51 protein-coding genes (2 of these 51 cut by a window edge) are annotated in these 57,671 nt (G+C 59.4%); 27 read left to right on the forward strand and 24 right to left on the reverse strand.

Features of this window, described 5'->3' with window-relative positions; translation table 11 throughout:
* Together RMV17_RS26665 and RMV17_RS26670 are read left to right on the forward strand one after the other, a co-directional pair.
* Positions 1-853, forward strand: partial view of a peptidoglycan DD-metalloendopeptidase family protein gene (locus RMV17_RS26665; protein ID WP_034155114.1) — the 3' portion only. Its footprint begins 566 nt before the window's first position; 853 of the gene's 1,419 nt are visible here — the last part of the coding sequence; the start codon falls outside the window, past its left edge; the stop codon is at positions 851-853.
* A gap of 3 nt (positions 854-856) precedes the next feature.
* The gene (locus RMV17_RS26670; protein ID WP_311883751.1) at positions 857-1,948 is read left to right on the forward strand and encodes an anhydro-N-acetylmuramic acid kinase; all 1,092 of its coding nucleotides are present in this window, start codon (positions 857-859) and stop codon (positions 1,946-1,948) included.
* Between the two features lie 69 nt (positions 1,949-2,017).
* Here the strand turns inward: RMV17_RS26670 and erpA are convergent, their stop codons facing one another.
* Both erpA and argC read right to left on the reverse strand, forming a co-directional pair.
* Positions 2,018-2,368, reverse strand: a complete 351-nt coding sequence (gene erpA / locus RMV17_RS26675; RefSeq protein WP_008077999.1) for an iron-sulfur cluster insertion protein ErpA — start codon at positions 2,366-2,368, stop codon at positions 2,018-2,020.
* Positions 2,369-2,515: 147 nt separating this feature from the next.
* Entirely contained in the window at positions 2,516-3,550 is a 1,035-nt protein-coding gene (argC, locus tag RMV17_RS26680; protein WP_311883755.1) for an N-acetyl-gamma-glutamyl-phosphate reductase, read from the reverse strand.
* A 133-nt stretch (positions 3,551-3,683) separates the two neighbouring features.
* Here argC and hemJ point away from each other — a divergent pair, with 133 nt between their 5' ends.
* From hemJ to coq7, 6 genes are all read left to right on the forward strand, one after another.
* The gene (hemJ, locus tag RMV17_RS26685) at positions 3,684-4,112 is read left to right on the forward strand and encodes a protoporphyrinogen oxidase HemJ (protein ID WP_034155111.1); all 429 of its coding nucleotides are present in this window, start codon (positions 3,684-3,686) and stop codon (positions 4,110-4,112) included.
* 33 nt (positions 4,113-4,145) lie between these two features.
* Entirely contained in the window at positions 4,146-5,114 is a 969-nt protein-coding gene (locus RMV17_RS26690; RefSeq protein WP_034155110.1) for an NAD(P)H-dependent flavin oxidoreductase, read from the forward strand.
* 78 nt (positions 5,115-5,192) lie between these two features.
* Positions 5,193-6,143 (forward strand): DUF805 domain-containing protein, encoded by a 951-nt coding sequence (locus RMV17_RS26695; RefSeq protein WP_311883758.1) that lies wholly within the window; start codon positions 5,193-5,195, stop codon positions 6,141-6,143.
* A 61-nt stretch (positions 6,144-6,204) separates the two neighbouring features.
* Positions 6,205-6,993: an SDR family NAD(P)-dependent oxidoreductase gene (locus RMV17_RS26700; protein ID WP_034155108.1), complete on the forward strand. Its 789-nt coding sequence runs from the start codon at positions 6,205-6,207 to the stop codon at positions 6,991-6,993.
* Positions 6,994-7,074: 81 nt separating this feature from the next.
* Entirely contained in the window at positions 7,075-7,413 is a 339-nt protein-coding gene (locus tag RMV17_RS26705) for a histidine triad nucleotide-binding protein (RefSeq protein ID WP_108225179.1), read from the forward strand.
* 203 nt (positions 7,414-7,616) lie between these two features.
* Entirely contained in the window at positions 7,617-8,264 is a 648-nt protein-coding gene (gene coq7 / locus RMV17_RS26710; protein ID WP_034155106.1) for a 2-polyprenyl-3-methyl-6-methoxy-1,4-benzoquinone monooxygenase, read from the forward strand.
* 116 nt (positions 8,265-8,380) lie between these two features.
* Here coq7 and speD read toward each other — a convergent pair whose 3' ends face one another.
* Together speD and RMV17_RS26720 are read right to left on the reverse strand one after the other, a co-directional pair.
* Positions 8,381-9,175 carry an adenosylmethionine decarboxylase gene (gene speD, locus RMV17_RS26715; RefSeq protein ID WP_016983471.1) on the reverse strand — a complete coding sequence of 265 codons (795 nt, stop codon included), beginning with the start codon at positions 9,173-9,175 and terminating at the stop codon, positions 8,381-8,383.
* Positions 9,176-9,412: 237 nt separating this feature from the next.
* Positions 9,413-9,835 (reverse strand): OsmC family protein, encoded by a 423-nt coding sequence (locus RMV17_RS26720; RefSeq protein WP_003228794.1) that lies wholly within the window; start codon positions 9,833-9,835, stop codon positions 9,413-9,415.
* A gap of 237 nt (positions 9,836-10,072) precedes the next feature.
* On the opposite strand from RMV17_RS26720, the gene crp reads away from it, so the two are divergent.
* A complete protein-coding gene (crp, locus tag RMV17_RS26725; protein ID WP_008088598.1) occupies positions 10,073-10,717 on the forward strand; it encodes a cAMP-activated global transcriptional regulator CRP in 645 nt (214 codons plus the stop codon).
* A 9-nt stretch (positions 10,718-10,726) separates the two neighbouring features.
* On the opposite strand, the gene RMV17_RS26730 is transcribed toward crp, so the two are convergent.
* The 4 genes from RMV17_RS26730 to RMV17_RS26745 all read right to left on the reverse strand — a co-directional run bounded on the left by RMV17_RS26730 (position 10,727) and on the right by RMV17_RS26745 (position 14,012).
* Complete coding sequence (locus RMV17_RS26730; RefSeq protein ID WP_311883765.1) at positions 10,727-11,428, reverse strand: lipoyl protein ligase domain-containing protein; 702 nt, start codon at positions 11,426-11,428, stop codon at positions 10,727-10,729.
* 98 nt (positions 11,429-11,526) lie between these two features.
* Positions 11,527-12,363, reverse strand: a complete 837-nt coding sequence (gene trpC / locus RMV17_RS26735; protein ID WP_311883767.1) for an indole-3-glycerol phosphate synthase TrpC — start codon at positions 12,361-12,363, stop codon at positions 11,527-11,529.
* Positions 12,360-13,409 carry an anthranilate phosphoribosyltransferase gene (gene trpD / locus RMV17_RS26740; RefSeq protein ID WP_034155102.1) on the reverse strand — a complete coding sequence of 350 codons (1,050 nt, stop codon included), beginning with the start codon at positions 13,407-13,409 and terminating at the stop codon, positions 12,360-12,362. The genes trpC and trpD overlap by 4 nt, the downstream gene beginning before the upstream one ends.
* A gap of 9 nt (positions 13,410-13,418) precedes the next feature.
* Positions 13,419-14,012, reverse strand: a complete 594-nt coding sequence (locus RMV17_RS26745) for an aminodeoxychorismate/anthranilate synthase component II (protein ID WP_034155101.1) — start codon at positions 14,010-14,012, stop codon at positions 13,419-13,421.
* A gap of 408 nt (positions 14,013-14,420) precedes the next feature.
* Between RMV17_RS26745 and estP the strand changes: the two genes are divergently transcribed.
* Complete coding sequence (estP, locus tag RMV17_RS26750; RefSeq protein ID WP_034155100.1) at positions 14,421-16,328, forward strand: esterase EstP; 1,908 nt, start codon at positions 14,421-14,423, stop codon at positions 16,326-16,328.
* Positions 16,329-16,498: 170 nt separating this feature from the next.
* On the opposite strand, the gene trpE is transcribed toward estP, so the two are convergent.
* The 10 genes from trpE to RMV17_RS26800 all read right to left on the reverse strand — a co-directional run bounded on the left by trpE (position 16,499) and on the right by RMV17_RS26800 (position 29,038).
* Complete coding sequence (trpE, locus tag RMV17_RS26755; RefSeq protein WP_311883771.1) at positions 16,499-17,980, reverse strand: anthranilate synthase component I; 1,482 nt, start codon at positions 17,978-17,980, stop codon at positions 16,499-16,501.
* 71 nt (positions 17,981-18,051) lie between these two features.
* On the reverse strand, positions 18,052-18,870 hold the full coding sequence (locus RMV17_RS26760) for a phosphoglycolate phosphatase (RefSeq protein WP_311883774.1): 819 nt from the start codon (positions 18,868-18,870) through the stop codon (positions 18,052-18,054).
* Positions 18,867-19,541 carry a ribulose-phosphate 3-epimerase gene (rpe, locus tag RMV17_RS26765; RefSeq protein ID WP_007918813.1) on the reverse strand — a complete coding sequence of 225 codons (675 nt, stop codon included), beginning with the start codon at positions 19,539-19,541 and terminating at the stop codon, positions 18,867-18,869. The genes RMV17_RS26760 and rpe overlap by 4 nt, the downstream gene beginning before the upstream one ends.
* A gap of 114 nt (positions 19,542-19,655) precedes the next feature.
* On the reverse strand, positions 19,656-20,804 hold the full coding sequence (locus RMV17_RS26770) for an iron-containing alcohol dehydrogenase (RefSeq protein ID WP_311883776.1): 1,149 nt from the start codon (positions 20,802-20,804) through the stop codon (positions 19,656-19,658).
* Between the two features lie 279 nt (positions 20,805-21,083).
* Entirely contained in the window at positions 21,084-21,908 is an 825-nt protein-coding gene (locus RMV17_RS26775; RefSeq protein ID WP_008027084.1) for an ABC transporter permease, read from the reverse strand.
* 12 nt (positions 21,909-21,920) lie between these two features.
* Positions 21,921-23,168, reverse strand: a complete 1,248-nt coding sequence (locus RMV17_RS26780; protein ID WP_034155096.1) for an ABC transporter permease — start codon at positions 23,166-23,168, stop codon at positions 21,921-21,923.
* Between the two features lie 194 nt (positions 23,169-23,362).
* Positions 23,363-24,406 carry an ABC transporter substrate-binding protein gene (locus tag RMV17_RS26785; RefSeq protein WP_016983607.1) on the reverse strand — a complete coding sequence of 348 codons (1,044 nt, stop codon included), beginning with the start codon at positions 24,404-24,406 and terminating at the stop codon, positions 23,363-23,365.
* A 48-nt stretch (positions 24,407-24,454) separates the two neighbouring features.
* A complete protein-coding gene (locus RMV17_RS26790; RefSeq protein WP_038363353.1) occupies positions 24,455-25,579 on the reverse strand; it encodes an ABC transporter ATP-binding protein in 1,125 nt (374 codons plus the stop codon).
* Positions 25,580-25,927: 348 nt separating this feature from the next.
* Positions 25,928-26,569, reverse strand: coding sequence for a response regulator transcription factor (locus RMV17_RS26795; RefSeq protein WP_311883784.1), 642 nt, complete (start codon positions 26,567-26,569; stop codon positions 25,928-25,930).
* Positions 26,570-26,641: 72 nt separating this feature from the next.
* The gene (locus RMV17_RS26800; protein WP_311883786.1) at positions 26,642-29,038 is read right to left on the reverse strand and encodes a PAS domain S-box protein; all 2,397 of its coding nucleotides are present in this window, start codon (positions 29,036-29,038) and stop codon (positions 26,642-26,644) included.
* Positions 29,039-29,111: 73 nt separating this feature from the next.
* Between RMV17_RS26800 and RMV17_RS26805 the strand changes: the two genes are divergently transcribed.
* The gene (locus tag RMV17_RS26805) at positions 29,112-30,095 is read left to right on the forward strand and encodes an alpha/beta hydrolase family protein (RefSeq protein WP_311883788.1); all 984 of its coding nucleotides are present in this window, start codon (positions 29,112-29,114) and stop codon (positions 30,093-30,095) included.
* Positions 30,096-30,233: 138 nt separating this feature from the next.
* Here the strand turns inward: RMV17_RS26805 and RMV17_RS26810 are convergent, their stop codons facing one another.
* Genes RMV17_RS26810 through RMV17_RS26820 form a run of 3 tightly spaced genes read right to left on the reverse strand, consistent with a single transcriptional unit; the run spans position 30,234 to position 32,690 of the window.
* Positions 30,234-31,001 (reverse strand): TerB family tellurite resistance protein, encoded by a 768-nt coding sequence (locus RMV17_RS26810; RefSeq protein ID WP_034155092.1) that lies wholly within the window; start codon positions 30,999-31,001, stop codon positions 30,234-30,236.
* Position 31,002: 1 nt separating this feature from the next.
* Positions 31,003-31,674, reverse strand: coding sequence for an N-acetylmuramate alpha-1-phosphate uridylyltransferase MurU (gene murU / locus RMV17_RS26815; RefSeq protein ID WP_311883791.1), 672 nt, complete (start codon positions 31,672-31,674; stop codon positions 31,003-31,005).
* Positions 31,671-32,690, reverse strand: a complete 1,020-nt coding sequence (locus tag RMV17_RS26820; RefSeq protein ID WP_108225170.1) for an aminoglycoside phosphotransferase family protein — start codon at positions 32,688-32,690, stop codon at positions 31,671-31,673. Before RMV17_RS26820 ends, murU begins: the two co-directional genes overlap by 4 nt.
* A 130-nt stretch (positions 32,691-32,820) precedes the next feature.
* Between RMV17_RS26820 and RMV17_RS26825 the strand changes: the two genes are divergently transcribed.
* From RMV17_RS26825 to RMV17_RS26875, 11 genes are all read left to right on the forward strand, one after another.
* Positions 32,821-35,616, forward strand: coding sequence for an LPS-assembly protein LptD (locus tag RMV17_RS26825; protein WP_311883794.1), 2,796 nt, complete (start codon positions 32,821-32,823; stop codon positions 35,614-35,616).
* Complete coding sequence (surA, locus tag RMV17_RS26830; protein ID WP_311883796.1) at positions 35,597-36,913, forward strand: peptidylprolyl isomerase SurA; 1,317 nt, start codon at positions 35,597-35,599, stop codon at positions 36,911-36,913. The genes RMV17_RS26825 and surA overlap by 20 nt, the downstream gene beginning before the upstream one ends.
* Positions 36,910-37,899 (forward strand): 4-hydroxythreonine-4-phosphate dehydrogenase PdxA, encoded by a 990-nt coding sequence (pdxA, locus tag RMV17_RS26835; protein WP_311883798.1) that lies wholly within the window; start codon positions 36,910-36,912, stop codon positions 37,897-37,899. Before surA ends, pdxA begins: the two co-directional genes overlap by 4 nt.
* Complete coding sequence (rsmA, locus tag RMV17_RS26840) at positions 37,896-38,714, forward strand: 16S rRNA (adenine(1518)-N(6)/adenine(1519)-N(6))-dimethyltransferase RsmA (protein WP_034155086.1); 819 nt, start codon at positions 37,896-37,898, stop codon at positions 38,712-38,714. The genes pdxA and rsmA overlap by 4 nt, the downstream gene beginning before the upstream one ends.
* A 113-nt stretch (positions 38,715-38,827) precedes the next feature.
* Positions 38,828-39,208 (forward strand): Co2+/Mg2+ efflux protein ApaG, encoded by a 381-nt coding sequence (gene apaG, locus RMV17_RS26845; protein WP_034155085.1) that lies wholly within the window; start codon positions 38,828-38,830, stop codon positions 39,206-39,208.
* A complete protein-coding gene (locus RMV17_RS26850) occupies positions 39,208-40,089 on the forward strand; it encodes a symmetrical bis(5'-nucleosyl)-tetraphosphatase (protein ID WP_311883802.1) in 882 nt (293 codons plus the stop codon). Before apaG ends, RMV17_RS26850 begins: the two co-directional genes overlap by 1 nt.
* A 33-nt stretch (positions 40,090-40,122) precedes the next feature.
* The gene (gene glpE, locus RMV17_RS26855; RefSeq protein ID WP_016983139.1) at positions 40,123-40,452 is read left to right on the forward strand and encodes a thiosulfate sulfurtransferase GlpE; all 330 of its coding nucleotides are present in this window, start codon (positions 40,123-40,125) and stop codon (positions 40,450-40,452) included.
* Between the two features lie 297 nt (positions 40,453-40,749).
* Complete coding sequence (locus tag RMV17_RS26860) at positions 40,750-42,672, forward strand: PrkA family serine protein kinase (RefSeq protein ID WP_007910115.1); 1,923 nt, start codon at positions 40,750-40,752, stop codon at positions 42,670-42,672.
* A gap of 117 nt (positions 42,673-42,789) precedes the next feature.
* Complete coding sequence (locus tag RMV17_RS26865) at positions 42,790-44,061, forward strand: YeaH/YhbH family protein (RefSeq protein WP_034155083.1); 1,272 nt, start codon at positions 42,790-42,792, stop codon at positions 44,059-44,061.
* Positions 44,058-45,620, forward strand: coding sequence for a SpoVR family protein (locus tag RMV17_RS26870; RefSeq protein ID WP_108225167.1), 1,563 nt, complete (start codon positions 44,058-44,060; stop codon positions 45,618-45,620). Before RMV17_RS26865 ends, RMV17_RS26870 begins: the two co-directional genes overlap by 4 nt.
* A 63-nt stretch (positions 45,621-45,683) precedes the next feature.
* The gene (locus RMV17_RS26875) at positions 45,684-46,907 is read left to right on the forward strand and encodes a multifunctional CCA addition/repair protein (RefSeq protein WP_311883809.1); all 1,224 of its coding nucleotides are present in this window, start codon (positions 45,684-45,686) and stop codon (positions 46,905-46,907) included.
* 105 nt (positions 46,908-47,012) lie between these two features.
* On the opposite strand, the gene folK is transcribed toward RMV17_RS26875, so the two are convergent.
* Positions 47,013-47,528 carry a 2-amino-4-hydroxy-6-hydroxymethyldihydropteridine diphosphokinase gene (gene folK, locus RMV17_RS26880; RefSeq protein ID WP_277759541.1) on the reverse strand — a complete coding sequence of 172 codons (516 nt, stop codon included), beginning with the start codon at positions 47,526-47,528 and terminating at the stop codon, positions 47,013-47,015.
* Entirely contained in the window at positions 47,519-47,875 is a 357-nt protein-coding gene (folB, locus tag RMV17_RS26885; RefSeq protein WP_034155079.1) for a dihydroneopterin aldolase, read from the reverse strand. The genes folK and folB overlap by 10 nt, the downstream gene beginning before the upstream one ends.
* A 74-nt stretch (positions 47,876-47,949) precedes the next feature.
* On the opposite strand from folB, the gene plsY reads away from it, so the two are divergent.
* On the forward strand, positions 47,950-48,519 hold the full coding sequence (gene plsY, locus RMV17_RS26890; protein ID WP_034155078.1) for a glycerol-3-phosphate 1-O-acyltransferase PlsY: 570 nt from the start codon (positions 47,950-47,952) through the stop codon (positions 48,517-48,519).
* A gap of 23 nt (positions 48,520-48,542) precedes the next feature.
* On the opposite strand, the gene tsaD is transcribed toward plsY, so the two are convergent.
* The gene (gene tsaD / locus RMV17_RS26895) at positions 48,543-49,568 is read right to left on the reverse strand and encodes a tRNA (adenosine(37)-N6)-threonylcarbamoyltransferase complex transferase subunit TsaD (RefSeq protein ID WP_034155077.1); all 1,026 of its coding nucleotides are present in this window, start codon (positions 49,566-49,568) and stop codon (positions 48,543-48,545) included.
* A gap of 199 nt (positions 49,569-49,767) precedes the next feature.
* Between tsaD and rpsU the strand changes: the two genes are divergently transcribed.
* The 4 genes from rpsU to RMV17_RS26915 form a co-directional block, all read left to right on the forward strand.
* The gene (gene rpsU, locus RMV17_RS26900) at positions 49,768-49,983 is read left to right on the forward strand and encodes a 30S ribosomal protein S21 (RefSeq protein WP_002551877.1); all 216 of its coding nucleotides are present in this window, start codon (positions 49,768-49,770) and stop codon (positions 49,981-49,983) included.
* 486 nt (positions 49,984-50,469) lie between these two features.
* Entirely contained in the window at positions 50,470-52,434 is a 1,965-nt protein-coding gene (gene dnaG / locus RMV17_RS26905; RefSeq protein WP_311883815.1) for a DNA primase, read from the forward strand.
* A gap of 67 nt (positions 52,435-52,501) precedes the next feature.
* Entirely contained in the window at positions 52,502-54,346 is a 1,845-nt protein-coding gene (rpoD, locus tag RMV17_RS26910) for an RNA polymerase sigma factor RpoD (RefSeq protein WP_034155075.1), read from the forward strand.
* Positions 54,347-54,472: 126 nt separating this feature from the next.
* Positions 54,473-57,671, forward strand: partial view of a bifunctional diguanylate cyclase/phosphodiesterase gene (locus tag RMV17_RS26915; protein WP_034155074.1) — the 5' portion only. It continues 548 nt past the right edge of the window; the window shows 3,199 of its 3,747 coding nt (coding positions 1-3,199); the start codon lies at positions 54,473-54,475; the stop codon falls past the right edge of the window.

A 57,671-nucleotide genomic window follows, 5' to 3' on the forward strand; every position in this document is an offset into this window, starting at 1 on the left:
CAACCGGGTTACCGCAAAACCGACCGTTCGCACCGCTTACGTGCACGGCGTCATCAATAGCTCACTTTCACAATCCGCAGCCCGTGCTGGCCTCTCGCACAGCCTGACCATGGATATGGCCAGCGTCTTTGGCTACGACGTCGATTTCGCTCAAGACATCCGCCAGGGTGACGAATTCGATGTGATCTACGAGCAGAAAGTGGTCAACGGCAAAGCCGTCGGCACCGGACCGATCCTGTCCGCTCGCTTCACTAACCGCGGCAAGACCTACACCGCCGTGCGTTATACCAACAAGCAAGGCAACAGCAGCTACTACACGGCTGATGGCAACAGCATGCGTAAGGCGTTCATCCGTACGCCGGTGGACTTCGCACGCATCAGCTCGAAGTTCTCCATGGGCCGCAAGCACCCGATCCTCAACAAGATCCGCGCTCACAAGGGCGTTGATTACGCTGCGCCGCGCGGTACGCCAATCAAGGCTGCCGGTGACGGCAAAGTGCTGCTCGCCGGACGCCGTGGTGGCTACGGCAATACCGTGATCATCCAGCACGGCAACACCTACCGCACTCTATACGGCCATATGCAAGGCTTCGCCAAAGGAGTGAAAACCGGCGGCACCGTCAAGCAAGGCCAGGTCATTGGTTACATCGGCACTACCGGCCTGTCCACCGGCCCTCACTTGCACTATGAGTTCCAGGTCAATGGCGTTCACGTCGATCCTCTGGGCCAGAAGCTGCCAATGGCCGACCCGATCGCCAAAGCCGAGCGCGCTCGCTTCCTCGCTCAGAGCCAACCACTGATGGCGCGCATGGATCAAGAGAAGGCCACCATGCTGGCCTCGAGCAAGCGCTAAGTCATGGCCCTGTATATCGGTGTGATGTCCGGAACCAGCCTCGACGGTCTGGACATTGCCCTGATCGAACTGACCTCGGCGATCAAACTGGTCGCCACGCACTACATCCCCATGCCTGAATCGCTGCGCGCCGAGCTGCTTGGCTTGTGCGCCAGCGGTCCTGACGAGATCGCCCGCTCGGCGATTGCCCAGCAGAACTGGGTCAAGCTCGCGGCACAGGGCATTCACATACTTCTCGATCAGCAGCAACTCAAACCCGACGCCATTCGTGCGATTGGCAGCCACGGCCAAACCATTCGCCACGAACCCGCGCGAGGCTTTACCGTACAGATCGGCAACCCTGCCCTACTGACTGAATTGACCGGCATCACCGTAGTCAGCGACTTCCGCAGCCGCGATGTCGCCGCCGGTGGCCAAGGTGCACCTCTCGTTCCAGCCTTCCATGAAGCGTTATTCGAAGAGTGTAGCGGTAACCAGGCAGTCTTGAATGTCGGCGGTTTCAGCAATCTCAGTCTGATTGAACCGACCAGACCTGTAGCCGGTTTCGACTGTGGCCCTGGGAATGTTCTGTTGGATGCCTGGATCCACCAGCAACGGGGCGAAAACTATGATCGCAATGGCGACTGGGCAAAAACAGGTTCAGTTGAGCCGACGTTGCTGCACGCGCTTCTCAGCGATCCGTTCTTTGTCGCCAAGGGCCCGAAAAGTACCGGCCGCGAAGTGTTCAACCTGCCTTGGCTGGAACAACACCTTTCGCGTCTGCCAGACTTTGCTGCTGAGGACGTACAAGCCACACTGCTTGAACTGACAGCACTGACCATTATCGAATCACTGCAAAGCGCCCAAGCCGATACTCAAGAGTTATTGGTCTGCGGCGGCGGTGCGCACAACACTACACTAATGGAGCGGCTGGCCGCCCTGCTGCCAAACGCAACCGTCGCCAGCACAGCCACCCACGGCGTTGACCCGGACTGGGTGGAAGCCATGGCCTTCGCCTGGCTGGCCCACTGCTGTCTCGAAGGCATCGCCGCCAACCGCCCAAGCGTCACCGGCGCCCGCGGACTTCGAGTACTCGGCGCCATCTATCCCGCTTAACGATCAGACAGCAAAACGCCGCAGAACCGTAAGGCTCTGCGGCGTTTTGCTGTCTGAAGCGCGGCGCGATCAGATCGAGAACGAAGACCCGCAACCACACGTCGTGGTGGCGTTAGGGTTCTTGATCACGAAGCGCGAACCTTCCAGACCTTCCTGGTAGTCCACTTCAGCACCGGCCAGGTACTGGAAGCTCATCGGATCTACCACCAGACTCACGCCTTCGCGCTCGACGATGGTGTCGTCCTCGGCCACATCCTCATCGAAAGTGAAGCCGTACTGAAACCCTGAACAACCGCCGCCCGTAACGAATACGCGCAGCTTCAAGCGATCATTCCCCTCTTCATCGACCAGGCTCTTCACCTTGTGCGCGGCACCGTGGGTGAATTGCAAAGCCGTGGGGGTGAAGGATTCGACGCTCATGCTGACTATCTCCCGGCGTTACGCCGCCATAATGCGTGATGACGCGCATTATCCGCTTGTCCGAGAAAATCGGTCAACTATTAGAGGAGCAGCGGCAAGATTCAAGCTGTGAGCTTCAAGCTTGCCGCTTACAACTTGTAGCTGCCCTTATGGCAGCATACCTGCGTGGGACAGACCGAAGCGCTCGTCCAGACCGAACAGGATGTTCATGTTCTGCACAGCTTGGCCCGACGCGCCTTTGACCAGGTTGTCGATCACCGAAAGCACCACCACCAGATCGCCATCCTGCGGGCGGTGAACAGCAATACGGCAGACGTTGGCGCCGCGCACGCTGCGAGTTTCCGGATGGCTGCCGGCCGGCATTACATCGACGAACGGTTCGTTGGCATAACGCTTTTCAAACAGCGCCTGCAGATCCACCGAGCGATCAACCACGGTCGCGTAGAGCGTCGAGTGAATGCCGCGGATCATCGGGGTCAGGTGCGGAACGAAGGTCAGACCGACATCCTTGCCCGCTGCGCGACGCAGACCCTGGCGAATTTCCGGCAGGTGACGGTGACCTTTCACCGCATAGGCCTTCATGCTTTCCGACGTTTCGGAGTACAGCGAGCCGACAGCCGCACCGCGACCGGCACCGCTGACGCCGGATTTGCAGTCGGCGATCAAACGCGAAGTATCCGCCAGACCAGCCTCGAGCAACGGCAGGAAGCCCAGCTGCGTAGCGGTTGGGTAGCAACCCGGCACCGCGATCAGGCGGGCCTTCTTGATCTGCTCGCGATTGACTTCCGGCAGACCGTAAACAGCTTCGTCCAGCAACTCAGGCGCGCCGTGCGGCTGACCGTACCACTTCGCCCACTCTTCAGCGTCTTGCAGACGGAAGTCGGCCGACAGGTCGATGACCTTGGTGCCCGCTGCCAGCAGTTCACCGGCCAATGCGTGAGCCACACCGTGCGGCGTGGCGAAGAACACCACGTCGCAAGCGCCGAGGGTCTTGATGTCCGGCACGCTGAAGGCGAGGCCATCGAAGTGACCGCGCAGGTTCGGGTACATGTCAGCCACGGCCAGACCGGCCTCGGATCGGGAAGTGATCACCACCACTTCTGCCTGCGGATGCTGTGCCAATAGACGCAGCAATTCGACACCGGTGTAACCCGTGCCGCCGACGATACCGACCTTGACCATAACCTGCCCTCAAAGAACCCACTGGAAAGCCGTCGATAATAGGGGCCGCGCGGCCCTGCGACAACCGTCAAGGTGACGTGCGGACGCTCAAGCCTCTACTATCCGGCTTACCGTGAACCTGGAATAACTAAAAATGCTCTATCTATGGATCAAAGCTTTTCACATTGTCAGCATCGTTTGCTGGTTTGCCGGGCTGTTCTACTTGCCGCGTCTGTTCGTGTATCACGCGCAAAGCGAAGACACGATCAGCAAAGAACGCTTCAGCGTAATGGAACGCAAGCTGTACCGCGGCATCATGGGCCCGGCGATGATTGCGACGCTGATCTTCGGCGGCTGGCTGATCTATCTCAACCCGAGCATCTTCAGCATGGGTGGCTGGATTCACGCCAAACTGACGCTCGTCGTCTTGCTGATCGGCTACCACCACATGTGTGGCGCGCAGGTAAAACGTTTTGCCCGTGGCGAAAACACCCGCAGCCATGTCTTTTATCGCTGGTTCAATGAAGTGCCGGTTCTGATATTGCTGGCTATCGTAATTCTGGTCGTGGTCAAGCCGTTCTAACTTCAACAAGAACAGATCTTTGGGGTACTCATAATGTCGCTGCCCGCTTTGCTCGAACAACGTCTGCGTCTGCCTGTAGTGGCCGCGCCGATGTTTCTGATTTCCAACCCGGAACTCGTCCTCGCCTGCTGCCGCAATGGCGTGGTCGGTAGCTTCCCGGCACTGAACCAGCGCGAAAGCAGCGGGTTCAAAGCCTGGCTGGAACAGATCGAAGCGGGACTGGCGACACTGGACAACCCGGCGCCGTACGCGGTGAACCTGATTGTTCACAACAGCAACCCGCGCTTGCAGGCGGACTTGAACATCTGCGTCGAGCACAAAGTACCGATCGTTATCACCAGCCTCGGCGCAGTGAAGGAGTTGGTCGACGCGGTACACAGCTATGGCGGTCTGGTGTTCCATGACGTCACCACTCGCCGACATGCCGAGAAAGCGGCCGAGGCGGGTGTCGACGGTTTGATCGCCGTGGCGGCCGGCGCCGGGGGGCATGCCGGCACCTGGAGTCCGTTTGCGCTGATTGCCGAGATCCGCCAGTTCTTCGATAAAACCCTGCTGCTTGCAGGATGTCTTAACCACGGTCATGAGATTCTTGCCGCACAGCTGCTCGGCGCGGATTTGGCCTACTTCGGTACGCGATTTATCGGCACCACGGAAAGTCATGCGCCTGACGCCTACAAGGAGATGCTGCTGACAGCCAAGGCTTCGGACATCATCCATACTCCAGCGGTCTCGGGAGTGCCGGCGAGTTTTATGCGTCAGAGCCTGGAGGCAGCCGGTTTCGACATGGCCGCCCTGCAAGGAAAAGGCGAAGTGAATTTCGGTGACAAGTTGAAGCCGATCAGCGATGAGGCCAAAGCTTGGAAAACCGTGTGGTCGGCCGGTCAAGGCGTAGGGCAGATCGAGGATCTGCCGAGCGTGGATCAATTGATCGCACGGCTGGACGCAGAGTATCGCCAGGCACAGGAACGTGCAGCCCAGCTACCGCAACGCTGGCCGCGCTAAGAAAAATCGGGCCAGCCCCACTGGGCTGGCCTTACACTGCTGACCTTTCAATCTATTCGCGACAAGGATGCCTCGGCCATGAGCGAACCCCGTTACAAGATCGTATTCGACGGAGCTCTACAGCCCGGTGTCGATATCACCACTGCCAAACTCAACCTGGCGGATCTGTTCAAGAGTGACGTCGTCGCAATCGAGCGCCTGTTCAATGGCCGCACCGTCGCACTCAAACGTGATTTGTCCCACAGCGATGCGCAGACCTATCTGCAAGCGCTGAGTAAAACCGGAATCGATGCGCGCATCGAAGCTGAAACGACGATCGAACTGAATCTTTCCGACGTACACGAGCATTCAGCTGCCATAGCGGAACCTGACTCCCCTTACGCACCACCGCGTGCCACCGTCGGCGAGAGTCTGCCGGCGTTCGCCACGCTCAAGCCGTTCAGCGTAGAAGGGCGAATCGGCCGCCTGCGTTTTCTGGCATGGACGATGGTCCTGAGCCTGGTGACCCTGCCCATTGTCGGCGTGTTCGCCTTGCTGGCTCTGGGGCTGGTCAGCGGCGATTCCACCACTGGCCTGATCATCGGCGGAATCTTCGCGTTCTTCCTGTTTATCGCGTTCCTGATTGTCAGCATTCTGTTCAGCGTCCAGCGTCTGCACGATATCGGCTGGTCAGGCTGGCTCTGGCTGCTGAACCTGGTGCCATTCGTGGGCAGCTTCTTCCCGCTGGTGATCATGGTCGTACCGGGCAACACCGGCGCCAATCGCTACGGCCCTCCCCCGCCGCCAAACAGCAGCGCAGTGAAGGTGCTGTGTTCCCTGTGGATCGTGTTCTTCGCACTGATCTTTGTCGGTGGAATGCTCGGCGGGATCTCGGCCATCCAGCAGGAATATGAAAGCAATCTGGAAAGCAGCTACGAAAGTGGCTCGGTGACCACTGATGAAGTCGAAGTAGAGGTCGAAGCGCCAGCGGATTCCGCCGATGAGGCAGCCGAAGCGGCGCAGGCCCCTGTAGACTCTGCGAAAGAATGAACAGCGCTCCCCGCCGTGACACCCGCGTCGTCGGCGCGGAGCTGTTGCGATGGAGAATTGCATGACCCGTTACGCACTGATCACCGGCGCCTCCAGCGGCATTGGCCTGGCCATGGCCGAGGCGCTGGCCCGGCGCGGCCGCAGCCTGATTCTGGTGGCCCGACAGCGTGATCAGCTGGAAAGCATTGCGATCGAGTTGACCCAGCGTTTTGGCGTCGAAGTACTGTTCCGCGCCTGCGATCTGGGCGAGCCATTGCGTCTGTCCGGCTTCCTGCTGGAACTCGAAGAAGGTGACCGGCAGATCGACTTGCTGGTCAATTGCGCCGGTATCGGCACCTGCGGCCCGTTTCTCGCGCAGGACTGGATGACCGAGCAGGATCTGATCGAAGTGAACATCCTCGCCCTCACCCGCCTCTGCCACGCCATTGGCAACAGCATGGCGCTGCAGGGTGGTGGGCAGATTCTCAATGTCGCCTCGGTGGCCGCGTTCAATCCAGGCCCGTGGATGAGCACTTACTACGCCAGCAAGGCGTATGTGCTGCACTTCTCCGAAGCCTTGCGGGTTGAACTCAAACAAAGTGCGGTGAAGGTTTCAGTGCTCTGCCCCGGCCCGACGCGCACGGCATTTTTCCGTACGGCGCAACTGAACAGCGACAAACTCAAAGACAGCAAATTGCTGATGAGCCCCGAGGAGGTCGCGCTGTACACCGTTCGCGCCCTCGACAAGAACCGCGCGATCATCATTCCGGGACGCCGCAACCGCTGGTTCGCTTTCCTGCCGCGATTGGGTTCGCGCTGGCTCAATCGCACCATTGTCGGCATGGTCAACAAGGCTTACTGCCCGCGCTGAAATACCCTACAGGTAAAACACTGGGCGGGATAAGCCGCCCTGAGTACACTCAGACCAGCCCAAACAACGGAGAAAACAGCAGTGGATACTCTGTTCACCAAGATCATCAACCGGGAGATTCCGGCCAGGATCATTTACGAGGACGACCAGGTTCTGGCGTTCCACGACATCGCCCCTCAGGCACCAGTGCATTTCCTGGTGATCCCGAAAAAACCGGTGCGCACCCTCAATGACCTGACCGAAGACGACAAGGCACTGGCCGGGCATATCCTGTTCACTGCGCAGCGTCTGGCGCTGGAGTTGGGCTGCGAAGACGGTTTCCGCGTGGTGATGAACTGCAATGAGAAGGGTGGGCAAACTGTCTACCACATTCATATGCACGTACTCGGTCAGCGCCAGATGAACTGGCCACCGGGCTGATCCACAGCAAACCTGTGTGTAGGAGCTGCCGCAGGCTGCGATCTTTTGATCTTCGAGTGTCAAAAAACAAGATCAAAAGATCGCAGCCTTCGGCAGCTCCTACATAAAGCAACAAGCACATCCAGTGTGACTGATGACCCAGCGCAAACCTTCCCCGGCCGATTCGGTTAAACTGGCCGCCGAGATTCTTCCCGGAGGTCAGCATGACTACCCAACGTCACTACTCGCCGATTGACCGTCTTCTGCTGCAAGCCGATGCCGCGATGCGTACCCTGCTACCCTTCAGTGGCCAGCCGTACCGTCCGTCGCCAGCGATTTTGCAACCAGAAACGCAAATGAGCGACGAGGACACCCGCCACGTTGCCGGTCTGATGCGCATCAACCATACCGGTGAAGTCTGCGCCCAGGCGCTGTATCAAGGGCAGGCGTTGACGGCCAAGCTACCGCAGGTACGCGAGGCGATGGAGCACGCTGCCGAAGAAGAAATTGATCATCTGGTTTGGTGCGAGCAACGCATTCACCAGTTGGGCAGCCATACCAGCGTTTTGAATCCACTGTTTTACGGGATGTCGTTCGGGATTGGCGCGGTGGCCGGGTTGATCAGCGACAAGGTCAGCCTCGGGTTTGTCGCGGCGACCGAGCATCAGGTGTGCAAGCACTTGAACGAACATCTGGAGCAGTTACCGGCCGAGGACGAGAAGTCCCGGGCGATTCTTGAGCAGATGCGCATTGATGAAGAACATCACGCGGAAAGCGCGCTGGAGGCTGGCGGTTTCCGTTTTCCGGCGCCGGTGAAGTTCGGGATGAGTATTCTGGCCAAGGTGATGACCAAGAGTACTTATCGGATTTGAGAAGTGTATTGCCGCACAGGGCCCAATCGCTGGCAAGCCAGCTCCCACAGGCCCTGTATTCAGCCATAAAAAAGGCGACTACCGCGAAGTAGTCGCCTTTTTTGTGCCCGGGAATCTTAGGTCGGCATGTTGCGCGCGTAGAAGATTTCGAGCATTTCGTGTTTCACCCGGTCGGTCACCTGAGCACGTTGCTCGGGGGACAGATTGCTGGTGGCGTCGCCGAACAGGTAGTTATCCAGTTCGAAGTTCTTCAGCAGCATTTTGGTGTGGAACAGGTTTTCCTGGTACACGTTCACGTCGGTCATCTGGTACGCGTCGCGAGTGTCTTCGGAGAGGTAGTTCTGGATCGAATTGATCTCGTGATCGATGAAGTGCTTGTTGCCTTCAACGTCACGGGTGAAGCCGCGCACACGATAATCCACGGTCACGATGTCCGAATCGAACTGGTGAATGAGGAAATTGAGCGCTTTCAGCGGTGAGATGACACCACAGGTCGACACATCGATGTCCACACGGAAGGTTGCAATACCGTCGTCCGGATGGATTTCCGGGTAGGTGTGCACCGTGATGTGGCTCTTGTCGAGGTGGGCCAGGATAATTTCGGGCAACGGGCCCGGCGACTCTTCAATCTGGCTTTCAGTCGGGGTTACCGGCTCTTCAGAAATCAGAATCGTGACGCTGGCGCCCTGAGGTTCATAGTCCTGACTGGCAATGTTCAGGATGTTGGCACCAATGATCTCAACAACTTCGGTGAGAATCTGCGTCAGGCGTTTCGCGTTGTACTCTTGATTGATGTACTCGACGTAAGCCTGCTGGTCTTGCGGGGTTTCCGCGTAGCAGATGTCATAGATGTTGAAGCTCAAGGTCTTTGTCAGGTTATTGAACCCGTGGAGCTTGAGTTTGCTTTTCACCGTTAAAAACTCTCTATGTATGCGGCCCGGCCGCGTGATCAAGCATGCCCGTCAAGTGCGAACGACGCACCTGCGTAGGACGGTTAACACCTCTTCGCGATGGCGATTTTGGTTATCTGTTCAGGCGGCTGATCCGTCGGCTGACCGATCACTGCCCTGAAAAAAGTGGCGCATTATGCAGACGTCAGCGGGGGATCGCCAGAGTCTGCACTGCTTTTATGATAGTTGAATGTCGGTTCAACCGAGTTCGACGATTTCGTAGTCGTGGGTGATCGCCACGCCAGCCGCGCCGAGCATGATCGAGGCCGAGCAATACTTCTCGGCAGACAGCTCGATGGCGCGCTTGACCTGGGCTTCTTTCAAGCCGCGGCCCTTGACCACGAAATGCATGTGAATCTTGGTGAATACCTTTGGATCTTCGGTCGCGCGCTCGGCTTCGAGGAAGGCTTCGCAGCTTTCAACAGCCTGGCGGGACTTCTTCAGGATGCTGACCACGTCGAAATTGCTGCAACCGCCCACACCGAGCAGGAGCATTTCCATCGGGCGAACACCCAGATTACGACCACCGGCGTCCGGTGGACCGTCCATGACCACGACATGACCGCTGCCGGATTCGCCGAGGAACATGGCTTCGCCAGCCCATTGGATGCGTGCCTTCATCGCCCAGACTCCACTGTAAAAAAAGGGTCGCCAGCTTAGCACAGGGCTTTGCCCGGACAGCGAGCAACGTTCCTAGGACCAGATGCCTCTGCGCTGTAGGTAATTTCTCGAATTTGCGACGAAGTGTCTGTTAAGCTGGCGCCAATTCGCTGGCGCCCATGTCAGCTGTGTAGCGACCGCCTTCAGCGCCTCATAAAAAAACCAAACATCACCGTGCAGTCTTTTCGGGATACAACCATGGTTGCTATTACCCCCACACCCAAAATCAAGAATCTCGACAAGCTGTTGATGCATTGCCAGCGCCGTCGCCATGCGGCCAAGAGCAACATCATCTGTGCGGGCGATCGCTCGGACACGCTGTATTTCATCATCAAGGGTTCGGTAACGATCCTGATCGAAGATGACGACGGCCGCGAGATGATCATCGCTTACCTCAACGCCGGGGATTTCTTTGGCGAACTGGGCCTGTTCGAACAAGCGGGCCAGGAACAGGAACGCAGTGCCTGGGTGCGGGCCAAGGTCGAATGCGAAACAGCGGAAATCAGCTACGCCAAGTTCCGCGAATTATCGCAGCAGGATCCAGACATTCTTTACGTTCTCAGCGGACAAATCGCACAACGCCTGCGTAACACCACGCGCAAGGTCGGCGATCTGGCGTTTTTCGACGTCACCGGTCGAGTGGCGCGTTGCCTGCTGGAACTGTGCAAGCAGCCAGACGCGATGACTCACCCTGACGGCATGCAGATCAAGGTGACACGTCAGGAAATCGGTCGGATTGTCGGTTGTTCGCGGGAGATGGTCGGTCGCGTGCTCAAGGATCTTGAGGAACGCAACCTGGTCGATGTGAAAGGCAAGACCATGGTGGTCTTCGGTACGCGTTAAACCTGAAACTCAGGCGCTGTACATCTGCGCCAGCATCAACCGAAACAGCTCATCAAGACGCGCCAAGGCCTGTGGCGCGTTGAATTTCTCATGCAGGGCGATGTGGCTTTGCGCCCGCACCCGCTGCTCCAGGCCGCACGCTTCGTTGAAGCGATTGACCGCCGCGACCATCGATTCGCGCTCGTTATCCATCAGCATTGCACCGTGCACCAGACCGACCGGACGCTGGCCGCCCTGGCTCTGGCGCCAGCGCTGGGCGGTGCCGACCATTTTGCGGCCATCGAGATTGACGTTGAAACGGCCGTCGCAGAATGCGCCGTCGATTTCACCCAATGATGACGTGCCGCCCAACTCATCGAGCAACTGGCAGATCGGATCGCACAGGCGACGGTAGCCGGTCTCGATGCGATTGAGGTCGCCTTCGCTGCGCGGTGGCGCGTAGACCAGGGCGATGTTGATTGTCGCGGCAGATTGCGGGACCGGTTCGCCGCCGGTTTCACGCAGCAGGACTGGCCAGCCGGCAGCGGCGGAGACTTCACAGGCGTGGTCGAACGCGGGGAGGCGATTGAGGCGGCGTGGCATGACCAGGGCGCGATCGCTGGGTTGCCAGAACAGGAGGCCGAATTCAGAGTCGCCGGCGCAGACCGAGGCCAACAAATCCTGTTCGGCTTGCAGGCCGGCTTCGATGGTCAGGGGGGTTGGCAGCGACATGGAGGGCTCCGGCAGATTTGGAATCTTTAGGGAATTGACTGGCCTCTTCGCGGGCAAGCCCGCTCCCACAGGGGACGCGGGCGCCTGCAAAGACTTGATCAGTCGAGGGTCGAACCGCTGATCGACACGCCACGCTCCGGGAAGAACAGGCGCTGCAATTCGGTGCCCGGATTTTCCGCGCGCATGAACGCTTCACCGACCAGGAACGAATACACGTCACTGATTTCCATCAACTCGACATCGGCGCGATTGAGGATGCCGCTCTCGGTAATTACCAGACGATCGCGCGGAATGCGCGGCAGCAGGTCGAGGGTGGTTTCCAGGCTGACGTCGAAGGTGTGCAGGTTACGGTTGTTGACCCCGACCAGCGGCGTGTCGAGGGTTTTCAACGCACGCTCCAGCTCATCGCCGTCGTGCACTTCGACCAATACATCGAGACCAACGCCTTTGGCGACAGAGGCCAGTTCGGCCATTTTCACGTCATCCAGTGCGGAGACGATCAGCAGCACACAGTCAGCACCCAGCGCGCGGGCTTCGACGATCTGGTAAGGATCGATCATGAAGTCCTTGCGGATCACCGGCAGTTTGCACGCGGCCCGGGCCTGTTGCAGGTACGCATCGGCGCCCTGGAAATAATCGATATCGGTCAGCACGGACAGGCAGGTCGCCCCGCCCTTCTCGTAGCTTTTGGCGATATCGGCCGGGACGAAGTCCTCGCGAATCACGCCTTTGCTCGGCGATGCCTTTTTGATTTCGGCAATCACCGCAGGCTGCTTCTTCTTCGCCTGCGTCAGCAATGCCTGGGCAAAACCACGGGGTGCATCGGCCGCCTTGGCCAGACTTTCCAGCTCGCTCAGACTGACTCGAGCACTACGCTCGGCGACTTCCTGAACCTTGCGGGCCAGAATGTTTTCCAGAACCGTCGGTACACTCATCCCTCATTCTCCACTTTGAATACCGCGGTAAAGGCACCCAGCTCCTCGAGTTTTTCCCGAGCGAGACCGGTGTGCAGAGCGTCGTGCGCAAGCTCCACGCCCTGTTTCAAACTGCTGGCCACGTCAGCGGCATACAGCGCAGCGCCGGCGTTAAGCACAATCATTTCGGCGGCTTTCTGGCCGTTTTCGGTCTTGCGCTTGCCGAGGGCATCGCGGATCAGCGCCAGCGACGCCTCCGGGCCCTCAACCGACAGACCGTGCAGGCTCTGGCTCTTCATGCCGAGATCTTCCGGCTCGACCCAATATTCGCTGATTTCGTTGTTCTTCAACTCCGCAACGAAGGTCGGTGCGGCGAGGCTGAACTCATCCAGACCGTCCTTCGAATGCACCACCAAGACATGCTTGCTGCCCAGACGCTGCAAGACTTCTGCCAGTGGCCGGCACAACGCCTTGTTGAATACGCCCACTACCTGATGCTTTACACCGGCCGGATTCGTAAGCGGGCCGAGCATATTGAACAGTGTGCGCAGGCCAAGATCGCGGCGCGGGCCGGCGGCGTACTTCATGGCTTTATGGTGGGTCTGGGCGAACATGAAACCGATGCCGACGTTGTCGATGCAACGCGCGACCTGAACCGGCGTCAGGTTCAGATAGATGCCGGCGGCTTCCAGCAAGTCGGCGCTGCCACTCTTGCCCGATACCGCGCGGTTGCCGTGCTTGGCGACCGTGCAACCGGCTGCCGCTACGACGAACGAAGAAGCTGTGGATACGTTGAAGATGTTCGCGCCGTCACCGCCAGTACCGACCACATCGACCACGCCGTCGAGGGTCTTCAGTTCAACTTGATCGGCCAGTTCACGCATCACCGACACAGCGCCGACGATCTCATCGATGCTCTCGCTCTTCATGCGCATGGCCATCATGAACGCGCCAATCTGCGCGTCGGAGCATTGACCAGTCATGATTTCGCGCATCACATCGCGCATTTCATCGGTGCTGAGGTCGAGGTGATCGACGATACGGCTCAGGGCTGTCTTGATATTCATGGGAAGTCCTTAGCGCGTGCCGCCGGTTTGTTTGAGGAAGTTGGCAAACAGTTCATGACCCTGCTCGGTCAGGATCGACTCGGGGTGGAACTGTACGCCCTCAATGTTCAGGGTCTTGTGACGCAGGCCCATGATTTCGTCGACCGAACCGTCATCGTGTTGTGTCCACGCGGTCAGCTCGAGGCAATCGGGCAAAGTATCGTGCTTGACGATCAGCGAGTGGTAACGGGTAACCGTCAGCGGATGATTCAGACCTTGGAAAACGCCCTTGTCCTCGTGGAATACCGGACTAGTCTTACCGTGCATTACCTGACGCGCACGCACTACATCGCCGCCAAAGGCCTGACCGATGGACTGGTGGCCGAGACACACGCCGAGGATCGGCAGCTTGCCGGCAAAGTGCTTGATGGCTTCGATGGAGATGCCGGCTTCGGTCGGCGTGCACGGGCCTGGCGATACCACGATGCGCTCAGGCTTGAGGGCTTCGATTTCGGCGACGGTCAATTCGTCGTTGCGCACGACCTTGACCTCGGCACCCAACTCGCCGAGGTATTGCACAACGTTGTAAGTAAAGGAGTCGTAGTTGTCGATCATCAGCAACATGGCGTTTCGAACCTCTTGAATTCTGACTTGGAGACAGCCTTCAGATGACTTGCCCGCAGGGCGCTGCACGATGTCGGACGCAGGAAGATGCGTCGGCACAGCGGCATTTCAAACGGGCAAGGAAGGCAAAGCGATACAGATCCGGCGGGGCCGGCAGAAAAGATTCAGGCGCGCCAACGCCAGCGGGCGTGTGCCTTGATGACTTGATCCAGAAGTTTGCTGGTGATCAACACGGGGAAGGTCTCGTTCATACGTTCCGGCACAGTAACTTAGCTGGGCAGAGCGTGCAATATGGCCGGGGCTTTGGGGGATAAAACCAAGGGAGGATTCGCGACCGATGGCAAAACGCCGGGAGTTTTTGGTACTGTCGTTTCGTTCACCTACAACAATAAATAAACGGACTTGCTCATGATCAAACAGACGTTGTTTGTACCGCTGGCCGGATGCTTGCTCGCACTGGCCTGCGCCCAGGCCAATGCTGCACCCAATCCCTATTCGAATTTCATTGTTTTCGGCGATAGCCTGAACGATGCCGGGACCTTTACCGACACCGGCGGCCCGGCCGGCTCCACCGAGCGTTACACCAACCGTACCGGCCCGATCTATCAGAATGGCAGCGGTGAACTGTATTCATTGAATTCCACGCAACTACTCGGCGGGCGCCTGGGTTTTTCCGCAGACCAGACAGCCTCTTCCAGTTCCGCAGTGCGTGCCGAAAACGGCCAGCCCGACGGCAACAACTGGGCAGTCGGTGGCTATCGTACTGACCAGATCCTCGATTCGATCACCACGCAATCCGCTACCGGCGAACGCACCCGCGCCGGTTACCTGCCATCGAACGGCTTCCGCGCCGACCCGAATGCGCTGTATTACATTTCCGGCGGCGGTAACGACTTCCTGCAAGGGCGCATTCTCAGTCTGCCGCAAGCCAACGCCGCCGCCGACCGACTGGCCGACAGCGTGCAGACCCTGCAAACCGCCGGCGCCAAGTACGTGATGGTCTGGCTGTTGCCTGACGTTGGCCTGACCCCGGCCATCAACGGTACGCCGCTGCAAGCCTTCAGCAGCCAGCTCGCCACGCAGTTCAACAGCCAGTTGGTCACTCGCCTGCAAGGCATCAACGCCGAGATCATTCCGCTGAACATTCCGGTGCTGCTGTCGGAGGTGTTTGCCGATCCAGGACGCTTTGGCCTCGCGACCGATCAGAACCTCACTGCGACCTGCTTCAGTGGCAATAGCTGCACCGAAAACGCCCGTTACGGCATCAACAGTGCGACACCCGACCCGAGCAAGCTGATCTACAACGACGGCGTACACCCGACCGAGGCCGGGCAAAAGCTGATCTCCGACTATGCCTACTCCCTGCTCGCCGCGCCGTGGGAACTGACGCTGTTGCCGGAAATGGCCCACGCCACCGTGCGCGCGCATCAGGATGAACTGCGCAATCAATGGCAGGCGGATTGGGAGAACTGGCAAGCGGTCGGCCAATGGCGCGCCATTGTTTCGGCGGGCGGCCAGCATCTGGATGTCGACAGCCAAAGCAGCGGCGCCAGCGCCGATGGCAGTGGTTACAACCTCAATGTCGGCGGCAGCTATCGCTTGAATGAAGCCTGGCGCGTCGGTGTGGCGGGCGGTTTCTACCGGCAGAATCTGGAGGCCGGTCATAACGATTCCGACTACAAACTCAACAGCTACATGGCCACGGCATTTGCCCAGTACCAGCAAAACCGCTGGTGGGCTGACGCGGCGTTGACCGGCGGCAAACTCGACTACGACAACCTCAAGCGCAAGTTCGATCTCGGCGCCAGCGAAGGTGCGGAGAAAGGCGACACCGACGGCAGCCTCTGGGCTTTCAGCGCCCGTGTCGGTTACGACATTGCCCAGCCGGGCAGCGAATGGCACCTGTCGCCGTTCGTCAGCGCCGACTACGCCAGCGTTGATGTCGATGGTTACTCAGAGAAGAGCAATCGCGCCACCGCACTGACCTTCGATGATCAGACCCGCGACTCGAAACGCCTGGGGCTGGGCTTGCAGGGCAAATACAACATCACCCCGCAGACTCAGGTGTTCGGCGAGTACGCTCACGAGCGTGAGTACGAAGATGACGTGCAAAAGGTCAACATCGCGCTCAATACCTTGCCGGCGAATGACTTCAAACTTGAAGGCTATACACCGCAGAGTCACCTGAACCGCTTGAGTCTGGGCGTGAGCCACAAACTCACGGCGGATCTGGCGCTGCGTGGCGGGTATTCGTTGCGCAAGGATGATGACTTTACCCAGCAGGGTGTTAACGTCGGGGTTGTGCTCGACTTCTAAATCCCACGCAATAAAAAGCGGCGCCTTCACAGGCGCCGCTTTTTATTGCCGAACACAAAGCCCACTGTGGGAGCGAGCCTGCTCGCGAAGAGGGTGTGTCAGTCGCCTTTAATGTTTGCTGACACAACGCCTTCGCGAGCAGGCTCGCTCCCACAAGGTTTTGTGTTGGCTCAGGCTTCCGGGGTTTGCTCGGCCAGGGCCACGGCGCGGAACATCGCGCGGCGTTTGTTCAAGGTTTCTTCCCATTCCAGCGCCGGCACCGAGTCGGCAACGATGCCGCCACCGGCCTGCACGTGCAGTTCGCCGTTCTTGATCACCGCCGTGCGAATCGCAATCGCGGTGTCCATGTTGCCGTTCCAGGCGAAATAACCGACCGCCCCGCCGTAAACACCACGCTTGACCGGCTCCAGCTCGTCGATGATTTCCATCGCACGAATCTTCGGTGCGCCCGACAGTGTGCCCGCCGGCAGAATCGCCCGCAGTGCGTCCATCGCTGTCAGCCCTTGTTTCAACTGGCCGGTGACGTTGGAAACGATGTGCATCACGTTGGAATAACGCTCGATGACCATTTTCTCGGTGAGTTTCACCGAACCGATTTCCGAGACGCGGCCGGTGTCGTTACGACCGAGATCGATCAGCATCAAGTGCTCGGCGATCTCTTTGTCATCCGACAGCAGATCTTGTTCCAGCGCCACGTCCGCTTCTTCGGTGGCGCCACGAGGGCGAGTCCCGGCAATCGGACGCACGGTGATCAGGTTGTCTTCAACCCGCACCAGCACTTCCGGCGAACTGCCAACGACGTGGAAGTCGCCGAAGTTGAAGAAGTACATGTACGGCGTCGGGTTGAAGCAACGCAAAGCACGGTACAGATCGATCGGTGCAGCCTTGAAGTCGATCGACATGCGCTGCGAAGGCACAACCTGCATGCAGTCACCGGCAAGGATGTATTCCTTGATGGTATCGACGGCTTTTTCGTAGTCGTCCTGCGTGAAACTCGAACGGAACACCGGATCAGCCGACTGCTGCTTGCTGAAATCCAGGCCGCGGCGCGGGGTGATCGGCTGACGGAGTTTTTCCAGCAACGCCTGCAACTGTGCCTGACCTTGTTCGAAGGCATCCGCCTGCGCAGGGTCGGCCAGCACGATTGCGTGCATCTTGCCGGCGAGGTTGTCGAACACCACGACAGCGTCGGAAACCATCAGCAGAATGTCCGGCACGCCCAGCGGATCCGGGTTCGGGCACTTGCCCAGGCGCTTCTCGACGTAACGCACGCAGTCATAACCGAAGTAACCGACCAGACCACCGTTGAAACGCGGCAGACCAGCGATGGTCGGCACGTTGTAGCGCGCCTTGAAGGTCTCAACGAAGGCCAAAGGGTCTTCAACATCGTGGCTTTCGGTTTCAACGCCATCAACGGTGATGCTGACGTGATGGTCGTGAACCCGCAGCACGGTGCGGCACGGCAGTCCGATGATCGAGTAACGGCCCCATTTCTCGCCACCCTGCACCGATTCGAGCAGGTAGGAGTTGGGCTGGTCGGCCAGTTTCAGGTAGATCGACAGCGGCGTGTCGAAGTCGGCCAGGGTTTCACAGGCCAACGGAATGCGGTTGTAGCCGTCAGCGGCCAAGCGCAGGAATTCTTCGCGGATCATAAGGTGCCTCGTGGTGTGAGGGGCAAATCAGTCAGGTATGCAAACGCGCCGGCAGGCCGGCCAGGAACAAGTCAGGCGCGCCAACGCCAGCGGGCCAAGGCCTTGATGACTTTCATCCAGAGTTTGCGAGTGACCACCACGATGGCGTTTCCAGAAGGGGATTGAGAAGCGTCGGGCAACGTTATCTCAGCGGCGGAACCTAGGCAACCGGGAATTAGCTTGCGCAGATCGTCGATGACCAGCGCCGGTGATTCTTCGGCAATCGGTCGACCATGGTTGTAGCCATAACTCAGCGCCACGCACTTCACCCCAGCTGCTTTCGCCGCCAGTACGTCGCTGCGCGAGTCGCCGACGAACAACGATTGCGAGGCCGGGATGTTGGCCATTTTCATCACAAAGAACAGCGCCGCCGGGTCAGGCTTCTTCTGCGGCAGGGTATCGCCGCCGATGATCCACTTGAAGTAGCGACCGATCTTCATCTGATCCAGCAACGGCGCGACGAAGCGCTCCGGCTTGTTGGTGATCAGCGCCATGGCCACGCCCTGCTTTTGCAGCCACTTGAGGGTGTCGCGCACGCCGGGATAGACCACGGTCAGCTCATGGCTGGCGCCGTAGGCCTCCATGAACACTTCCAGCGCATGCTCGGCCTCGACGTCATCCACCGCCGAATGATCAATGCCACCGGCCAGCGCGCGGCGCACCAGGACTGGCGCGCCATTGCCAACCCATTCGCGCACCGAATCGATGCCCGCCGGTTGACGGCCGAGGGAGAGCAGCATGGTGTCCACCGCGGCTGCCAGGTCCGGAACCGAGTCGATCAGTGTGCCATCCAGATCGAACATCACCAGCCGTGGCAGTTTCCCCGGGAACAGCTGCTCAAACCCGCTCATGGGCGAGCCAGCGCCAGTTCGGAACGCATCTTGTCGATGACTTCCTGATAGTTCGGCGCATTGAAGATCGCCGAGCCGGCAACAAAGGTGTCAGCGCCAGCCGCGGCGATTTCGCGGATGTTGTTGACGTTGACGCCGCCGTCGATTTCCAGACGAATATCACGGCCCGAGGCATCGATGATCGCCCGCGCTTCGCGCAGTTTATCGAGGGTGCCAGGAATGAACTTCTGCCCGCCGAAGCCCGGGTTGACGCTCATCAGCAAGACCATGTCGACCTTGTCGATCACGTACTTGAGCACGTCCAGCGGGGTCGCCGGGTTGAACACCAGACCGGATTTGCAGCCACCCTCGCGGATCAGTTGCAGCGAACGATCAACGTGCAGCGTGGCTTCCGGGTGGAAGGTGATGTAGGTCGCGCCAGCCTCGATGAAGTCACCAACGATGCGATCCACCGGGCTGACCATCAGGTGCGCGTCGATCGGCGCGGTGACGCCGTACTTGCGTAATGCCGCGCAAACCATCGGGCCGATGGTCAGGTTGGGTACGTAGTGGTTGTCCATGACGTCGAAGTGGACGAAGTCGGCGCCAGCGGCGAGAACGTTGTCTACTTCCTCGCCGAGGCGGGCGAAGTCGGCGGAGAGAATCGACGGAGCAATTACGAAGGGCTGCATGACGCACCTTTTCTGAGCTAAATCACGATGGCGCGCATTGTATACCTCAAGTTTCCAAGCGCGCACCGTGACCGCGATGATTGGGTTGTGCCATGAAGGATGACCGGCACGGACTCAATAAGCCGCGCGGTAGATCTTCTCGATGTCCACAGCGCTGAGTTTGCGCGGGTTGTTGCGCATCAGGCGCTCAATGCCCGCCGCTTCCACGGCCATCGCCGGGATCGCCTCTTCCGGCACACCGAAACTGCGCAGCCCGGCCGGGATTTCCACGGCCGCGCACAAATCGGTCATCGCCTGCACGGCTTTGTCCGCCGCCTCGGCTGCACTCAGATGAGCGGTCTTCACTCCCATGGCTTCGGCAATATCCTGCATGCGCTCGACGCAGGCCATCTTGTTCCAGGTCATGACATACGGCAGCAGCAAGGCGTTACTGACGCCATGGGCAATGTTGAAACGCCCGCCCAGCGGATACGCCAGCGCATGCACCGCGCCGACCCCGGCATTACCAAACGCCATGCCGGCCATCAGGCTGGCGGTGGCCATGTCTTCGCGGGCTTGGAGGTTGGCGCCATTGGCATAGGCCTTGGGCAGGGCTCTGGCGATCAGCTTGATGGCGCCGAGGGCCAAAGAGTCAGTGATCGGCGAGGCATTCACCGACAGATAGGATTCGATGGCGTGCACCAGCGCGTCGACACCGCTGGCGGCGGTGACGCTGCGCGGGCAGGTCAGGGTCATCTGCGGGCTGACCAGCGCGACGTCCGGTAATAGAAAGTCGCTGACGATGCCTTTCTTCAACTGCGCGACTTTGTCCGAAAGAATCGCGACGTTGGTGACTTCGGACCCGGTGCCGGCGGTGGTCGGGATGGCGATCAGCGGCGGGCCTTTGCGTGGCACCTGGTCGACACCGAACAGATCTTCCAGCGCGCCGTGGTAACCGGCATAGGCAGCGACACTTTTGGCGATGTCGATGGCACTGCCGCCACCGAGGCCGATCAAGCCGTCATGCCCGCCCTCGCGGTAAACGCGCATGCAGTCTTCGACGATGGCGATTTCCGGATCGGGCAGCACGCGGTCGAAAATCTCGTAGTCGCGCCCACCGAGCTGCACCAGCGCCAGCTCGACCGTACCGGATTTGACCAGCGCGGCGTCGGTGACGATCAAGGGGTTGTCGATGTCGAGGCGGGTGAGTTCGGCGGCCAGTTGCTCGATGGCGGCGGCGCCGGTGATCAGCTTGTGAGCGATTTTGAACTGGGACAGACTCATCGTGCGCAGCCTCTTATAGATGTGGGAGCTGGGCACAAGATTAGCTGGGGTTTTGGGGTTGTCTGCTATTCAGGTGGTGAATGGTTGATCGGTTAGAAAATCAAGAGCCCCTCACCCTAGCCCTCTCCCGGAGGGAGAGGGGACTGACCGCGCTGTACTTTCGAAGTACACCGACGTGCGACACCGAGTCGAGCTCAGATTCTGAACAGCACGAATATCTGCTCCCTTTCCCCCTTGGGGGAGAGGGCTGGGGTGAGGGGGTGGCTTTTGACCTTGATCTTAAACCTGAGCAGTCCGCAGTTTTTCGCTGCGGCCTCGCAGCCATTCCAGGGTCAGCAGCAGAATCACCGAGAAGGCAATCAGCAAAGTAGCGGCAGCGGCAATCGTCGGACTGAGGTTCTCGCGTATCCCGCTAAACATCTGCCGTGGCAACGTCGCCTGCTCAGGCCCGGCCAGAAACAGCGTCACCACCACCTCATCAAACGAAGTCGCAAACGCAAACAGCGCCCCGGAAATCACCCCCGGTGCAATCAGCGGCAAGGTCACCCGGCGGAACGCGGTCAGCGGCGATGCCCCCAGACTCGCAGCAGCACGCACCAGATTATGGTTAAACCCCTGCAACGTCGCCGACACCGTGATGATCACAAACGGCACACCTAGCACCGCATGCACCACAATCAGCGAGAAGAAGCTGTTACCCAACCCCAGCGGCGCAAAAAACAGATAACTCGCCACACCGATGATCACCACCGGCACCACCATCGGCGAGATCACCAGCGCCATCACCAGTGCTTTACCGGGGAAGTCGCCACGGGTCAGACCAATCGCCGCCAGCGTGCCGAAGACCATCGCCAGCACTGTCGCCGCCGGGGCGACGATGATGCTGTTCTTCAGTGCGCGCATCCATTCCGCCGAGGCGAAGAAATCCTGATACCAGTGCAGCGAGAAACCCTGCAGCGGATAGACCAGAAAACTGCCCGAGTTGAACGACAACGGGATGATCACCAGCACCGGCAGAATCAGGAACAACAGAATCAGGCCGCAGAGAATCCGCAGGCTGTAGAACCACACCCGTTCGATGGGCGACATGTAAGGACTCAGCATCTCGAATTCCCCTTAGCTCAGGCGCAGGCGACTGGCGCCCACCAGCCAGCTGTAAATCAGATAAAGCACCACGGTCGCCAGCAGCAACAGCCCGCCCAGTGCGGTGGCCATGCCCCAGTTGATGCTGGTGTTGGTGTAGAAGGCGACGAAGTAGCTGACCATTTGATCGTTCGGGCTGCCGAGCAGCGCCGGGGTGATGTAGTAACCAATAGCGAGAATGAACACCAACAGGCAACCGGCGCCGACACCGGCGTAGGTCTGCGGGAAGTACACCCGCCAGAAACTGGCGAACGGATGGCAGCCAAGGGAAATCGCCGCGCGCATGTAGGTCGGCGAGATGCCTTTCATCACGCTGTAGATCGGCAGAATCATGAACGGCAGCAGGATGTGCACCATCGAGATATATACGCCGGTGCGGTTGAACACCAGTTCCAGCGGCTTATCGATAATGCCCATCGCCATCAGGCCACTGTTGATCAGACCGCCCGATTGCAGCAGCACGATCCACGCGGCGACGCGCACCAGAATCGAGGTCCAGAACGGCAGCAGCACCAGAATCATCAGCAGGTTGCTTTGCCGCGACGGCAGATTCGCCAGCAGGTAAGCCAATGGATAGGCGAGCAGCAGACAGATTACCGTGATGACCAGGCCCATCCAGAAGGTGCGGGCGAAGATGTCGAGGTAGATCGCCTGATCCGGGGTGGCCGGGGCGATTTCGCCGAGGTCGTCGATGCGGTGGTCGACGGACGCCAGCAAGTAGTATGGGGTGATGCTGCTGGTGTTGCGTTTGACCGCCTGCCAGTAGGCGGGGTCGCCCCAACGCTCGTCGAGACCTTCCAGCGCTTCTTTATAAGAGGCCGGTTCGCTGGCGAAGGGCAGCGCCCGGGCGGTTTTGGTCAGCAGGCTGCGATAGCCGGCCAACTCCATGTTCAAGCGCTTGGACAGATCGCCCAGTGTCTGGTTTTTGCGTGCTTCGGCGAGGTCTTCGCCGGCGGCTTTGTAGACCGGTTCAGCGGGCAGGCCGCGGCCGTCCCAACTGGCGATGGCCGCCACGGTGCGCGGCATGCCGCCGACCACTTCGGGATTGCCGACGCTTTTGTAGAGCAGCGCCACGATCGGCACCAGAAACACCAGCAACAGAAACAGCACCAGCGGCGCAATCAGCGCTTGCGCCTTCCAGCGGTTGACCCGCTCGGCGCGCTTGAGCTTCTGCTTCAAGGTGGGGCTGTTGCCCTCGTTCAGGGGAACGGCGATGGCCATGACGTACTCCGCAAATCTTTGATCGTTACAGAGGTGACGAACCACCGCTGTTGTGTTGAAACACAGCTACCTGTGGGAGCGAGCCTGCTCGCGAAGAGGCCAGCACATTCAACATCCATGCTGGCTGATCTACCGCTTTCGCGAGCAGGCTCGCTCCCACAGGGGTGGGCCAACCCACCCTCACCAGGTTGTGCTTATTTCGCAGCCCAGGAGTTGAAGCGCTGCTCCAGTTGCTCGCCGTTGTCAGCCCAGAAGCTGACGTCGATCTGCACCTGGTTGGCGATGTTTTCCGGGGTGGTCGGCATGTCTTTCAGGACATCCTTGGCCAGCAGCGGCACAGCCTGGGTATTGGCCGGGCCGTAGGCGATGTTTTCCGAGTAGGTCTTCTGCTGCTGCGGCTGCACCGAGTAAGCGATGAATTTCTTCGCCGCTTCCGCGCGCTTGGCGTCTAGACCTTTCGGGATAGCCCACGCGTCGAAGTCGTAGATGCCGCCGTTCCACACCACTTTCAGGTTGGACTCTTTCTGCACCGCCGCGATGCGACCGTTGTAGGCCGAGCTCATCACCACGTCACCGGAAGCGAGGTATTGCGGCGGTTGTGCGCCGGCTTCCCACCACTGGATGTTCGGTTTCAGCTCATCGAGTTTCTTGAACGCGCGATCCTGACCACCCTTGCTCGCCAGTTCCTTGTAGACGTCTTTCGGCGCCACGCCATCGGCCATCAAAGCGAATTCGAGGGTGTATTTGGCGCCTTTGCGCAGGCCACGTTTGCCCGGAAATTTCTTGGTGTCCCAAAAATCGGCCCAGCTGGTTGGCGCGGTTTTCAGCTTGTCGGCGTTGTAGGCCAGTACGGTCGACCAAACGAAGAAGCCCACGCCGCACGGCTGGATCGCGCCTTTGACGTAATCTTCGGTTTTGCCGAACAGCGCCGGGTCGAGTTGTTCGAACATGTCTTCGTCACAACCACGGGACAGTTCTGGCGATTCAACCTCGACCAGATCCCACGACACGCTCTTGGTGTCGACCATGGCTTTGACCTTGGCCATTTCGCCGTTGTATTCGCCGGCGACGATCTTGCCGTTGCCTGCCGCTTCCCACGGTGCATAGAAGGCTTTGACTTGCGCCGCCTTGTTCGCCCCGCCAAACGACACCACGGTCAAATCGGGGCCAGCGGCCATTGCGCTTGCCGCACCCATCAGGCCCAGGGTCAGGGCGGTGAACTTCAGGGATCTCAACATTTATTGTTCTCTCCACGTGCAGGGTTGGTGTTGGTATTGCCGGGGCGATCAGTTCGCCTCTAGAAGAGGATCGAGTGCGCGTACGTGCTCGACCTGCCAGCCAAGCGGAACCACGTCGCCGACCGCGAGCGCGGGATCGAGCTCGGCAATCGGTTGTTTCACGAAGAAGTCGGTCTTGCCGCAGACTTCCAGGCGCACCCGGACGTGGTCGCCCAGATAGATGAATTCCGCCACCCTCCCTGAGAAGCGGTTAACGCATTGATCGCTCGAACCGTTGAGGCTGACGCGCTCCGGACGGATCGACAGGGTCACCGGTTCGCCGGTCTGGCCGACGTTGACCGCCAGCGCCTCGACCTTTTCGCCACGGCCCAGCTCGACCACGCAGCGCTCGCCGCTCTGGCTGAGCAGACGGCCGTTGAGGCGGTTGTTCTCACCGATGAAGTTGGCGACGAAGGTATTTTTCGGCTCTTCGTAAAGGGTGCGCGGTGGGGCGATCTGCTGGATTTCGCCTTGATGGAACACCGCGACGCGGTCGGACATGGTCAGCGCTTCACCCTGATCGTGGGTCACGTAGACCACGGTCACGCCGAGACGCTGGTGCAGGTGTTTGATTTCCATCTGCATGTGTTCGCGCAGTTGTTTGTCGAGGGCGCCAAGGGGTTCGTCCATCAACACCAGTTGCGGTTCGAACACCAGCGCGCGGGCCAATGCCACACGTTGTTGCTGACCACCGGACAACTGCGCCGGATAGCGGGAAGCGAACGCATCGAGCTGAACCATGCTGAGGACTTTCTTCACGCGGTCGCTGACATCACTTTTGTTCAGGCCACGGACGGTCAGCGGGAACGCGAGGTTCTCGGCCACAGTCATGTGCGGAAACAGCGCGTAGTTCTGGAACACCATGCCGATGTCGCGCTTGTGCGGCGGCACGTTGTTGATCGAGCGCCCGGCCAACAGGATCTCGCCAGCGGTCGGCGTTTCGAAACCGGCGAGCATCATCAGGCTGGTGGTCTTGCCGGAACCGGAAGGCCCGAGCAGGGTGAGGAATTCGCCTTTGCGAATGTCGAGGTTGAGGTCTTTGACGATCAGGTTCTCGCCGTCGTAGCTCTTCTGCACTCCACGAAAGCTGACCAGCACATCGCTGGCCCCTGCGTTTGTATCGACCTGGCTCATACCCACACCTTTGTTGTTGATGACTGCTTGTGGGTTAAGCCTAGTGGCTGCTGACAGCCACGCAAATCGGGGTGCAGGAGAGAATCGCCTCAGCCGGATGGAAGGTTGGGGGTAGGGATTGCCCTACAAGGATGGCGCTAATGGATAAAGCAGTGGCGAGGGTTGAGCTGCAAGCTGCAAGAACAAGCAAAAGCGCGTGTCGCTAACAGATATGCCTACAATCCAGGGTTAAACAACGAAGCCTGTGGGAGCTGGCTTGCCAGCGATAGCGGTGGGTCAGCCGACATTGATGTGACTGACATGCCCTCATCGCTGGCAAGCCAGCTCCCACAGGTTTTTGAGGTGGGTTCAGAGGAGTTTGTGTTCCATCGCGTATTTGACCAGTTCGGCCAGCGAGGTGATGTTGAGCTTTTGCATCAGCCGCGCCTTGTGGGTGCTGATGGTCTTGCTGCTCAGGGCCAGTTGCTGGGCGATGTCGTTGACGTTGGCGCCTTGGGCCAGACGCTCGAATACCGAGAATTCGCGTTCCGACAGCAACGAATGCAGCGGTCGCGCATCGGTCAGGCCGACTTCGAAGACCATGCGATCCGCCAGATCCGGATCAATGTAACGCCCACCCGCCGCGACCTTGCGAATGGCGGTGAGCAACAGCGCCGGATCGCTGTCCTTGGTCGCATACCCGGCGGCGCCAACCTTCAGCGCCCGAGCAGCCATCTGCGCCTCGTCGTGCATCGACAGCACCAGAATCGCCGGCGGATTGTTCAGCGCACGGATGCGCGGGATCGCCTCCAGGCCATTGACCCCGGGCATGGAGATGTCGAGCAGCACCACTTCGCACGGCACGTTGCGCAGGGTTTCGAGCAGTTGCTCGCCATTGCTCGCCTCACCTACCACTTGCAGGTCCTTGGCCAGGCCGATCAATTGCTTGATGCCTTCGCGGACGATGGTGTGGTCTTCGGCTACCAGTACACGGATCACGTTCTTCTCCATAATTCAGGCATACACAGATCCCTGTGGGAGCGAGCTTGCTCGCGAAGGCGTCAGTCCAGACACCACAACATGTCAAACCTCACTCACCGGCACCCAAACATTCAGACTGGTGCCCTCCCCCGGCTCACTCTCCAGCACCAGCCGCCCGCCCATGATCAGCACCCGCTCACGCATACCCACCAGACCAAACGAAGTCGGCCGACCCGTAGCGGGGGCAAATCCTACGCCATCATCACTGATCGTCAGGCACAGTTCATCGCCCTCCAGCGCCAGCGTCAGTTCCACAGTATGCGCCTGAGCATGGCGCATCACATTGGTCAGCGCTTCCTGCAAAATCCGGAACAGACCAATCGCCTTGGCATCACTGAGCGCCGGCAGATTGTCCGGCACCTGCACCAGACACGGAATCTGCGTACGCGCTTCAAATCGGCGCGCCTGCCACTCGATCGCCGAGGCAATCCCGGCATCGAGAATCGGCGGTCGCAGCGCCGTCGCCACATCGCGCACCAGCTGAAACAACTGCGCGATCAGGCGTTTCATGCTGTTTAGCCGTTCATTCAGACCGGGATCGAGTTGCGCGTAGGCCAGTTCGCACATCGATGTTTCCAGCTTCAGCACCGTCAACATCTGCCCCAGTTCATCGTGAACCTCGCGAGCAATGCGCGCCTTCTCTTCTTCACGCACGCTCTCAAGGTGCGCCGACAGTTCGCGCAGTTGCTCACGCGATGCCGCCAGCTCCAACTCGATACGCTTGCTCTCGGTGATGTCCCAGACGATGCCATCCCAGACGTAAGCGCCATCCTCCAGTTGCCGGGTGATCGCCTTGATCTCGGCCCAGCGCTGCTCGCCCTGACGAGTAAGGATGCGCCCCTGCCACGACCAGTCGCTGTCGGTGTCCAGCGCCTGATCCTGAGTGCGGTGATAACTGGCTTTGTCGTCGGGATGCACCAGGCTGCGCAGACCCATGTCGCGATGCGCAAGGGTGGCCGGCGCATACCCGACCAGGCTTTCGCTGCCCTCGCTGATGTAGGCAAAGTCGATCTGCCCGGTCACCGCTGCCCGCTCCAGACGGAACACCAGCCCCGGCACGTTGGCGGCGATACCTTGCAGACGCGCCTCGCTTTCCTGCAACGCCGCCAGTGCACGGCGGCGCTCGGTGACATCCGTGAGGTAAACCACGAGGTATTCGCTGTCGCGAAAGCGCAGAAAACTCAGCGACACGTCCGCTGGCAAAACACTGCCGTCAGCGCGCACGCAACTGGTTTCAAAACTCAGCGGCCCTTCTTCGCTGGCCCGTGCGCGCTTCCATAAATTGAGCCAGCGATCCATGTGCAGACCCGGCTCGAAGTCGATCAATGGCCGTTCGATCAGTCCGCCGGCGGGGTAACCGAGCATGATTTCCGCCGCGCGATTGGCGTAGCGCACATGGCTGTCCCAGTTGACCCAGAGGATGCCAACGGTGCTTTGATCGATGGAAAACTGCGTCAACCGCAGCGCTTCTTCACTGGCCGCGCGCAAGGCGATGTCTTCCCGGGCAGCCAACAGTCGCTGCTCAAGACTGTGCTGTTGGCGGCGCTGCCAGAACACGATCGCGACACAACTGAGCAGCATCACCGCAAACAACAGGCTGAGGTTCTGCCAGAAGCCCGGCGACTCCGAGAGTCGCGGGTATTTCGGTTGTAGCCATTGGTTGTGCAATTGCTCCAGATCCTTGGCCGGGATCGCACGCAGCGCACTTTGCACGATGCCGGCCAACTCTGGCCAATCGCGGCGCGAGCCGACTCGCAGCAGTTGCGGCAGGCCGATATCGCCGACCACCACCAGTTCAGCGAACTCCGGCTCTACCGACAACCGCCCGAGTTGTGCCTCGTCGACCACGGCGTAGGCAGCCTGCTGACTCAACAGCAACTGCAAGGCCTGACGCTCCAGCGGCACGCCTTGCAGGTTCAGATGCGGATAGTTGCCGCGCAGGTAATCGGCGGTGCTGCTGGGCATACGCACAGCGACGCGGACCTGGCTATCGAGCTTTTCCAGATCGACCACGCCACTGGCTTTCTGATCACTGACGACCAGTTGCGGCACACGCATGTAGGGATCGGAAAACTGCCACAGACGCAGGGCGCTCGGGGTCTGGCTCAGGCCCGGGGCGATATCGATCTCGCCCTCGCGCACGGCGGTTTCCAGTTGCGCGAGATCCTGAAAGTTGCGCCAGCTCAGTTCGACATTGAGCGTTTTAGCCAACAGCTTCATCAATTCGACGTTGGCCCCGGACAGCCGCTGCAAACGCCGGTCGTATTGCGCATACGGTGCTTGCAGTACCAGACCGACGCGCAATTCATTGTGCTGCGCCAGCCATTGCTGCTGGCTCGCCGACAATTGCGCAACATGCGCCGGGGGCGCAGGCACCGCCCAGCCCATCAAGGGAAACCATAAACAGCCGATAACCCACAGGCAGCAAAATCGCTTCATTGAAGTCTCATACACTGACAAATTCTGACCAACCCATTAGGCTGCCGGGATACTTTCTGGCCTGGAATAACCGATGCCCTCTGTCTACCGCCTGGCAATGCCAGCATTGTGCCTGTCGCTGCTCCTGCCTTGTGCGTTTTCCGTCAACGCCGCCGACCCCGCCCCTGCGGCGGAAAAACCGGCAGAAGAAAAACCGGCCGAACGCCAGCCACTGCTTGAGCGTAGTCAGGAAGAGGCCGCCGCACTGGAACGTAAAGTTCCGGCGCAAGAACAGCAACAGTTGCAGGCCGGCAGCGACACCTTCCTCGCCCTGTGGAAACCGGCCAACACCGCCGACCCCAAAGGCGCGGTGATCATCATCCCCGGCGTCGGCGAAACCGCTGACTGGCCGCAGGCAATCGGCCCACTGCGACAAAAACTGCCAAACGCCGAGTGGAGCAGCCTGAGCATCACGATGCCTGACCTGCAAAGCGATACCATTGCCCCGCGCGCCGTCGAAGCAGCTGCAGCGCCGAAGGCACCGGAAAGCGGCAGCAAGGACGCCACCACCGCACAGCCGATCGAACAGGCGGCGGGTGGTGAAGCCGAAGTGGCGGATCAAGTGGTGGCCGAAACCACCGAAGAACAATCCAAGGCTGACGCCGAACGCATCTTCGCCCGCATCGACGCCGCGATTGCCTACGCCGAACAGCAGAGTGCACGCAGCATTGTTGTGCTTGGACACGGCACTGGCGCCTATTGGGCCGCGCGTTATCTGAGTGAAAAGCAAACGGCGCAGGTGGAGAAATTCGTCATGGTCGATGCGCAGATGCCGACCAAGGCCAAACCGCCGCTGGCCGAACTGACGCCAGCGCTGAAGCTGCCGACGGCGGATATTTTCTATATGGACAAGCCGCTGGATCGCAATGCCGCGCTGGAGCGTATGCAAGCGAGCAAACGCTTGAAAACTTCGGCGTTCAGCCAGGTCGCGCTCAAGGCTTTGCCGGACAACAAGGCTGAACAGGAACAGTTGTTCCGCCGGGTGCGGGGCTGGCTGAATCCGCAGAACCCGGACTGACCGAATAAGACCGAGGCGCCTTCATTCGCGAGCAGGCTCGCTCCCACACTTGATCGCGTTCCTTCAGTTGGAATGCATTCAAAGGTGGGAGCGAGCCTGCTCGCGAAGAGGCCAGCGCAGACGATACACATCTAAAAGTCAGCGAAAATCCCGCCGCTCACGAATCAACGTGTAGGCATTGTGCAGCTCCCGGGTTTTATCAGTCGCTTCACGCACCTCTGCTGGCGTCGCCCCCGTCCCGGCAATCTTGTCCGGATGATGACGACTGAGCAGGCGCCGATAGGCCCGTTTGATCTGCGCCGGTTCACTGGACGTCGACACACCCAATAACCGCATCGCCTCCTGATAGCTCACCGCAGCACTGACGATCGGCCGTTTGCCCGGTTCGTAATCACTGGCCAGCGCCTGTACCTGATGCGTCGTCCAGCCTAGCCATTTACCCCACTGCGCCAACAATTCCCGCTCGCTGACGCCCGCACGACCATCGGCCCAAACCATCCGCCAACACGCCCGCAATACACCCTCGGCCGCATGGGGCTGCGCGCTCAGGCGCCGCAGATAACCGCGCAGGTTGTCATTTTCAGACTTGCCACGGTTGAATGCTGCGATGGCGCGGCGCGTTGCCGGCTCACTCATCTCCAGCGCGCGCATCTCGTTGCGCGCCTGCTGTATATGCCCGTCGGTGACTCGACCGTCACTCTTGGCCAGACGTCCGAGCAACACAAACAACAGTTCGTCGTTACGCAGCATCGGCCGACCGCCGAGTTTTTCCCGCAGATGCCCAAAGCTTTGCAGGTTCAGACGCCGATCCAGCGCCTGCCCCAACAATGCCCCAAGCATGGCCCCCGGAATGCTGGCGATCGCAAAACCCGCTCCGGCTCCAATCAGAGTCCCTGGCCACAACATGTCAGCGACTCGCTTCTATCAATGCTTCAGCTTCGGCCAGACGCTCATGCGTACCGACGTCCACCCAATGACCTTTCAGACGCTCGCCCGTGACTTCGCCAGCCGCCATGGCGTTGCGCAACAGCGGCGCCAGTTTGAAAGCGCCGTCGGTGCAGCCGTCGAAAAGTTGCGGATGCAATACGGCGATGCCGCTGTAGGTCAGGGTCGCAGCGTCCGGCTGGCCGTCGATTACCTGACCGTCGAGCAAGGTGAAATCGCCGCTCGGGTGGTGCGCCGGATTGTCGGCCAGTACCAGATGCGCGAGCCCGTTGATCGGCTGATGCAGCACGCTGAAGTCGTAATCGGTCCAGATATCACCGTTGACCACCAGGAAAGCGTCGTCACCCAGTAGCGGCAACGCACGGAAAATCCCGCCGCCGGTTTCCAGTGGCTCACCTTCCGGCGAGTACTGAATGCTCACGCCAAACTGCGAACCATCACCCAGGTAATCCTCGATCTGCTGACCGAGCCAGGCGTGATTGATCACAATCTCGTTGAACCCAGCGGCCGCGAGAGCGCGCAGGTGATATTCGATCAGGGGAACACCGCCGGCACGTACCAGCGGTTTCGGCGTGGTCAGGGTCAGCGGGCGCATGCGCTCGCCTTTGCCTGCCGCCAGAATCATTGCCTTCATGCTATTGCTCCACCCCGCAGGCTGGTGAACAGCGCTTGCAGTTCCGCCAATTCAGGACGACGCGCAATCACCGCTTCTATATAAGAGAAGAAACGCGGTACGTCAGCGAGGTAGCGCGGCTTGCCATCACGATGGCAGATGCGCGCGAAGATGCCGATGACTTTCAGGTGGCGCTGCACGCCCATCAAGTCGCTGGCACGCAGGAAGTCTTCGAAATCCGGCTGCACCGGAATGTTCAGCGCCGCGGCTTGTTGCCAGTAGCTTTGCAGCCAGCCGCGCACACGCTCTTCAGGCCAACTGAGGAAGGCGTCCTTGAACAGGCACGTCACGTCGTAGGTCACCGGGCCGTAGACCGCATCCTGGAAATCCAGCACGCCGGGGTTCGGCTCGCTGAGCATCAGGTTGCGCGGCATGTAGTCGCGGTGCACCAGCACTTTGGGCTGCGCGAGTGCGCTGTCGATCAGCAGATCGCTGACCTGCTGCCATTGTTGTTGCTGGGTCGAATCAAACTCGACACCGAGTTCACGCTTCACATACCACTCGGGGAACAGTTCCAGCTCTCGGCGCAGCAAGGCAACGTCGTAACTTGGCAACGGCGCGACCATCGGCAATTGCTGAAAAGCCAGCAGCGCTTGCAGGGCATCATTGAATAATGCGTCGGCATTTTCGCCATCGATCACGTCGAGATAGGTCTTGTTGCCCAGGTCATTGAGCAAAAGAAATCCGCGCTCGAGGTCCTCGGCATAAATTTTCGGCACATTTATTCCGGATTTCGCCAGTAAAAAAGCGATATCCACGAACGGTTTGCAGTTTTCCTGGGGCGGCGGCGCGTCCATCACGACGAAGCTGCGCCCCTCGCCTTCCCAACGGAAGTAACGGCGGAAACTCGCGTCGCTGCTGGCCGCGGTCAACGTGGCCGGGGGCACGGTGCCCCAGCCCTGATCTGCAAACAGGATTGCCAACTGCTCATCGAGCCAAACTTTCAGGTGTTGCAAGCGTACATCTTGGTCAGGCATTGCAAGGGTCTCCGACGGCGCTAGCCGTCAAGCGGGTCATGCTTTATTATCCAGCATCTTTTTCAGACCATCGAGAGGCGTGCGGCCCACACCGCGGGCAGATGGCACGCAGGAAGCCCGGACTAATAAGATGGCATTGAAATCCCCCGCGTTTCGTAAAAAATTTCCGTTGTTGGTAACCGGCAGTCTGCTGGCTATGCAACCTCTGGCCAGTCAATTCGTTGTTGCCGCCGAGCAGTATGACTGCTCCGTCTCGGCTTCGGGTGGTTGGGCCTGTGCGCCCAAATCAACCGCTGCTGCGTTGCCGCCGCGTCCGGTGCATGACGGCAGTGCCGTCAGCGCTACCGGCGAAGCTGCGACCGAGAATGGTTCGGTTGCCGACACAGCCCCTAAAACGGCGCTGGTCACCGAAGCCAAGGGCCGCGGTCTGAAATCCCGTAGCGAAGACTTCAGTCACCTCGACTGGGTTCCGCGCGAGAAGCTCACCGCCGCCCAATTGGCCGAGACCGGGCCTTACTGCTCTGGTGCCTATATCGAACCGATTCGTCCTGGCATGAATGACAAGACGAACAAAAGCGATGCTCCGACCTTTATCGGCGCAAAAGCCTCGCGCTATAACACCGATAATCAAGTCGGTACGCTGGCCGGTGATGTCGTCCTGCGTCAGGGCAGCATGCAGGTCGAATCGGACGAGGCCAGCCTGTATCAGGCCGAGAGCCGCGCCGAACTCAATGGCGACGTACGTATCCGCGACAACGGCGCGCTGATCGTCGGCGACCACGCCGATGTGCAGCTCGACACCGGTGAAGCCAAGGTCGACAACGCCGAATACGTGATGCACAAATCGCGCATCCGCGGTAACGCGCTGTACGCCAAGCGTGCCGAAAACGCGATCATCCGTCTCAAGGACGGCACGTACACTACGTGCGAACCGAACAGCAACGCCTGGCAGCTCAAGGGCAACAACATCACCTTGAACCCGGCCACTGGTTTCGGTACCGCGACCAACGTGACGCTGCGCGTAAAAGACATTCCGATTCTTTACACGCCGTACATCTACTTCCCGATCGACGACCGTCGCCAGTCGGGCTTCCTGCCGCCGACCATCGGCAGCGGCAGCGATACCGGCTTCATGCTGGTTACACCGTACTACTTCAACCTGGCGCCGAACTACGACGCCACGTTGTACCCGCGCTACATGAGCAAGCGTGGCATGTTGGTGGAAGGCGAATTCCGTTACCTGACCAAGTCGAGTGAAGGTCAGTTTGGTGCGGCGTATCTGAACGATGACGATACCGAGCGCAGCAAGCAGACCGACTACGAAAAAACCCGCTATATGTACAACTGGCAGCACAAGGGCGGTCTCGACTCCCGCGTGTTCACCGAGGTTGACTACACCAAGATCAGCGATCCGTATTACTTCCAGGATCTGCAGACTGATCAGATTGGCGTGAAGTCCAGCGACTTCGTGAACCAGCAAGGTTCGATCAGCTATCGGGGTGACAGCTACACCGCTCGCTTGAATGCCCAGCAGTACCAATTGGCGACCGTTGCGAGCATCACGCCGTATGGCCGCCTGCCGCAGATCACCTTCAATGGTCAGCTGCCGTATCATCCGCAAGGCCTGGACTTCGATTACGAGACCGAGTTGGTGCGGTTTGATCGTGATCTGAAAACCGGCAATTTCATCGATGAAAATGGCAATTCATCATCGCGCCTTGATACCAACGTAGCAGGCCTGGCTCGCGCCAACGGCGATCGTTTGAACCTGAAACCGGGTGTCAGCCTGCCGATGAACTGGACCTATGGCTTCCTGAAGCCATCGCTCAAGTATCAGTACACCCAGTACGATCTGGATCTCGACGGGCAAGGTAAAGACGACCTGGTGACTAACCGCAACGGCGCTTCGGCGCTGGGTGAGAAGTACAGCAGCTCGCAAAACCGTGGCGTCCCGATCGCCAGTATCGACAGCGGCCTGTACTTCGACCGCAACACGTCGTTCTTCGGCAAGAACTATCGCCAGACCCTGGAACCGCGCCTGTTCTATCTCTATGTACCCGAGAAAGACCAGAACGATATCCCGGTGTTCGACACCAGCGAATACACCTTCAACTATGCGTCGCTGTTCCGTGATAACCGTTTCGCAGGCTCCGACCGTGTCGGCGACGAGAACAAACTGTCGCTGGGCGTGACCAGCCGCTGGATCGAAGACGACGGGTTCGAGCGTCAACGCATCAGTGTCGGCCAGGCCCTGTACTTCAAGGATCGTGAAGTTCAACTGCCAGGTATCGACGCGAAAACCCGCGACGACGCGCACTCCAATGTGTCTCCGTATGCGCTTGAATACGAATACCGCTGGAACCGCGACTGGCGCACCACTGCCGACTACAACTGGGATCCGGACAGCCGCAGCCCGCGTTCCGGCAGTGCGATGTTCCACTATCAGCCTGAAGACAACCCGAACAAGGTTATCAATGCCGGCTATCGCTATCGCAACGACCAGATCCGCTACGACCAGACAACGGGCAAGTGGCAGATGGGTGGCGACTATGGCACTCCTGGCCAGCCTGGCTACGTGAAGGACTACTACAAGATCCAGCAGCATGACTTCTCGGTCATCTGGCCGATCGTTCCGCAGTGGAACGCGATCAGCCGCTGGCAGTACGACTACAACCGCAACCGTACCCTGGAAGCCTTCGGTGGTTTCGAGTACGACAACTGCTGCTGGAAGTTGCGCCTGATCAACCGTTACTGGGTTTCCTATGACGAGTTCAGCCAGGATGCTCCGCAAAACGAAAAAGGCGACCATGGCGTCTTCCTCCAAATTGTTCTGAAGGGACTCGGCGGCCTCACCGGCGCCAAGGTAGAGAGCTTCCTCGACAAAGGCATTCAAGGTTATCGTGAACGTGAAGACCAAGCTTTCTGATTGTCTGCGCCCGCTGATGCTGGGCGCGCTGTTCCTGGGTACGGCGGCTAACGCCGCCGTACAGTCCATCGACAAAGTGGTAGCGATCGTCGACAACGACGTGGTCATGCAGAGTCAACTGGACCAGCGCGTCCACGAAGTTCAGCAGACCATCGCCAAGCGTGGAGGTGGCTTGCCACCTCCAGGTGTACTGGATCAACAGGTGCTCGAGCGCCTGATCATCGAAAACCTGCAACTGCAGATCGGCGAACGTTCCGGCATCCGCATCACTGACGAAGAACTGAACCAGGCGGTCGGCACCATTGCCCAGCGCAACAACATGTCGGTTGAGCAGTTCCGTGCTGCTCTGGCTCGCGACGGCCTGAACTATGACGACGCCCGCGATCAGATCAAGCGTGAAATGGTCATCAGCCGTGTGCGTCAGCGTCGCGTGGCAGAACGCATTCAGGTCTCCGAGCAGGAAGTGAAGAACTTCCTCGCCTCCGACCTGGGCAAAATGCAACTGTCCGAAGAACTGCACCTGGCCAACATCCTGATCCCGACGCCGGAAAGCGCCAACTCTGACGCCATTCAGAGTGCTGCCCGTCAGGCCATGGAGGTTTACCAGCAGCTCAAGCAAGGCGCTGACTTCGGCCAGATGGCCGTGGCCAAGTCCGGTAGCGACAACGCGCTGGAAGGCGGGGACATGGGCTGGCGTAAAGCCGCGCAACTGCCACCGCCGTTCGACCGCGAGTTGAGCAGCATGGCCGTCGGCGACATCACTCAACCTGCACGCACGCCGGGTGGCTTCATCATCCTCAAGCTGCTGGCAAAACGTGGTGGCGAAGCGCAGATGCGCGACGAAGTGCATGTACGTCACATTCTGGTCAAGCCGAGCCCGATTCGCGATGAAGCGAAGACCAAGGCTCTGGTTGAATCGCTTTACGAGCGCATTCTGGCCGGTGAAGATTTCGCTACCCTGGCGAAAAGCTACTCCGAAGACCCGGGCTCGGCGCTCAACGGCGGAGACCTGAACTGGATCGATCCGAACGCACTGGTACCGGAATTCCGCGAAGTGATGGCCAAGACCCCACAAGGTCAGCTGTCCAAGCCGTTCCAGACCCAATACGGCTGGCACGTTCTGGAAGTTCTTGGCCGTCGCGCCACTGACAGCACCGAACAGGCCCGCGAGCAGCAAGCCATGACCGTACTGCGTAACCGCAAATACGACGAAGAGCTGCAAACCTGGCTGCGTCAGATCCGTGACGAAGCGTACGTAGAGATCAAACTCCCTGGTGCAGACCAGGCAGCGCAGTGAAACCCAAGCGTTTCGCGCTGACACCCGGCGAACCAGCCGGCATCGGTCCCGACCTGTGCCTGCTGCTCGCCTCGCAAGCCCAGCCACATCCCCTGATTGCCATCACCAGCCGCGACCTGCTCACCGAGCGGGCCGCGCAGCTGGGGCTGGCTGTCAACTTGCTGGATGTCGGCCCTGATCACTGGCCGGACGCCCCGGCGGCCGCCAACAGCCTGTACGTCTGGGATACTCCGCTCAGTGCCCCCGTGGTGGCTGGGCAACTGGACAAGGCCAATGCGGCTTTCGTTCTCGAAACCCTGACCCGCGCCGGCAACGGCTGCCTGAACGGCGACTTCGCCGGGATGATCACCGCGCCAGTGCACAAGGGCGTGATCAACGAGTCGGGCATCGCCTTTTCCGGGCACACGGAATTCCTCGCTGACCTGACCCACACCGCCCAAGTGGTGATGATGCTCGCCACCCGTGGCTTGCGCGTGGCACTGGTCACCACTCACCTGCCCCTGCGCGAGGTTGCCGACGCAATCACACCAGAACGGCTGGAGCGCGTGACGCGGATTCTGCACAGCGACCTGCAACACAAATTCGGCATCGCCCAGCCACGCATCCTGGTCTGCGGGCTCAACCCGCACGCCGGTGAAGGCGGACATCTGGGCCATGAAGAAATCGACATCATCGAACCAACATTAGAGCGTCTGCGCGGCGAGGGCATGGATCTTCGTGGCCCGCTGCCTGCCGACACTCTGTTTACCCCCAAATATCTGGAGCACTGCGATGCAGTGCTGGCGATGTACCACGACCAGGGTTTGCCTGTGCTCAAGTACAAAGGCTTCGGCGCTGCCGTCAACGTGACCCTGGGTCTGCCGATCATCCGCACGTCAGTTGATCACGGTACCGCCCTGGATCTGGCCGGCAGCGGCAAGATCGACACCGGCAGCCTGCAAGTCGCCCTGGAAACCGCCTACCAGATGGCCGAGACCCGTTTATGACCGAGCAATACCAACACAAGGCGCGCAAACGCTTTGGCCAGAACTTCCTGCACGATGCCGGCGTTATCGACCGCATCCTGCGTTCCATCAGCGCCAAGTCTGAAGACCGCCTGCTGGAAATCGGCCCGGGCCAGGGCGCATTGACCGCCGGCCTGCTTAACTCCGGCGCGCAACTGGACGTGGTGGAACTGGACAAGGATCTGATCCCGATCCTCAACCAGCAGTTTTCCGGCAAGAGCAACTTCAATCTGCACCAGGGCGATGCACTGAAGTTCGACTTCAACACGCTCAACGCCGCGCCGAACAGCCTGCGTGTGGTCGGTAACCTGCCGTACAACATCTCCACGCCGCTGATTTTTCACCTGCTGAACAACGCCGGCATCATTCGCGACATGCACTTCATGCTGCAGAAAGAAGTGGTCGAACGTCTGGCAGCGGGTCCGGGCGGCGGTGACTGGGGTCGTCTGTCGATCATGGTTCAGTACCACTGCCGCGTAGAGCACCTGTTCAACGTTGGCCCGGGTGCGTTCAACCCGCCGCCGAAGGTCGATTCAGCGATCGTCCGTCTGGTGCCGCACGCGGTACTGCCGCACCCGGCCAAGGATCACAAGCTGCTCGAGCGCGTTGTGCGCGAAGCGTTCAACCAACGCCGCAAGACCCTGCGCAACACTCTCAAGCAATTGCTCAGCAATGCCGAGATCGAAGCCGCCGGCGTCGATGGCAGCTTGCGTCCGGAGCAACTGGATCTGGCCGCGTTCGTACGTCTGGCCGACCAGCTCGCCATCCAGGTCCCGGCCTCCCCCGCCGCCGACTGACAAACGATGAACGCTATCGGGCAGGACGCCACTCTGGTTTACTGCCCGATACTTGCCTAGACTGATTCCCCATCAGCTACGCCCCGCGTTCCGCTTCGTTTAAGGCCCTTTGCATGTCCGATTCCCGTTACCAGGTCGATGTCAGCGTCGTTACCCACTATCTGGCAGACCAATCGCAACCCGAGCACGACCGCTTCGCCTTCGCGTACACCATCACTGTGCAGAACAATGGCGCGATCCCGGCCAAGCTGCTGTCACGGCATTGGGTGATCACCGATGGTGATGGCCATGTCGAGGAAGTACGCGGCGCCGGCGTCGTGGGTCAGCAACCGTTGATCGATGCCGGGCAAAGCCACACCTACAGCAGCGGCACAGTGATGACTACCAAGGTCGGCACCATGCAGGGCACCTACGAAATGGTCGCCACTGACGGCAAACATTTTGACGCCATCATCAAACCTTTCCGCCTGGCGGTGCCCGGAGCCCTGCACTGATGGCAACGTATGCCGTTGGCGACCTGCAAGGCTGCCTCGAACCGCTCAAGTGCCTGCTCAAGCAAGTAGCGTTCGATACGAAACTCGATCGGCTATGGCTGGTGGGTGATCTGGTCAACCGTGGCCCGCAATCACTGGAAACCCTGCGTTTTCTGTATGGCATGCGTGAATCACTGGTCTGTGTGCTGGGCAACCACGACTTGCACCTGCTCGCTGCCGCAAAGAATATCGAGCGGTTGAAGAAATCCGACACGCTACGCGAGATTCTCGATGCCCCGGACAGCGCCGAACTGCTGGAGTGGGTACGCCAACAAAAGCTCATGCACTACGACGAGCAGCGTGATGTCGCCATGGTCCACGCCGGCATTCCACCGCAATGGTCGCTGCGTCGCGCCCTGAAATGCGCTGACGAAGTTGAAACCGCCCTGCGTGACGATAATCTGTTTCCGTCCTACCTCGACGGCATGTACGGCAACGAGCCGGCGAAGTGGGACAACGACCTCAAGGGCGTAGCCCGTCTGCGCGTCATCACCAACTACTTCACGCGGATGCGCTTCTGCACCGCCGAAGGCAAGCTCGACCTCAAGAGCAAGGAAGGCCTGGACACCGCCCCGCCCGGCTACAAACCGTGGTTTCAGCACAAGGATCGCAAGACCAAGGGCCTGCGGATCATCTTCGGCCACTGGGCTGCACTTGAAGGCAATATCCATGAGCCCGGCATCTCGGCACTGGACACCGGTTGTGTCTGGGGCGGCAGCCTGACCCTGATGAATGTCGACAGCGGCGAGCGCGTGTCGTGCAAATGCGATGAACACGGCGGCCTCGCCCCGACCGTCGCACCACTTATCTCCGAAACTTCGCCAGTCAACGTACCGCGTTAGACTGCGCATTCAGCCGAGCAACAGGACCCCGCCATGAGCGAATTCAAACGAATCCCCCCGGAACAGGCCCAGGCCCTGCGTGAACAAGGCGCCGTTGTCGTCGATGTTCGCGATCCGGCCACCTTTGCCGCCCTGCACATCAGTGGCTCGAAGCATCTGGACAATCACTCTTTGCATGCCTTCATCCAGGGTGCCGACCTCGATGCACCCACCGTGGTCGTCTGCTACCACGGAAATTCCAGCCAGGGTGCCGCGGCGTATCTGATCAGCCAGGGTTTCTCCGACGTCTACAGCATGGATGGCGGTTTCGAGTTGTGGCGTACGACTTATCCTGCGGAAACAGCCCAAGGCACCGCCGAATAATTTTTTTGTCACGCGCAGGCCCCGGCTGCCGTGGGCCTGCGCGGGCAGACGAACGGTCTTGCCACAACTAATTACGTATCTCGCCTTTACCTCCCGAATTCCCAACTATCCTTAAGCCCAGGCCATCCAAATCAGGGGAGAGCCGGTACACCGGCGCACGGGTCATCGGGAGTGACTTTCACGATTGTCGATCGTGAAAGTGTTCTGGGGGGTAAACAAACAGCTGCCAAAACGGTTGTTTGCCAGCATCGACTGAGTGATCCGGCGTCGGCTCCACGTATCGAGCGAGGTGACGTCATGAGTATCTTTAGCCACTTCCAACAACGCTTCGAGTCCACACGCCAGGAAGAACTCTCGCTGCAAGAGTACCTGGAGCTGTGCAAGAAAGACCGTAGCGCCTACGTTTCCGCCGCCGAGCGTCTATTGCTGGCCATCGGTGAGCCGGAACTGCTCGACACCTCGACCAATTCGAGGCTGTCACGCATCTTCTCCAACAAGGTGATCCGTCGCTATCCGGCCTTTGAAGACTTCCACGGGATGGAAGAATGCATCGACCAGATCGTCTCGTATTTCCGCCACGCCGCCCAAGGCCTGGAAGAAAAGAAACAGATCCTCTATCTGCTCGGCCCCGTCGGTGGCGGTAAATCGTCGCTGGCCGAAAAGCTGAAACAGTTGATCGAAAAAGTGCCCTTCTACGCGATCAAGGGATCGCCGGTATTCGAGTCGCCACTGGGTCTGTTCAACGCCACCGAAGATGGCGCGATCCTCGAGGAAGACTTCGGCATTCCACGGCGCTACCTGAACACCATCATGTCGCCATGGGCGACCAAACGCCTGGCCGAATTCGGCGGCGACATCAGCCAGTTCCGCGTGGTCAAGCTGTACCCGTCGATCCTCAACCAGATCGCCGTGGCCAAGACCGAACCGGGCGACGAGAACAACCAGGACATCTCCGCACTGGTCGGTAAAGTCGACATCCGCAAACTCGAGGAATACCCACAGAACGACGCCGACGCTTACAGCTACTCCGGTGCGCTGTGCCGGGCCAACCAGGGCCTGATGGAATTCGTCGAAATGTTCAAGGCACCGATCAAGGTGCTGCACCCGTTGCTGACCGCCACTCAGGAAGGCAACTACAACAGTACCGAAGGCCTCGGCGCGATTCCGTTCACCGGGATCCTGCTCGCCCACTCCAACGAATCGGAATGGCACACCTTCCGCAACAACAAGAACAACGAAGCGTTCATCGACCGGATCTATATCGTCAAAGTGCCGTACTGCCTGCGCGTCAGTGACGAAGTGAAGATCTACGACAAACTGCTGTTCAACAGCTCACTGGCCAAGGCCCATTGCGCGCCGGACACCCTGAAAATGCTCGCCCAGTTCACCGTGCTGTCACGCCTCAAGGAGCCGGAAAACTCCAACATCTATTCGAAGATGCGCGTCTACGACGGCGAAAACCTCAAGGACACCGACCCAAAGGCCAAGTCGATTCAGGAGTACCGCGACTCGGCAGGTGTCGACGAGGGCATGAACGGTCTGTCCACCCGCTTTGCCTTCAAGATCCTCTCCAAGGTCTTCAACTTCGATCCGCATGAAATCGCCGCCAACCCGGTTCACCTGCTCTATGTGCTGGAACAGCAGATCGAACAGGAGCAATTCCAGGCCGAGACCCGCGAGCGCTACCTGCGCTACCTGAAGGAATACCTGGCACCGCGTTATATCGAATTCATCGGCAAGGAGATCCAGACCGCCTATCTCGAGTCTTACAGCGAGTACGGCCAGAACATCTTCGACCGCTACGTGCTGTACGCCGACTTCTGGATTCAGGATCAGGAATACCGCGATCCGGAAACCGGCGAAATCCTCAACCGCGTCGCACTGAACGAAGAGCTGGAGAAAATCGAGAAACCGGCCGGCATCAGCAATCCGAAGGATTTCCGCAACGAAATCGTCAACTTCGTCCTGCGCGCCCGGGCCAACAACAACGGCAAGAACCCGACCTGGCTCAGCTACGAAAAACTGCGCGTGGTCATCGAGAAGAAAATGTTCTCGAACACCGAGGACCTGCTGCCAGTCATCAGCTTCAACGCCAAGGCCAGCAAGGAGGATCAGCAAAAGCACAACGACTTCGTCACTCGAATGGTCGAACGCGGCTACACCGACAAACAGGTACGGCTTCTTTCCGAATGGTACCTACGGGTCCGCAAATCGCAATAAAGCAGCTGCAAGCTTCTAGCGACAAGCTGCAAGAGAACAGCAAAAACCGATCTCGAGGACGGATAAGCTTTCACTTGCAGCTTGAAGCTTATGACTTGAAGCTCCCCGGAGGGGTCTATGAGCTATGTGATCGACCGACGTCTCAATGGCAAGAACAAGAGCACGGTGAACCGCCAGCGCTTCCTGCGGCGTTACCGTGACCACATCAAAAAGGCTGTCGAAGAGGCGGTCAGCCGGCGTTCCATCACCGATATGGAACACGGCGAACAGATCAGCATTCCCGGTCGCGACATCGACGAACCGGTGCTTCACCACGGCCGTGGCGGCAAGCAGACCGTGGTTCATCCCGGCAACAAGGAGTTCACCGCCGGCGAACACATCGCTCGGCCACCGGGAGGTGGGGGCGGACGCGGTCCCGGCAAGGCCGGTAATTCCGGCGAGGGCATGGACGAGTTTGTCTTCCAGATTACTCAGGAAGAATTCCTCGAATTCATGTTCGAAGACCTCGAACTGCCGAACCTGGTCAAACGCAACCTCAGCGGCACCGACACTTTCAAAACCGTGCGCGCTGGCATCAGCAATGAAGGCAACCCGTCACGGATCAACATCATCCGCACCCTGCGTTCGGCCCACGCACGGCGCATTGCCCTGTCCGGCAGCAGCCGTGCCAAACTGCGCGAAGTCAAAGAAGAACTTGAACGTCTGAGACGCGAAGAGCCAGATAACTTCGGCGATATTCAGGAACTCGAGGCGGAAATCGAAAAACTCAGCGCACGCATTCATCGCGTACCGTTTCTCGACACCTTCGACTTGAAATACAACCTGCTGATCAAACAGCCGAACCCGAGTTCGAAAGCCGTCATGTTCTGCCTGATGGACGTTTCCGGCTCCATGACCCAGGCGACCAAGGACATCGCCAAACGCTTTTTCATCCTCTTGTACCTGTTCCTGAAACGAAACTACGACAAGATTGACGTGGTGTTTATCCGCCACCACACCAGCGCCCGGGAAGTCGATGAAGAGGAGTTTTTCTATTCGCGGGAGACCGGCGGCACCATCGTTTCCAGCGCCCTGAAACTGATGCAGGAAATCATGGCCGAGCGTTATCCGAGCAACGAGTGGAATATCTACGCGGCTCAAGCCTCAGATGGCGACAACTGGAACGATGACTCGCCGATCTGCCGCGACATCCTGATCAACCAGATCATGCCGTTTGTGCAGTACTACACTTATGTGGAGATCACCCCGCGCGAACATCAGGCGTTGTGGTACGAATACGAACGCATCGCCGACGCCTTTTCTGACACTTTTGCCCAGCAGCAACTGGTCTCGGCCGGGGATATCTATCCGGTCTTCCGTGAACTCTTCCAGCGCAGGTTAGTGACATGACCGCCAAAGAGCAGAAGCGCCAACCCATTTCCACCGGCTCCGAATGGACGTTCGAGCTGATCCAGACCTACGACCGCGAAATAGCCCGGATCGCGGCCCGCTATGCACTGGATACCTATCCCAACCAGATTGAAGTGATTACTGCCGAGCAGATGATGGACGCGTACGCCTCGGTGGGCATGCCACTGGGCTATCACCACTGGTCCTACGGCAAACACTTCCTCAGCACTGAAAAATCCTACAGTCGCGGGCAGATGGGCCTCGCCTATGAAATCGTAATCAACTCCGACCCATGCATCGCCTATCTGATGGAAGAAAACACCATCTGCATGCAAGCGCTGGTGGTGGCGCACGCCTGCTATGGCCACAACAGTTTCTTCAAGGGCAACTACCTGTTCCGCACCTGGACCGACGCCAGTTCGATCATCGATTACCTGGTGTTCGCCAAGCAGTACATCATGCAGTGCGAAGAGCGCCATGGCATCGATGCGGTGGAGGACCTGCTCGACTCCTGCCATGCGCTGATGAACTACGGCGTCGACCGCTACAAGCGTCCTTATCCGATTTCCGCCGAAGAGGAGCGGCGCCGACAGAAGGACCGCGAGGAACACCTGCAGAAGCAGATCAACGATCTGTGGCGCACCATTCCCAAAGGCGCGGACAAGTACAGCGACAAGGACAACGCACGCTTCCCGGCCGAGCCACAGGAAAACATCCTGTACTTCATCGAGAAACACGCACCGTTGCTGGAACCGTGGCAGCGCGAGATCGTGCGGATCGTGCGCAAGATCGCCCAGTATTTCTATCCACAACGCCAGACTCAGGTGATGAACGAAGGCTGGGCGACGTTCTGGCACTACACGCTGATGAACGACCTGTACGACGAAGGGCTGGTCACCGACGGCTTCATGATGGAATTCCTCACCTCACACACCAGCGTAGTGTTCCAACCGGGTTTCGACAGCCCTTACTACAGCGGCATCAACCCCTACGCGCTGGGTTTCGCCATGTACCGCGACATTCGGCGGATGTGCGAAGAACCTACCGAAGAAGATCGCCACTGGTTCCCGGAAATTGCCGGGAGCGACTGGCTGTCGACCATCAAGTTCGCCATGAGCAGCTTCAAGGATGAGAGTTTCATCCTGCAATACCTGTCACCCAAGGTGATTCGTGACCTGAAACTGTTCAGCATCATGGATGACGATCAGAAGGATGACTTGTTGGTGCCTGCGATCCATGACGAACCCGGTTACCGGATCATCCGCGAGACCCTGGCCGCGCAATACAACCTCGGCAACCGTGAACCGAACGTGCAGATCTACAGCATCGATCGGCGCGGCGATCGCTCCCTGACCTTGCGCCATCAGCAACATGACCGCAAACCGCTGGGTGATTCCACTGAAGAGGTGCTTAAACACCTGCATCGTTTGTGGGGTTTCGACATTCACCTGGAAACCCTGCAGGGCGACCAGATCATGAAAACCCATCACGTTCCGCCACGCAGTGAACACAGCGAAGGGGATTACGGTCGTCTGGACCTGGCCGTCATTCATCTTTGAAACGGTTCTGGCCTCCGAAAGTCCGGCGCAAGGGTTATCCTGTCGGGCTAACGGAGGTTTTTTATGCAGATTTTCAAGGTTGGCGGTGCCGTACGTGATCGCTTGCTGGGCAAACCGGTCACGGACATCGATTGGGTCGTGGTCGGCGCCACCACAGAGGAAATGCTCGCCCAGGGTTATCGCCCGGTCGGCGCGGATTTCCCGGTGTTTCTTCATCCCAAAAGCGGCGAGGAATACGCCCTCGCCCGCACCGAACGCAAGAGCGGGCGCGGTTATGGCGGTTTCACTTTTCACGCCAGCCCCGAGGTGACGCTGGAAGAAGATCTGATCCGTCGCGACCTGACCATCAACGCCATGGCCGAGGACGATCAGCAGAATCTGACCGATCCGTACCATGGCCAGCGCGATCTTGAAGTTCGAATCCTGCGCCACGTTTCTCCGGCGTTCGCCGAAGATCCCCTCCGTGTGCTGCGCGTTGCCCGTTTTGCCGCGCGCTATGCCGGCCTGGGTTTTACCGTCGCACCGGAAACCCTCGAACTGATGCGCCAGCTCAGCGAATCCGGCGAGCTGGAAGCATTGACCGCTGAACGCAGCTGGAAAGAAATCTCTCGCGCACTGATGGAAGATCAGCCACAGGTATTCATTCAGGTGCTGCGCGACTGCGGCGCATTGAAAGTACTGATGCCGGAAGTCGACGCGCTTTTCGGTGTGCCACAACCGGAAGCGCATCACCCGGAAATCGATACCGGCCTGCACACCCTCAGCGTCCTGGAGCAATCGGCGCGGCACAAACAACCGCTGACGGTTCGCTGGGCTTGCCTGCTGCATGATCTCGGCAAAGGTCTGACCCCAGAGGAAGAGTGGCCGCGACACATCGCCCATGAGCACACGGGGTTGAAGCTGATCAAAGCGGTCAACGAACGCTTCAAGGCGCCGAAGGATTGCCAGGAATTGGCGTTGCTGGTTGGCAAGTACCACACCCACGGGCACCGGGCGCTGGAGTTGAAGGCCTCGACGCTGCTTGAGCTGTTGCAGAGCTTTGATGTGTATCGCCGACCGCAGCGGTTTGAAGAGTTTATCGCGGCATGCGAAATGGACGCCCGAGGCCGTAAAGGGCTGGAGCAGAGAAGTTATCCACAGGCGGATTATTTGCGCGGTGCGGCGAAGGCAGCCCGGGAGGTCGCGGTGCAGCCGTTGCTGGAGAAGGGATTCAAGGGCCCTGAGCTGGGCGAAGCGCTGAAGCGTGAGCGCCTGAAAGCGTTGAAGGCTTACAAGGAAAACAGCTAAAGCAAGATCAAAAGATCGCAGCCTTCGGCAACTCCTACACGGGAATACGCGTTTCTCTGTAGGAGCTGCCGCAGGCTCGGGCCGCGATCGGACGATCTTTTGCTTTTAAAGATTCTGCGGGGTCAATTGTGCGCCACGCCATTCGAACGCAACCGGCGCCAGCACCTGATCAATCTGCGCCTCAGCCCACAACGTCGCGAAGCTTTTTCCCACACCTGGATGCACGCGATCCGGCGCAATCAGCGACAGCGGCCACAGCACAAAAGCATTTTTCAGAATCTCCGCGCGCGGCAAAACCAGTCCGTCGAAATTCCCCGCCAGCTCGCCATACAGCAGCACGTCGATATCCAGCGGCAAGCCCTTGCGATCCGGCGCATAGCGGCCATTGTCCGCCTCGATGAATTTCAAGCGCCGATCCAGCTCCATCAACGGAAGGTCGGTATACGCCGAGACCACGAAGTTGAAGAACGGTCCGCTCTTGATGCCCACCGGCTGACTTTCGAACACCGCCGAACAACGGATATCCACCAGAAACGTCGCCAAAGCATCCAGCCCGGCGCGCAAATGGGTTTCGCGCTCGATATTGCTACCGAGCCCGAGGTAGACCTGAGTCAGCGACATCCGCGCTCGATCTCCACACCCACACCACCTTTGGCGGCCGGTACGGCGCCTGGCTTGGTCAACTTCAGGCGAACCCAAGTGATCTTGAATTCATTCATCAGCACCTCGACCAGGCGCTCGGCGAACGTCTCGACCAGCTGAAACTGCGCTTGCTCGGCAAAAGCCTGAATTCGCGTGGAAACGCTGGCGTAGTCGAGCGCCAGGGTCAGGTCGTCACCGGCGGCGGCCGGGCGATTGTCCCAGGCGAAGCTCAGATCAAGTCGCAGGCACTGTCGGATGCCGCGCTCCCAGTCGTAGGCACCGATCACGGTGTCGACTTCCAGGCCCTCGATAAACACTCTGTCCAAGCACTTTTCTCCGCTGCACGACAAGGGCGCAATGCGCCGTTAGAATCAGGGCGTCCTCGCCCGGAATAGTTAGCATGTTTTGGTTACTGGCGACTCTCGCCTACCTGCTCGGCTCGCTGTCCTTCGCCATTTTGCTCAGCCGCCTGACCGGAAATCCGGATCCGCGAATGAGTGGCTCGGGCAATGCCGGTGCCACCAACATGCTGCGCCTGGCCGGTCGCAAACTGGCGATCCTGACCCTGTTGGGTGATCTGTGCAAAGGCCTGGTGCCGGTGCTGATCGCCTCGGCTGCGGGCCTGTCGCTGCAGGATCAGGCATGGATCGGCGTGTGCGCCGTGATCGGTCACCTGTTCCCGCTGTATTTCCGCTTCCGTGGCGGCAAAGGTGTCGCCACCGCTGCCGGCATGCTGCTGGGCCTGTATCCGCCCGCCGCGCTGCTCGCAATCTGCGCGTGGCTACTGACGTTCTACCTGACCCGCACCAGCTCGCTGGCGGCGCTGATTGCCACACCGCTGACCTTGCCACTGTTAGCCTGGCAGGAACCGGAAGCGCTGCTGCCAATGAGCGCACTGACCTTACTGATCGTCTGGCGCCATCGCGGCAATCTACGCGACCTGTTTGCCGGGCGCGAACGGCATTTCTAAATACCGCTCACCAGCGCCACTCATCACAACGCCGACAACTGCTCCATCGGCCAGCGCGCTTGGACGCTGATCGCCAGACTTTCCTGCTGTCCGGCCTGCAAACGCTGGCAACCGGCAAACGCGATCATCGCGCCGTTGTCGGTGCAGAACTCGGGACGGGCGTAAAACACATCGCCCTTCATGTCGCCGAGCATCTTCTCCAGCGAAACCCGCAGGGCCTTGTTGGCACTGACGCCGCCAGCGATCACCAGACGCTTCATGCCGGCCTGCTTCAGGGCCCGCTTGCACTTGATGGTCAAAGTCTCCACCACGGCCTGCTGGAACGCCAGCGCGATGTCGCAACGGGCTTGCTCGTTGTCGTCCCCGGCGCTGACGCACTGCTGCCAGGCGTTGAGAGCAGAGGTTTTCAGACCACTGAAGCTGAATTGCAGACCCGGGCGGTCGCACATCGGACGCGGAAAGGTGAAACGTCCTGCGACGCCCTTCTCGGCCAGTTTGGCGATTTCCGGGCCACCCGGATAATTGAGGCCCATCATCTTCGCGGTTTTGTCGAACGCTTCGCCGGCGGCATCGTCGAGCGTCTCGCCGAGCAGACTGTATTGGCCAATGCCATCGACCTGAACCAACTGCGTATGACCGCCGGAGACCAACAAAGCGACGAACGGGAATTCAGGCGGTTTCGGCTCCAGCATCGGCGCGAGCAAATGCCCTTCCATGTGGTGCACGCCAAGCGCCGGAATGCCCCAGGCAAACGCCAGCGCTTGAGCGCAGGAAGCACCGACCAGCAACGCGCCAACCAGGCCAGGGCCCGCGGTATAGGCGATCGCATCGATCTCGGTCGGCACGCAGTCCGCCTCGGCCAACACCTGACGAATCAAGGGCAGCATGCGTTTGACGTGGTCGCGCGAAGCGAGCTCCGGCACAACCCCGCCATAAGCGCGGTGCAGGTCGATCTGGCTGAACAGTGCGTCGGCCAGCAGGCCGCGTTCACTGTCATATAATGCGACACCGGTTTCGTCGCAGGAGGTTTCTAATCCCAGTACTAGCATGGGTTTGCGCCTTGTTTAGGCTGAATTCGAAGGCGCGCATAATAGTCGCCGCGTGATGCCCCGACCAGCGGTTTTCGATCAGAGGCTTTGCATTCCGAGCGATGAGGGGTTAACATCCGCAACCCTTAAAAACCGACGTCTTCAAGTGCTCTTTTGCCGCGAGGATGTTGACCCCGGTAATGAATGAAGGTAGCTCTGGATGCCAGCCGTCAAAGTTAAAGAGAACGAACCCTTCGACGTAGCTCTGCGTCGTTTCAAGCGCTCCTGCGAAAAAGCCGGTGTACTGGCTGAAGTTCGTAGCCGCGAATTTTACGAGAAGCCAACTTCTGAGCGTAAGCGCAAAGCAGCAGCCGCTGTTAAGCGTCACGCCAAGAAAGTTCAGCGCGAACAGCGCCGCGCCGTTCGTCTGTACTAATACACAGACGTTCGTTGCAAGCTTCTTTGCCTAAGCCCGGCTCTCAGCCGGGCTAATGGCATTTGCGTAAAACGCTTGATGCTTCAACGTCGAAGCCGCACACGCGACCAAGACGAATCTGCTTCACACGTCAGACCTGGCTCTTTTGCCAGCGGTGCACGTCTTTTCTGACGAGCCTTTCAAGGCTACTGACGAGCACACCCACTGATTCCTCTTACGACGATCAGCCCAAGGCACCTGCATGCGTGCCCGCTTTATTGAGCTATCCGAGGTCCTTAACCGGCCGTCAGCGGATTCAGCGCAACACTTTCAAATAGTCGAAGACTGATGAGTACTAACGTCAGGGGATTTTCGGCAGATACACTTCCCGACAGCGATTACGCAGACGACACCGGTCGAGCCGCACATTTTGCGCGCTTCAAACAATGACCCGCGTCCGGCAGCCTTTCGCATCGGACTTATTACAGCGCAGACGACGAGAACGCCATGGCCGGGCTGATTCCCCAGAGCTTCATTGACGACCTGCTGAACCGCACCGACATCGTCGATGTGGTCAGTTCGCGCGTGCAATTGAAGAAGGCCGGCAAGAACTACACCGCCTGTTGCCCGTTTCACAAAGAGAAAACCCCGTCTTTCAGCGTCAGCCCCGACAAGCAGTTCTATTACTGCTTCGGCTGCGGCGCCGGCGGCAACGCCCTCGGCTTTCTCATGGATCACGACAACCTGGATTTCCCCCAGGCCGTCGAGGATCTGGCGAAAGCCGCCGGCATGGAAATCCCCCGCGAAGAAAGCGGCCGCGAGCGCAAGCCACGGCAACCGACTGATTCGCCGCTATATCCATTGCTCACCGCTGCTGCCGATTTTTACAAGCAGGCGCTCAAGAGCCATCCGGCCCGCAAGGCTGCCGTGGATTACCTCAAGGGCCGCGGCCTGACCGGCGAGATCGCCCGTGACTTCGGTCTAGGCTTCGCGCCGCCGGGCTGGGACAACCTGTTCAAACACTTGAGCAGCGACACACTTCAGCAAAAAGCCATGATCGACGCCGGCCTGCTGATCGAGAACGCCGAAACCGGCAAACGCTATGACCGCTTCCGCGATCGCGTGATGTTTCCGATCCGCGATACCCGTGGCCGAATCATCGCTTTCGGCGGCCGCGTTCTCGGCGACGACAAACCGAAATACCTGAACTCACCGGAAACCCCGGTCTTCCATAAAGGCCAGGAACTCTACGGCCTCTATGAAGCGCGAAAGAACAACCGCAACCTCGACGAAATCATCGTCGTCGAGGGATATATGGATGTCATCGCCCTCGCCCAGCAAGGCCTGAAGAATGCCGTCGCGACGCTCGGCACCGCGACCAGCGAAGAACATTTGAAGCGTCTGTTCCGCGTCGTACCGAACGTATTGTTCTGTTTCGACGGTGACCAGGCCGGCCGCAACGCTGCGTGGCGCGCCCTTGAAGCAACGCTTTCAAGCCTGCAGGACGGCCGTCGTGCGCGCTTCCTGTTTTTGCCCGAAGGCGAAGACCCGGACACTTTGGTTCGCGCCGAAGGCACTGACGCGTTCAAGGCCCGAATCAATCAGCACGCTCAGCCGCTGGCGGATTATTTCTTCCAGCAACTGACCGAAGAAGCCGATCCGCGCTCGCTCGAAGGTAAAGCCCATATGGCGACCCTCGCTGCGCCACTGATCGACAAAGTGCCGGGCGCCAACCTGCGCATCCTGATGCGTCAGCGCCTGACCGAAATCACCGGCCTGAGCAGCGAAACTGTCAGTCAGCTCGCACAAAGTGCACCGCAGGAAGCGCCGCCCGCCTACGATCCAGGCATCGATTACGACGCAATGCCGGACTACAGCGACTACCATCAGCCGCAGGCACAGGACATGTATGTGCCGCAGCAGGAGTGGACGCCGAAGAAACCCGGCGCTGGCGGCAAGAAGTGGGACAAGAAGCCCTGGGACAAAAACGGCAAGCGTGGCGGTGATCGCGATCAGCAACGCCCACGCACGCCGATTGGCGTCGAGTCGCCAACCCTGACCGCCCTGCGCACACTGCTCCATCACCCGCAATTGGCCAAGCGCGTCGAGGATGCCGGACACATTGCGGACGAAAATCAGACCAACGCCCAGCTGCTTGTGGCGCTGCTCGAAGCCGTACAGAAGAATCCCAAGCTAAACTCATTTCAGTTGATCGCGCGATGGCACGGCACTGAACAGGGTCGTTTGCTCAAGGCATTGGCAGAAAAGGAGTGGCTGATTGACGGAGATAACCTTGAACAACAGTTTTTCGACACCATTACTAGCTTGTCAGCCCGCCAACGCGAGCGAAATCTGGAACAGTTGCTCAGGAAAGCGCGTCAAAGCGAACTGAGTATCGAAGAGAAAAATCAACTGCGCGACCTACTAAGTCGCAATGTTTCCGCATCAAACCCGACCTCAACTGGCGCGTGAGGTCATAGCTCAGGTATAATCCTCGGCTTGTTTTTTGCCCGCCAAGACCTTCAGTGGATAGGGTGTTATGTCCGGAAAAGCGCAACAGCAGTCTCGTATTATTGAGTTGATCAAACTGGGTCGTGAGCAGAAGTATCTGACTTACGCCGAGGTCAACGACCACCTGCCCGAGGATATTTCAGATCCTGAGCAGGTGGAAGACATCATCCGCATGATTAACGACATGGGGATCCCCGTACACGAGAGTGCTCCGGATGCGGACGCCCTTATGTTGGCCGACGCCGATACCGACGAGGCCGCTGCGGAAGAAGCAGCCGCTGCGTTGGCAGCGGTGGAGACCGATATCGGTCGCACTACTGACCCTGTGCGCATGTACATGCGTGAAATGGGTACGGTCGAGCTTCTGACTCGTGAAGGCGAAATCGAAATCGCCAAGCGTATCGAAGAGGGCATCCGTGAAGTGATGAGCGCAATCGCGCACTTCCCTGGCACGGTTGACCACATTCTCTCCGAGTACACCCGCGTCACCACCGAAGGTGGTCGCCTGTCCGACGTCCTGAGCGGTTACATCGACCCGGACGACGGCATTGCGCCGCCTGCCGAAGTGCCGCCGCCTGTCGAAGCGAAAGTGGCGAAAGCCGACGACGACACCGACGACGATGAAGCCGAATCTTCCGATGACGAAGAAGAAGCCGAAAGCGGTCCGGATCCGGTCATCGCTGCACAGCGCTTTGGCGCTGTGGCTGATCAGATGGAAGTCACTCGCAAGGCGCTGAAAAAGCACGGTCGCAACAACAAGGCAGCGATTGCCGAGTTGCTCGCACTGGCCGAGCTGTTCATGCCGATCAAACTGGTTCCGAAGCAATTCGAAGGCCTGGTCGAGCGTGTTCGCGGTGCCCTGGATCGTCTGCGTCAGCAAGAGCGCGCGATCATGCAGCTATGTGTACGTGATGCACGTATGCCACGCGCCGATTTCCTGCGTCAGTTCCCGAGCAACGAAGTCGACGAAAGCTGGTCCGACGCCCTGGCCAAAGGCAAGAGCAAATACGCCGAAGCCATCGGCCGCGTGCAGCCGGACATCATCCGTTGCCAGCAGAAACTGATCGCGCTGGAAACCGAGACCGGTCTGACCATCGCAGAAATCAAGGACATCAACCGTCGCATGTCGATCGGTGAGGCCAAGGCCCGCCGCGCGAAGAAAGAGATGGTTGAAGCCAACCTGCGTCTGGTGATCTCGATCGCCAAGAAGTACACCAACCGTGGCCTGCAATTCCTCGATCTGATCCAGGAAGGCAACATCGGTCTGATGAAAGCGGTAGACAAGTTCGAATACCGTCGTGGTTACAAGTTCTCGACTTATGCCACCTGGTGGATCCGTCAGGCGATCACTCGCTCGATCGCCGACCAGGCCCGCACCATCCGTATTCCGGTGCACATGATCGAGACGATCAACAAGCTCAACCGTATTTCCCGGCAGATGTTGCAGGAAATGGGTCGCGAACCGACCCCGGAAGAGCTGGGTGAACGCATGGAAATGCCTGAGGACAAGATCCGCAAGGTATTGAAGATCGCTAAAGAGCCGATCTCCATGGAAACCCCGATCGGTGATGACGAAGACTCCCATCTGGGTGACTTCATCGAAGACTCGACCATGCAGTCGCCAATCGATGTCGCCACTGTTGAGAGCCTGAAAGAAGCGACTCGCGAAGTACTCTCCGGTCTCACTGCCCGTGAAGCCAAAGTACTGCGCATGCGTTTCGGTATCGACATGAACACCGACCACACACTCGAAGAAGTGGGCAAACAGTTTGACGTAACGCGTGAGCGGATCCGTCAGATCGAAGCCAAGGCGCTGCGCAAGCTGCGCCACCCGACGCGAAGCGAGCATCTGCGCTCCTTCCTCGACGAGTGATACCAGAACCCCCGGCCCAGGCCGGGGGTTTTGTTTATATGGCAGATTAAATCCTTCGCAACACCCCTCCCCCGCATACCCCGTCTACACTCGAAACAATCATCCCCGAGCCATAACGAGAGCGTTATGCCCAGATTGGCGTCCGTGCTTTTTTTGCTGTCACTGATGATCTGGACCGCAACGGCTGACGCGCTGACTCTGACCGATGAAGAACGTAGCTGGCTGGCGGCTCACCCGGACTTGCGCCTGGGTGTCGATGCATCGTGGCCGCCCTTTGAGTTTCGCGACGATCAGAGCCGCTACCAGGGCCTGGCTGCCGACTATATCGACGTGATTCGCCAACGCCTGGCGATCAAATTGACGCCCATCGAACCGGTGAGCTGGACGGTGGTGCTGGAACAAGTGAAGTCGGGCAAGATCGACCTTCTACCCGGCATCATGTCCACCCCTGAACGCCAGACCTACCTGTCGTTCACCCGCCCTTATCTCGACTTCCCGATCGTCATCCTCGCCCACATCGGCGGTGCGCAACCACGCAAGCTCGACGACCTGTACGGTTTGAAGATCGCCGTGGTGGAGAACTACGCGCCCCACGAACTGCTGCGCACCCACCACCCCGATCTGAATCTGGTGGCCATGCCCAATGTCAGTTCGGCATTACAGGCGTTGGCGACCGACGAAGTGGACGCCGTGGTCGGCGACCTCGCATCGAGCGTCTGGAGCCTGCGCCAGCTCAAGCTCGACGGCCTCTACGTCAGCGGCGAAACCCCGTATCGCTACCAACTGGCAATGGCCGTGCCCCGCGACAACAAGGTCTTGGTGGGGATTCTCGACAAAGTGCTCGCGGACATGAGCCCTGATGAAATCAGCAGCATTCAGGAGCACTGGGTCGGTAACGTCCTTGATCATCGGACATTCTGGTCGGATCTGTTGATCTACGGTTTGCCGGGGCTGTTGCTGTTGGTGACGATTCTTGCCGTGGTGATCCGCATCAACCGCCGCCTGAGTTCGGAAATCGCCCGACGCATCGACCTCGAACAGGAACTGCGCAGCAGCGAATACCACTATCGCGGCCTGGTCGAAAGCCTGTCGGCCATCGCCTGGGAAGCGCGGATAAGCGACTTCACCTACAGCTATGTGTCGCCCCACGCCGAAGACCTCCTCGGCTACCCCCAATCCCATTGGCTGATCCCCGGCTTCTGGCACAACATCATTCACCCGGCAGATTTGACCCGTACGCAGAGTTACTGCAAGGAGGCCCTGCGCGAGGGGCGTGATCACATCGTCGACTATCGGGTGATCACCGCCGATGGTCGCTGCTTGTGGGTACGCGACATCGTCAGCCTGATCGAACATGGCCATGAGCCGGTGATGCGCGGCTTGATGATCGACATCAGCGAAATAAAACGCACTGAAGAGGCGTTGCGGCTCTCGGAGCAAAAGTTCGCGTCGGTGTTCCAGCAGTGCCCGGATATTCTGGTGATTGCACGGCTGTCCGATGGCTGCCTGCTGGAGGTCAATGAAGCATTTGAAGAGCAGATCGGACTGAAAGCCGAAGAAGTACTTGGCCAAACGGCAACCGATCTGAATATCTGGGGGATTCCCGGCGTCGGCCCGGGACTGCTGCAGCGCCTCCAGGCGGGCAGCATTCGCAATCTGGAGATGCCGTTTCGCCGCAACAACGGCCAGCTGTTTACCGGCCTGATTTCCGCCGAGCCGTTTGACCTCGACACGACCCCTGCGCTTGTCGTCGTGGTGCGTGACATCACCCAGCTCAAGGAAACCCAACAGCAACTGCAAACCTCCGAAGAGAAGTTCGCCAAAGCCTTCCATGCCTCACCGGACGGTTTGTTGTTGTCGCGCCAGAGCGATGGCCTGCTACTGGAGGTCAACGAGGGTTTCAGCCGTATCACCGGCTTCAATAGCGCCATGTCGGTGGACCGCTCGGCGCTGGACCTGGGGATCTGGGTCAATCTCAACGAGCGCAAACAGATGCTCGATCTGTTGCATCGCGACGGCTTCGTCCGTGACTTCACCTGCCATATTCGTCGCAGTGACGGGCAGATTCGCCTCTGCGAAGTGTCCAGTCGGCCGCTGCCGATTGGCGAAGAAGACTGCATGCTGACCATCGCCCGCGACATCACCGAGCGCCACCTGATGCAGGAAAAACTGCAACAGGCCGCCACCGTGTTCGAAAGCACCGCCGAAGGCGTGCTGATTACCGACACCCAACAACACATCAGCGCGGTCAACCGCGCCTTCACCGAGATCACCGGCTACAGCGAAAGTGAAGCGCTCGGGCATACACCGCGCCTGCTCGCCTCCGGCCTGCACGACAGCGCTTTTTACGCGGCAATGTGGCACCAGTTGACCGATGAAGGTCACTGGCAAGGCGAGATCTCCAACCGGCGCAAGAACGGCGAGTTGTACCCGAGCTGGCTGACCATCAGTGCCGTACGCAATCGCGACAAGTTCATCACCCACTTTGTTGCGGTGTTCGCCGACATCTCCAGCCTCAAGCATGCACAGGCGAAACTCGACTATCAGGCACACCACGACCCACTCACCGGCCTGCCAAACCGCACGCTGTTCGAAAACCGCTTGCTGATGGCATTGAATAGTCAGCAGGAAAACGGCGGTCAGGGCGCCGTGCTGTTTCTCGACCTCGACCGTTTCAAACACATCAATGACAGCCTCGGCCACCCGGTTGGCGACCTGCTGCTCAAAGGCATCGCCGTGCGCCTGAAAGAGCAGTTGCGAGACATCGATACCGTGGCGCGTCTGGGCGGCGACGAATTCATCATTCTGCTACCCGGCCTGCAACAGGCCAGTGATGCCGACAACATTGCCACCAAACTGCTCAACTGCTTCGGTGCGCCGTTCCAGGCTGGCGAGCATGAGTTCTTCATCAGCGCCAGCATCGGTACCAGCCTCTATCCACGCGATGGTTGCGACGTTGCCACACTGGTGAAAAACGCCGACGCGGCGATGTACCGTTCCAAAGCCAAGGGCCGCAACCGCGTCGAGAGCTACACCCGCGACCTCACTGCCCAGGCCAGCGAGCGCATAGCGCTGGAGCACGAACTGCGCCGGGCCATCGAGCGCGATGAACTGTTTCTCTACTACCAGCCGAAAATCAGCCTCGACGACCATCGCCTGGTCGGTGCCGAAGCGCTGATCCGCTGGCGCCATCCGACTTTCGGCGACGTACCGCCAGAGCACTTCATTCCGCTGGCCGAAGAGAACGGCATGATCCTGCAGATCGGTGACTGGGTGCTTGAGACCGCGTGCCGGCAAATGTTCGAATGGAATCAGGTTTACGACA

It is taken from the genome of Pseudomonas sp. VD-NE ins (assembly GCF_031882575.1).
Taxonomy (GTDB): Bacteria; Pseudomonadota; Gammaproteobacteria; order Pseudomonadales; family Pseudomonadaceae; genus Aquipseudomonas; species Aquipseudomonas fluorescens_BZ.

Bases quoted from the DNA above. Each gene is read 5' to 3' on its own strand.
- RMV17_RS26865 (WP_034155083.1), top strand. From the start codon at position 42,790: ATGAGCTATGTGATCGACCGACGTCTCAATGGCAAGAACAAGAGCACG.
- RMV17_RS26875 (WP_311883809.1), top strand. From the start codon at position 45,684: ATGCAGATTTTCAAGGTTGGCGGTGCCGTACGTGATCGCTTGCTGGGC.
- RMV17_RS26850 (WP_311883802.1), top strand. From the start codon at position 39,208: ATGGCAACGTATGCCGTTGGCGACCTGCAAGGCTGCCTCGAACCGCTC.
- RMV17_RS26825 (WP_311883794.1), top strand. From the start codon at position 32,821: ATGGCATTGAAATCCCCCGCGTTTCGTAAAAAATTTCCGTTGTTGGTA.
- trpE (WP_311883771.1), bottom strand. From the start codon at position 17,980: ATGATCCGCGAAGAATTCCTGCGCTTGGCCGCTGACGGCTACAACCGC.
- plsY (WP_034155078.1), top strand. From the start codon at position 47,950: ATGTTTTGGTTACTGGCGACTCTCGCCTACCTGCTCGGCTCGCTGTCC.
- RMV17_RS26720 (WP_003228794.1), bottom strand. From the start codon at position 9,835: ATGAAGGCACGCATCCAATGGGCTGGCGAAGCCATGTTCCTCGGCGAA.
- erpA (WP_008077999.1), bottom strand. From the start codon at position 2,368: ATGAGCGTCGAATCCTTCACCCCCACGGCTTTGCAATTCACCCACGGT.
- RMV17_RS26790 (WP_038363353.1), bottom strand. From the start codon at position 25,579: ATGAGCCAGGTCGATACAAACGCAGGGGCCAGCGATGTGCTGGTCAGC.
- RMV17_RS26800 (WP_311883786.1), bottom strand. From the start codon at position 29,038: ATGAAGCGATTTTGCTGCCTGTGGGTTATCGGCTGTTTATGGTTTCCC.
- RMV17_RS26700 (WP_034155108.1), top strand. From the start codon at position 6,205: ATGACCCGTTACGCACTGATCACCGGCGCCTCCAGCGGCATTGGCCTG.
- rpe (WP_007918813.1), bottom strand. From the start codon at position 19,541: ATGCAGCCCTTCGTAATTGCTCCGTCGATTCTCTCCGCCGACTTCGCC.
- trpC (WP_311883767.1), bottom strand. From the start codon at position 12,363: ATGAGTGTACCGACGGTTCTGGAAAACATTCTGGCCCGCAAGGTTCAG.
- RMV17_RS26775 (WP_008027084.1), bottom strand. From the start codon at position 21,908: ATGCTGAGTCCTTACATGTCGCCCATCGAACGGGTGTGGTTCTACAGC.
- RMV17_RS26860 (WP_007910115.1), top strand. From the start codon at position 40,750: ATGAGTATCTTTAGCCACTTCCAACAACGCTTCGAGTCCACACGCCAG.
- RMV17_RS26730 (WP_311883765.1), bottom strand. From the start codon at position 11,428: ATGTCGCTGCCAACCCCCCTGACCATCGAAGCCGGCCTGCAAGCCGAA.
- hemJ (WP_034155111.1), top strand. From the start codon at position 3,684: ATGCTCTATCTATGGATCAAAGCTTTTCACATTGTCAGCATCGTTTGC.
- tsaD (WP_034155077.1), bottom strand. From the start codon at position 49,568: ATGCTAGTACTGGGATTAGAAACCTCCTGCGACGAAACCGGTGTCGCA.
- trpD (WP_034155102.1), bottom strand. From the start codon at position 13,409: ATGAATATCAAGACAGCCCTGAGCCGTATCGTCGATCACCTCGACCTC.
- apaG (WP_034155085.1), top strand. From the start codon at position 38,828: ATGTCCGATTCCCGTTACCAGGTCGATGTCAGCGTCGTTACCCACTAT.
- RMV17_RS26780 (WP_034155096.1), bottom strand. From the start codon at position 23,168: ATGGCCATCGCCGTTCCCCTGAACGAGGGCAACAGCCCCACCTTGAAG.
- glpE (WP_016983139.1), top strand. From the start codon at position 40,123: ATGAGCGAATTCAAACGAATCCCCCCGGAACAGGCCCAGGCCCTGCGT.
- rsmA (WP_034155086.1), top strand. From the start codon at position 37,896: ATGACCGAGCAATACCAACACAAGGCGCGCAAACGCTTTGGCCAGAAC.
- RMV17_RS26695 (WP_311883758.1), top strand. From the start codon at position 5,193: ATGAGCGAACCCCGTTACAAGATCGTATTCGACGGAGCTCTACAGCCC.
- folK (WP_277759541.1), bottom strand. From the start codon at position 47,528: ATGTCGCTGACTCAGGTCTACCTCGGGCTCGGTAGCAATATCGAGCGC.
- RMV17_RS26785 (WP_016983607.1), bottom strand. From the start codon at position 24,406: ATGTTGAGATCCCTGAAGTTCACCGCCCTGACCCTGGGCCTGATGGGT.
- RMV17_RS26670 (WP_311883751.1), top strand. From the start codon at position 857: ATGGCCCTGTATATCGGTGTGATGTCCGGAACCAGCCTCGACGGTCTG.
- RMV17_RS26820 (WP_108225170.1), bottom strand. From the start codon at position 32,690: ATGCCTGACCAAGATGTACGCTTGCAACACCTGAAAGTTTGGCTCGAT.
- crp (WP_008088598.1), top strand. From the start codon at position 10,073: ATGGTTGCTATTACCCCCACACCCAAAATCAAGAATCTCGACAAGCTG.
- murU (WP_311883791.1), bottom strand. From the start codon at position 31,674: ATGAAGGCAATGATTCTGGCGGCAGGCAAAGGCGAGCGCATGCGCCCG.
- RMV17_RS26690 (WP_034155110.1), top strand. From the start codon at position 4,146: ATGTCGCTGCCCGCTTTGCTCGAACAACGTCTGCGTCTGCCTGTAGTG.
- rpoD (WP_034155075.1), top strand. From the start codon at position 52,502: ATGTCCGGAAAAGCGCAACAGCAGTCTCGTATTATTGAGTTGATCAAA.
- RMV17_RS26760 (WP_311883774.1), bottom strand. From the start codon at position 18,870: ATGAGCGGGTTTGAGCAGCTGTTCCCGGGGAAACTGCCACGGCTGGTG.
- RMV17_RS26745 (WP_034155101.1), bottom strand. From the start codon at position 14,012: ATGTTGCTGATGATCGACAACTACGACTCCTTTACTTACAACGTTGTG.
- rpsU (WP_002551877.1), top strand. From the start codon at position 49,768: ATGCCAGCCGTCAAAGTTAAAGAGAACGAACCCTTCGACGTAGCTCTG.
- dnaG (WP_311883815.1), top strand. From the start codon at position 50,470: ATGGCCGGGCTGATTCCCCAGAGCTTCATTGACGACCTGCTGAACCGC.
- coq7 (WP_034155106.1), top strand. From the start codon at position 7,617: ATGACTACCCAACGTCACTACTCGCCGATTGACCGTCTTCTGCTGCAA.
- RMV17_RS26795 (WP_311883784.1), bottom strand. From the start codon at position 26,569: ATGGAGAAGAACGTGATCCGTGTACTGGTAGCCGAAGACCACACCATC.
- RMV17_RS26805 (WP_311883788.1), top strand. From the start codon at position 29,112: ATGCCCTCTGTCTACCGCCTGGCAATGCCAGCATTGTGCCTGTCGCTG.
- RMV17_RS26770 (WP_311883776.1), bottom strand. From the start codon at position 20,804: ATGAGTCTGTCCCAGTTCAAAATCGCTCACAAGCTGATCACCGGCGCC.
- RMV17_RS26810 (WP_034155092.1), bottom strand. From the start codon at position 31,001: ATGTTGTGGCCAGGGACTCTGATTGGAGCCGGAGCGGGTTTTGCGATC.
- argC (WP_311883755.1), bottom strand. From the start codon at position 3,550: ATGGTCAAGGTCGGTATCGTCGGCGGCACGGGTTACACCGGTGTCGAA.
- estP (WP_034155100.1), top strand. From the start codon at position 14,421: ATGATCAAACAGACGTTGTTTGTACCGCTGGCCGGATGCTTGCTCGCA.
- RMV17_RS26870 (WP_108225167.1), top strand. From the start codon at position 44,058: ATGACCGCCAAAGAGCAGAAGCGCCAACCCATTTCCACCGGCTCCGAA.